Source organism: Nitrospirota bacterium (assembly GCA_016194305.1).
GTDB lineage: Bacteria > Nitrospirota > Nitrospiria > JACQBW01 > JACQBW01 > JACQBW01.
Genome location: JACQBW010000003.1, coordinates 57,672 through 115,342, shown reverse-complemented (window position 1 = coordinate 115,342; position 57,671 = coordinate 57,672). Strand labels below are relative to the sequence as shown.

The following is a 57,671-nucleotide window of genomic DNA, read 5'->3' as shown; positions in this document are numbered from 1 at the left end:
CTGTAAAAAAGCAGATTTCCATTGCTTATTTGTTTTGCAAAATAGCGGACACCATCGTCGATCAGAAGCAAACGGAAAAATGGGATCGCGAAAAGCTTCTCAAGGAATTTGAAGGCCTCGTGCATGGCAGCGTTTCGATCGCTGAATTTATGAAAAAGGTAGAGGTTCTGCCTGTTCCGGATTATTTCTACGCCCTCATTTCGGCATTGCCCCCTGCGATCCTTCTCTTTCACAACTTTACATTAGAGGACCAGAATCTGATTCTGGAATTATTTGAACAGGTCATGAACGGGATGAAACGGGATTTGAAAGGAGGCGCTCTGGAAAACGAAGAAGAATTGGATCGATATTGTTATCATGTGGCAGGATCGGCGGGTAAATTTCTGACCGAGCTCTCTTATCGATACCGATATATTTTGCAAGATCACGACGAAATGATCTTTTTGGGAGAGCAATTGGGCAAAGGATTACAATTGACCAATATCATCAGAGACCAGAATGAGGACCGGACCATGAATAGAATTTATCTCCCTTCAGGCGCACGTTTTGCGTCCGATTTATTTATTTTTCGAAAGACGCTTTCTTATTTTAATGACGGATTGAAATTCGTGACCAGACTGCCCAGAAGCTCCTGGAGAATTCGACTGGCATCTCTCTGGCCGCTCCTTTTTGCTTTGAAAACTCTATCGAAATGCAGAAAATTGTCTTCCATACCTTCAGGAAACTCAAAAATAAAAATAGGCCGTCTCGAACTGTACCGGACCATGCTGATCTCATCCATACTCATATTTTCCAATTACGGAATTGCCGAATATTTCAATTTCATGAAAGTCAGGTGCTCCGCGTTAGAGAAAGGGGCCTAAATATGAAAATCCTGGTCGCGGGAGCCGGAGCGGTTGGAGGCTATTTCGGTGCGCTCCTTTGTCAGAGCGGCGCTGACATCACTTTTTTGGTTCGAAAAACGACCGGCGACATCATTCGAGAAAAGGGCTTATCCATCGAAAGCGTCACAGGAAATATATTGGTTCATCCCAATTGGGTCATCGCCGAACAGTTAAAGGGTACCTATGACCTGATTATACTGACCGTAAAGTGCTACGACCTTGAAGAACTGTTTGCCCAGATTCGACCTGCGATGGCTTCCCATACGCTTATGATGACCCTGCAAAATGGCATTGATACCGAAGAAAGGGCGGTCTCTCTTTTCGGAAGGGAAAGGGTCATAGGAGGCGTCGCTTTTATAACAGCCAAACTCATTGAAAAAGGAAGAATCGGTCATTATAAACGGGGAATCATTACGATCGGTGAACTCAACGGTGAAAAGAGCGAACGATTAATCAATATTCATCAGATTCTGACCGATGCCAAAATTTCGGCGTTTATGACCAGCGAAATTATGAAAAAGAAATGGGAGAAGCTCTGCTGGAATGCGACATTTAATCCGCTTTCTGTCATATTAAACGCGCCCGTGTCAGAGATTCTTGAATCTTCCGGCGCGCTTTCCGTTATTCGACAGGTCATTCAAGAAATTATTGCGGTGGCCCGGGAAAATGGCGTTGCCTTGAGAGAAACGATCGCCGAAGAGACGATTCAAAATAGTTTTGAGTTAAAAGAGTATTTTACTTCGATGTATGAAGATTGGAAGAGTGGAAAACCGACCGAAAATCGATATTTGAATGGCATGCTCTGTCAAAAGGGAGCCTCCGCCCAAATCGCCACCCCGATGAACTATATTTTATTTCAGGCCGTCGAAGCGTTATCTAAAACTCGACAAATCATCTCGTTCTGAAATAATCTCACTTATATTTTCTATGCTTAAGCTCTCGATCAGGTATAGCGAGCCAGGGTCGTTCCGCTGTTTATCCATTAATCAAATCTCCGAGACGTCAGTTCTTATAGAGAAAATGACTTGAATTTGATGTTTATGTTAAAATAGCGCTTATGTTTCAGCCATTGACCAGGACGGGTGTTATCATTCAGATTTTGATCCTTACAAGTCTCCTATTTGGATTCGCATATCAGGTCAATTCCGCGGACAGGAATACCTATTACGCGAAGGACACGAAGGCAGAATGCTATGGGTGTCACGAAAACGCCCATCCCGCAACGCTTGGCAATATACACAAACAATCCGGAGAGTGCCTGCTCTGCCACAATGAAGGGGAGATTCCCGAAGAAATTGTCCTCAAAGCGATAAAAATTTCCCGTTCATTGTCAGGACATCATCGAAAGGATGCTTCTCAGTCGGCAATGGTTTTGATTCCGGCAGGGGAATTTATTATGGGAGAGAATTATGTCAAAAAAGCGGTCGGTCCAAAACATAAAGATTATCTTGAAGAATATTGGATAGACCGAAATGACGTCACCAACGGAGAGTATAACCTCTTTGTGAAACAGACCGCGCGAAAACCTCCGAAACATTGGATTGACAAAAGGGTGCTCCTTGTAAAAAAAGATCACCCTGTTACTTTTGTGAGCTGGTTTGACGCGGAAGATTACTGCCACTGGAAAGGGAAGAGGCTTCCGACAGAAAAGGAATGGGAAAAAGCCGCCCGGGGAAGTGACGGAAGAATCTTCCCCTGGGGCAATGAGTTTGTCAAGGAAAACGCCAATGTGTATATGTTGGGAATCGGTGATACCACTCCTGTGGGGAATTTTGAGGCGGGAAAGAGCCCCTACGGCGTTTATGACATGGCGGGAAATGTCTTTCAATGGACCTCTGACTGGTTTAAGCCTTACCCCAATAACCCCCATACCGATAACCCGAACTATGGGGAATCACACAAAGTGCTCAGGGGAGGGTCGTTCTATGACTGCAGTTACTACAAGTGTGGTCCCAGTTTCCAGGCATTTAACCGGATTGCCCTCTCGCCCAATACGGTATCGGTCAGTATCGGATTCCGTTGTGCCAGGTCTTACACAGATATCCGCGGGCTTTAATTCCATGCCCCTATGACGCCGCGCATCACTAAAATAAATCATTATTTTTTGAGGTAGATATGCTATTATAGGCCGATTTTTGGATATCCTCTCTTTAAATGAGATCATGATCAAGAGCTTAAAACCGATTACCTTACTTAATATTCCTTTTACGATTGATGAAGCTGAAATAATCAGGGAATTGCGGCTTCCCAAATATAAGTCTTTAAAGGAAATTCCCGAAGAAAATATTGCCAAATATATTAAAAAGGCCATCGATATCGGGTATACCCTCATCAGCGGAAAAGGGGTCTACCGCACAGTTAAAATTGAAAAGGTCTTTAAAGACCACGTGACCTGCGATCTCAGTACGACGCTTTTTCAGGGAAGCAATATGGTCAAGCTCCTGAAGAAATGCGATTATGCAACGCTTTTGGTCTGCACGATGGGTCCGGAATTTGAAAAGAAAATCGATGAAATCAAGGAAGACGAACCTGCCGAAGCCTTTTATCTCGATCGAATAGGCGCCTGGATGGCCGATTATTTTGCAGATCCAGTAGAGAAGCTGATTGAAACGGAAATCAACAAAAATGGTTATCAAAAAACATTTCGATTTGGCGTGGGGTATGGAGACTGGAAACTGCCTGTACAGGCCGAGGTCTTGAAAGTTACCGAAGCCCATAAGATCGGCGTGACGCACAATGAAGCATTTATCATGGATCCCCGTTTTTCGGTTTCGGCCTTGATCGGCTGGGAAAGAAAAGCGGAAAAGAAATCAGTTCCGGGGACAAATGTCTGAAATACTCGATCGTCTAAAAACTGAAATTTTGATTTTGGATGGGTCGATGGGTGCCCTTCTGCAGGGGCGGGGTCTGCCAAACGGGTACGCTCCCGATCTCTGGAATCTGGAGAATCCCGAAGCCATTGTGGATGTTCATCGGGAGTATATTTTGGCTGGAAGCGATATCGTCCTGACCAATACCTTTGGTGCAAGCCGCATTCGATTAGGGGAATATAACGCACAGGACAAAATAAGGGAGATTAACGAATCGGCTGTCAAAATTGCCAGAAAGGCGGCCGGCGGAAAAAAAGTCTATGTGGCGGGTGATATCGGTCCGTCGGGAACAACCATCGCACCGTTTGGAGAACTTGCTTTTGACAAGGCCGTTCACCTTTTTTATGAACAGGCCTTTGAACTGGTTCGGGCCGGCTGCGACCTGATTGCCATTGAAACGATGTTTGACCTGCAGGAAATGAAAGCGGCCATTATTGCGGCAAAAGAAGCGGTTCAGGGGAAGAATATTCCTATCATGGCCCATATGACCTTTACCCAGGATGGGATTACCGACACAGGGTCTGATGCTGAAACGGCGGCAACAGTGCTGGAGGGGCTGGGCGTTGAAATTTTAGGCGTAAATTGTTCTACCGGACCGGAACATATGCTTCCGGTCATCAAAAAGATGTCAGAAACAACCCATGTCTTTATTTCGGCGGAACCAAATGCGGGATTGCCTATTCAAATCAAGGGGACCACTGTTTTTCCGGCCACTTCCGATGAAATGGCTTCCTACGCCGATCGTTTTATCGAATCGGGCGTAAATATATTGGGAGGATGCTGCGGGACAACGCCTGACTATATCCGAAAGATTAAGGGAATTCTTTCCGGCCGACGGCCTGCGCCGAGAAATGTCAGAAAGGGAATGAAAATTTCAAGCCGAATGAAAACAGTCTATGTCGGACCTGGACATCCCTTTCTCAAAATCGGTGAAAAAATCAATCCGACAGGGAAAAAACTTTTCAGCCAGGCGATTAAAGAGGGGAGAACCGATCTGATCGTGGCGGCGGCGAGAAAACAGTTTGAGGCAGGCGCGACGGCCCTTGACGTGAATGTCGGTGTTCCGATGATTAATGAAGCAGAAATGATGGGAAAAGCAGTCACGGCAATCCAGAATGTGGTCAACGTTCCACTGGTCATTGACAGTTCATTCGTCAATGCACTGGAATATGGCATGATCTATTACCCGGGCAAAGTTCTGGTCAACAGTGTCAATGCCGAAGAAGAGCGGATTCAGGAGATTTTTCCCCTGGTCAAAAAGTATGGCTCTTCTGTCATCGCCCTGGTTGCGGGGGATGAGATCCCTGAAAAAGCTTCACAGCGGGTAAAAAACGCAGAAACTATTTTGAGGCGGGCCGCGGATTATGGCATTCGCAAGGAAGATATTATCTTCGATTGCCTTGCGCTGACAGTTTCCGCTGTTCAGGAATCAGCCACGCAGACGCTTGAAACCATCCGGTTGATCACCACTGAATTGGGATCTCCCACCTCGCTGGGCTTAAGCAATGTTTCGTTCGGCCTTCCCAATCGCCATATGGTTCACAATACTTTCCTGGCACAATGTATCGCGGCGGGTTTAGATGCCGCCATTCTGGATCCCTACGATTTGGAAATGCACCAAATCGTCTCTGCAGCCTCTCTTTTTGCCAGAAGAGATCCTGAGTGCAGAGCCTTTATTCAGGTCCAGGCTGACCTGGAGGGGAATAAAGATGCGCCCAAAGAGGCACCTCCCCAAACAACACGGGAAAAGATTTACAAGGCCGTGCTGGAAGGAGAGCGGGAAAGTATTACCCAGCTGGTCAAGCAGGGTATAGACGAAAAACTGGAAGCCTTTGACATGTTCCTGAATGTCATGACTCCCGCCATTCGAAAATTGGGAGATCTGTTCGGCGAACGGAAGAAATTCATTCCCCATTTGGTCGCTTCGGCAGATACCATGAAGCGAGGCGTCGATTTTCTTCTTCCTTATCTCGAAAAATCGGGAAATATGGAAAAAAAGGGAACAATTGTATTTGCCACGGTCAAAGGAGATATTCACGATATTGGCAAGAATATCTGCTGTCTTATGTTAAGAAATTTCGGATTCAACGTCATTGATCTGGGCAGAAATGTTCCGATGGAAACGATCTTAAAGGCCGCCGAGGAAAATAAGGCCGATATCATCGCTCTTTCCGCTCTCATGACGACGACGATGATGCAGATGAAGGTTGTTGTCGATGAAGTGGACACCCGCCAGTTACCCTATCAAATTATGATTGGCGGAGCGGTTACGACAAAGAAATTTCAGGAAGAGATCAGGGCTCAAGCCTATGGTAAGGACGTCGGCGAGGTGGTTACCGTCGCGGAAAACCTGTTAGATTCCAGAAAGAGTGTGCTATAATAAAAGCGTTCCCATCTGCGTTTTGTGATTGTAGTCGATCCCGCGTCTTCTCAGAATAAACGAAAAGGATTCTTTATGAATTCAAAACAAAATATCACTCTTCCATCACTGACGATTGGGAAACACACCTCGCGATATCCTGTCATTCAGGGAGGAATGGGAATCCGGATATCTGCTTCGAGATTGGCCTCAGCGGTGGGAAATGCCGGCGGGATTGGTGTGGTCTCAACTGTGGCACTCGGCCTGGATTCACCCTATTACAAAAAGGACGGCGCTACATCCAAAGATTATTTTCGTGCCAATATTCTGGCGCTTCGGGATGAACTCCGAATGACCCGGGAAAAAAGCCCGAAAGGAATTTTTGGCGTTAATTGCATGGTTGCTATTACCGACTACGAAGAGATGGTCAGAACTTCCGCGGAATATGGTGCGCAAATTATTTTTTCCGGCGCAGGTCTGCCCGTCAATCTTCCGGAATATGTCAAGGAATACCCGGATGTGGCCATTGTTCCGATAATTTCTTCAGTTAAAGCCGCATCCATTATCATTAAAAAATGGGAAAGACTGCACCAAAGGATGCCTGATGCCTATGTGGTCGAGACTCCCAATTTTGCCGGAGGGCATCTCGGTGCCAGGCCAGATGAAATTACCGATCCGGTCTTTGCTCTGGATAAAGTCGTTCCCGAGGTGTTGGAATTTTTGCATAAAGAGGCCCAGCTTAACATTCCCGTTATTGCAGCCGGAGGTATCTTTTATCACAAAGATATCCTGCGCATCATGGGATTGGGCGCCCATGGCGTGCAATTAGGTTCGAGATTTGTAGGCACATTTGAATGCGATGCGGCGGATAGTTTTAAAGAAATGTTCATAAAAGCCAAGGAAGAAGACATTGTTATTGTTAAAAGTCCCGTCGGCATGCCGGGACGGGCAATTCGAAGCGAATTTACTGAACGTTTTGAAAAAGGGCTTGAGGTCGATGATAAGTGTTTTGCCAAGTGTTTAAAACATTGCGCCTGCCGCGACAAGAGAGAGACTTACTGTATTGCATCCATGCTTGACAAAGCGCAGAGAGGAAATCTGGAAGAGGGTCTGTTTTTTGCAGGAACGAACGCCTGGAAAATTAAAAAGATTGTTTCCGTTCAGGAACTCATGGAAGAACTTGTTGGAATTAATCAGATGGCGGAAGAAACAGCCGTCTCTCCTTCCATTTCTTCCTGAATTTGATCAAGGAAAAATGCAATGTGTCCTGCTGAAGAGAATATGAATCAAGGAATCGCCTCCGGAAAAAAGGGAATGGAAAATCTGGTGACCTGTCCCAAATGCCAGTTTGTCTACGATATTCGTTATCTTTCGGAATCGTGCCGGTTTGATGAAGAGGCAGGTTATCTTTGCATGAACTGTAGTGCCATTCTGTAAGATCAAATTTCCCAAACATCATTCAAAACATGAAGTAAAATCTAACGATGAGATTAAAAGATAAGATTGCGATTGTGACGGGCGGCGGAACTGGCATCGGAAAATCCATAACGGAATCCTTTGTCAAGGAAGGGGCGCGTGTCATGATCTGTTCAAGAAATCTTGAGAATTTAAATTCGACCGCAAAGTCATTAAATAATCAGTATGGCGAAGAAAAGGTCTTTGCGCTGTCGGTCAATGTCAATAAGAAGGAGGAAGTTGAGAGTTCCGTTGCCGAAGTCATCCAGAAATGGGGCGAGGTTCATATTCTCGTGAATAATGCGGGACGGTCCGGAAGATTGCCCTTATTGGAAAGCACGGACGAGGAGTGGCTGGATATTCTAGATACGAATCTCAACGGGATTTATTTTTTCAGCAAGGCCGTCTTAAGGTCAATGAAAGATCAAAGTCACGGAAGAATCATCAATATCTCTTCCGTGCTTGGGAAGTTTGGCGTTGCGGGGTATACGGCCTATTCTGCCTCTAAACATGGTGTCGTTGGTTTTTCGAGCGCATTGGCCCTGGAGGTTGCTCCACGAGGAATAACGGTCAACACGATTTGTCCCGGTTGGGTAGAAACACAAATGGCGTCTCAAGGAATCCAGGAAACCGCGAAGGCCTTGAATGTCTCTACCGACGAATTCAGAAAAATGGCCATTAATGCAATACCGATCAAGAGATTTGTCGCTTTGGAAGAGGTTGCGGAATTGGCGATCTTCCTTTCGGGCGAAGAGGCGCGGGCGATTACGGGGCAGGCCATTAATATCTGCGGCGGCTCCGTCATGCATTGAAATGAAGGCTGTTGAAAATGCCTAATTAGCTGCGTTCTCGTTCCGAAATCAACTTCAACGTACTAAGCAAGTACGCCTCAGTCGCTCTCGAAACTGCGGCCTTGCTACTCAGTCTTTTTGAACAGCCTTTTTGAAAAAATTAATACAGAAAGATAAATTGAAATGGTATTAAAAGATAAAGTCGCGATTGTCACCGGAGGCGGACGAGGCATCGGGAAATATATTGCCCGGAGAATGTGTGAAAGCGGTGCCAAGGTGGTCATTTGTTCGAGAAATGAGCGAAATCTGGAAAAGACAAGAAAAGATTTCGAAAAGCAATCCGGATACGAGTCTCTGATTATTCGCGCCGACATTTCGCTTAAAGATCAGGTTCAGATGGTCATAGACAGAACGCTTGAGAAATGGGGCAAAGTGGATATTCTCGTCAATAATGCCGGAACTGGCGGCATGAATCCAATGACCTGGCTGGACGATGGCCAATGGTTTGCAATGCTTGAAACCAATCTCCATGGACTCTATTTTATGACCAAAGCGGCGCTCGCCCAGATCCAGAAAAATAAAACAGGGAGGATTATCAACATCGCATCACACCTTTCCAAAACGGCCCATCCTTGTTATACCGCTTATTGCACTGCCGAACATGCAATCCTCGGATTTACGCGCTCCCTGGCTCTTGAGGTTGCAGAAAACGGGATTACGGTCAATGCGATCTGTGCAGGCCTTATCGATACTGACTTTGCCAAGAAAAGAACTTTTGAAATGGCCGATCAATTGGGTCTTCCCCAGCGAGAATATACGCAAAATGTCATAAACTCCGTACCGATTAAGCGACTGATCGATCCCCTCGAAGTGGGATCACTCGCCGTCTATCTGGCTTCGGATCAGGCGCAGGCGGTGACGGGACAGGCGATAGATATCAATGGCGGACTCCTCGTTCCCTAGCATTGAGTGTTGATAAAGGCTATATGCGTCGTTCTCGTCTTTCGGACGTCTTCAACGTACTGACTAAGTGCGCCTCAACCGTCCTCGAGACTGCGACCTTGCCTATCACCCTCTCTGAACACTCAGAACATTTAACGGATTTCATAAATTAATGCTGAAAGAACGACGTACTCTTCCAGAATACCATTCACCCATCTATCAGATGGCGGTCTCCCAGTTTGAAATAGCAGCCGAACTCCTTCATCTCGATCCCAATATTCGCAGGCGGCTGATTGTTCCTAAAAGAGCATTGCTGGTCAGTGTTCCTGTCGCCATGGATGACGGGCATGTAGAAGTATTCCCGGGGTACCGCGTTCATCATGATTGTACCCTCGGGCCTTCAAAGGGGGGAATACGGTACCACCCCGACGTCACCATGGGGGAAGTGAGCGCCCTCGCAATGTGGATGACCTGGAAATGCGCACTGGTCGGACTTCCTTTTGGCGGGGCCAAAGGGGGAGTCAGTTGCGATCCGAATCAACTTTCCCGAAAGGAACTTCAGAGACTGACACGCCGGTTCACGTCGGAAATCCTGATCATGATCGGCGCAGATATTGATATTCCCGCACCTGACATTGGGACAAATGAACAGATTATGGCATGGATGATGGATACGTACAGTGAATTAAAAGGGTATACCGTCCCAGGGATTGTAACGGGGAAACCTTTGATTATTGGTGGATCCATGGGGCGCAACGCAGCCACCGGGCAGGGTCTGGTCTATATTTTAGCGGAGGCACTGAAACATAAGAAGAGCGCCTTATCCGGTAAAAAAATTGTGGTGCAGGGATTTGGAAATGTGGGTTCCAATGTGGCGGAGATCCTTTTCAAAGAAGGATGTCAAATAATCGGCGTTTCGGATGCCTTTACGGGTCTTTTTCATCCAAATGGCATTTCGATACCGCGATTAATTGAATATGTTAAACGGGAGAGAGTCGTTGAAGGATATCCCGAAGCTGAAAAAATCAGCAATGAGGAACTGCTCAAGCTCAAATGCGATGTTCTCATACCTGCGGCTATTTCCAACCAGATAACAAAGGAAAATGCCTCCAAACTTCAAACCGCTATCGTGTTGGAGGGTGCCAATGGGCCAACAACACCCGAAGCGGATCGAATTTTGAAAGAACGGGATATCTGGGTGATTCCCGATATTCTGGCCAATGCCGGCGGAGTGACAGTCTCTTATTTTGAATGGGTTCAGGGGATGCAGAATTTTTTCTGGAAGGAAAAGGAGGTGATGGAGAAGCTCAAGGAAGTTATGACATCGGCGTTTGCCCAGGTTCTTCAAACTTCTCTTAAAGAAAAGGTCGATCTGCGCACCGCCGCTCTGATGCTTGGAATCAAGCGGATTGCCGATGCCTACCTCGCACGAGGATTATTTCCGTAATCAAAGCAATAGAAGATTATTAGAATTTACTTAAAGTAATTCATTAAAACAAAGGGAATACGGGGAGACCGGTCTTCCGAGGAATGCGAGAGGGGGGAGTTGAACCCCCATGGTTTCCCGCCAGATCCTAAATCTGGTGCGTATACCAGTTCCGCCACTCTCGCGAGAATTTTCAATTGGATTGAGAGATAAACGTGGAATAGGGGCTAGGCTTTGAGAAGATCCTCTACTGTAAATAGAGAAATGACTTCATAACCCAGTTTTTCGAGCTTTTCTTTACCACCTTCTTTGCGATCGACCAGAGCGATGACGCGTATGACTTTGCAATCCAATTCCTTCAAAATCTGAATTGTCTTTTCAACGGAAGTTCCGCCCGTTAAAACATCATCCACAATGACAACTTGTGACCCTTTCTTAAGATTTCCTTCAATAAAAGGAGATTCCCCGTATCCTTTCGGATCTTTTCTGACAATAAATGCGGGTAGAGGCGATCCTTCGCCATAACTTAATACGGATGCCGAGATTGCAAGTGGATCTGCTCCCAGAGTCATTCCACCAATCGCATCGACTTCAATGTCATGAATGGCATCCAAAATCAACTGACCTACCAAAAATCCGCCGCTTGGATCGAGCGTCACCTTCTTGCTGTCAATATAGAAACGACTTTTTCTGCCGGAAGAGAGGGTAAAAACAGGGTGGTCATTATAGATAAAGGATTCCTTCAAAAGTTTTAAGAGTTGATTCCGGAGAGAAAGTTTTTCTTTCTTATCCAGTTTTCGTTCAAGACTCATCGTAATGTGCTCCGGGATGGACGTGACAAAATACGATTCCATAGGAATCGCTTCATGTTAAAAGATAAAAGCTAAAAAAGCAAGTGTTCTGGCACAGTTCTCCCAGTGAGAGATATTCCTAGTTGATTAATCCGTGGAAATATTTTATTCTTCCTTCACTTGAACATCTTTGGAATTCGATTTATGGGGGAAGAAATTATGACTAAGAAATGGTTTAAGAGCAAAACCATTTGGTTTAATATTATTTCAATTCTCATCGCGATAGGTGGATATGTTTCTGGCGTTGTCGATATTAACGCGGGTCTGACAGCGGGAATTATTGCCTTGTTTAACCTGGGGCTGAGGTTTCTTACCTACAGGCCAATCGGCTAACCTGGAGAAAGTCAAATGATATAAATGCTTGGGTCTATCCTGGTCTATCTTATTCCCGGAGCTTTATCGGGTTTCTTGGCCGGTCTGTTTGGCATAGGCGGCGGAATTATTGTTGTCCCTTCTCTCCTGTTTATCTTTTCGATCAATCACATTCCAGAATCCCATATTCTTCATCTCGCATTGGGAACGTCAATGGGCTCCATTTTATTTACATCGGTATCCAGTTTCAGGGCGCATCATCTCCGAGGCTCGGTTAACTGGAGCGTTTTTCGCTCAATCGTTCCCGGCGTACTGTTCGGAACTGGAACGGGAACGATCATTGCTGGCTACTTAAACACCTCTCTCCTAAAGTTATTCTTTTTTTTATTTTTGGTTTATACGGCTACACAAATATTATTCCACTCTTCCACAAGAACCTTTTGGAAATTGCCTGGAAAGGCAGGTATGTTTTTAGCCGGAGTCGTGATCGGAGGAATTTCAAGTTTGGTCGGAATTGGAGGCGGAACTTTGTCAGTCCCATTGATGCTGAGATCTAACGTCAAGATTCATGAAGCAATCGGGACTTCGGCAGCGATCGGTTTTCCGATCGCCGTTTCAGGGACATTGGGTTATATTCTTAACGGTTTTTGGGTAAAAGATCTTCCCCCCTATAGCTGCGGATATCTATATGTTCCTGCGTTGATAGGGATTGTTTTGACAAGTATGATGACCGCTCCCATTGGGGTGAAGTGTTCTCACCAGCTCCCTGTGGATCGCTTAAAACGTTATTTTGCGATCTTGCTCTATTTTATAGCCGGAAGAATGATATTGACGTGATTCAAATTCAATACTTTTCCCGTCTTGGATCTGCTCATACGAGATGGTTTTCCCTTATCATTTGAAAGGAAAAACGGTATAATGGAACTAAAATAAATGAGTCCTCGTGATGCATCCAACTTTTATTAAAGTAATACTTTCAATAGTATTTGTAAGTATCATTGTAAATTGTGGTTCTGCGCCTCAATCTAACAGTTCCTCTGTCTTATCCTCTTCCAGTTCTTCATCCAATAACCCCTCTTGCGCCGATTGGATATCTGTCTCAGCCAAACCGATTTATCGTGTGGCCTGGTCTCAGTCTCTTGCCCTTTATGCGGCTGTAGGGGAAAATGGGACGATACTGGTTTCTCCTGATGGAGTCAGTTGGAATAAGAGCGCTTCCGGAACAACCAATACGCTGGTCGGAATTACTTGGTCGCCGTCTCTTTCACTTTTTGTGGCAGTCGGCGGCCCTGGTCTTATTCTCACTTCGGCTGACGGGATGACCTGGACCACTCGAACATCCGGCACGACCAATTTGCTCTACCGGGTGAACTGGATAGGAGGTCAGTTTTTGGCTGTGGGTGGAAATGGAATAATTTTGGATTCAAGAGACGGGATCCATTGGTCCGGTTTAACGACTTCGACCAATCAGCCCCTTTACAGTGTGGATTGGTCCGGAACGGAATATGTCGCGGTTGGAAATGTGGGAACCATTTTGACTTCTCTTGACGGAATAATCTGGACGGATCATTCTTTAATAGCATCTGCCAGTTATACCCCACCGGCATTTAATGACGTAAAATGGATAGGAGGAATCACTCAGCCGCTGTTTGTTGCGGTAGGCGAAGCGGGATCCATATTCACTTCCCCGAATGGAATTTCCTGGACGAATCAACATTCGGGATATTCCCTCTCAAACCTGGCCTGGAGCGGATCAAAAATTGTGGCCGTTGGAAATAACGGAACCATTCTGACTTCGCCGGATGGAGTGACATGGTCAACTCAGTCATCGGGAACAACGAATCACCTTTTTGGAATTATCTGGACTGGTTCAAACTATCTTGTAGTCGGTGAATCGCGGACCATTCTGACTTCCGGAGACGGGATCGCCTGGGTCCTTCAGACGTCAGGGACCACGCGGTTACTCTCCGGTTCGATCTGGACCGGAACGCAATACCTGGTGGTCGGAGATCTAGGGACACTTCTCACTTCTCCGAACGGAATTGATTGGAGCGTAGGCAATACCCAGACCGCCAACTCTCTGAATGGTATTGTTCAAGCCGGGCCCAATATCGTGGCCGTAGGCGAGAACGGAACGATATTGACTTCGCAAAATGGGACCTCCTGGACCACCGTTCAAAATTCACCCACGGCGGTTACACTTTACAGCGTGACGTGGTCAGCCAGCAATACGCTTATGGTTTCAGTAGGCGATCGCGGCACCATTCTGACTTCAACGGATGGAACACTCTGGACTCTTCAATCTGTGAATTCAAATTTTACCGATCCCTTGTACAGCGTCGCCTGGTCAGGAAGCCAGTTTATCGCCGTGGGAGGTTCCGGGAAAATTGTCACGTCAACCGATGGCGTACATTGGTCCGAACAGACTTCAAATGTCAATAATACGCTGCATGGTATTGCGACATCTAACAGCCTATACGTGGCGGTTGGAAGCCTTGGAATCGTTCTGACTTCGTCTGACGGAATCATCTGGACTTACTCCTTTCCCGGTAACAGCAGCACCTTCAACAGTATCGTCTGGTCGGGCAGCCTCTTTGTCATCGTCGGAGATTCCGGAACGATTCGGACGTCACCGGATGGAGTCACTTGGACGTTGCAGCCGGCCGGCACTTTCCAGAGATTGCTAGGTGTCATCTGGTCAGGAAGCGACTTTCTGACCGTAGGGGACGCAGGACTTATTTCAATATCATGTACGGGTGGCCCAAATGTCCAGGTCACTCTCCCGGGAATCGGTTTGCCGTCAGCTCCGGTTAATTTGCTTGCCAGTGCGGGAACCGGAACAATCTCTCTTTCCTGGGATGATGTTCCTGGAGCAGACTCCTATAACGTTTACATGGGAACAACTTCCGGACATTATACCTCCGTGACGAATACGACGATTCCCAACTTGCAGCTGACTCTTGCCACAGGAAATACATTTTATTTTATAGTAAAAGCTGTCAATGGTTTGGGCGAAGGACCTGCATCTATTGAAGTGAATGGCACACCCAACTAAACTTCCGACAAATGAAGCCACTTTCCGCTCATGGTCCCGAATCATTCATTTGTGTTATTCCCGCTTTGCCGGATTTAGGGCGTTTCTTGACAAATGTCCTAAATCATGTACCTTTAATGAGGGGATCCTCTTACTCACTCTTCAGGCCAATCGGCGATGCATACACCAAGAAAATATCCGCGTTTTCCTATTACGGGCTCAGCCGTCGTCAAGACTGGCTATAGTCAACTGGAATTTCCTGGCTCAATTGAAATGTTTTCCAGGTGTGGTGTCGGCATATCGACTCAAGTCGTGATTCAAAAAGGAACCCCCATATTTCTCGAAGCCGATATTCATACGGGCTCACGTACTTCAAGAGTGCTCTTGAGCGGGGTGGTAAAGAATTTTACGGAATGGGGCGAGAAAAATTTGATCGGTGTGCAATTTGACCAGGAAATTAGCCCCGATCATGAACCCCGTCTATATGATTATTTGGGCTGTCTTGAAAAGGAACTTATTAAAGAGTTTAATCGCTTCTCCTAATCTGAAAAGATGTCCACCTTGATAAAAAAACCCGAATTCAACCGCAATTTTCCAAGACTCAACATTGACATGTTGGCTTACTACCCAATTTCAATAAACGGAAGTTACGAAAAAGAAGTCCCTCTTTATCTCAAAACAATTGGAAAAGGCGGACTGATGTTCCTTTCTTCGATTCCCCTTTCGGTTGGAAAAGAACTTCCGATGAGACTGCTTTACTACTCAAAGCTGATCGAATTTACCGCACGAGGTGTCTGGACAGAAAAAATCCAGAAACGAGACACTTATATATTTAAGAGCGGCGCCATATTTACAGACATTTCAAATGAAAATTTGGACACGATCAACCACATCGTCAATATTCACACGGGAAACAAGTCTTTTTTCAGTTAAATGTGACCTTTCCCCGTTGCAATACCTGCCTGCTCGCAATCAAAAATTAGATAGAAAAGGAAAAGGGGAGTTCTTTTCATGACTTTTGAACCTATCATTATCATCTCGATTTCAATAGTGCTCATATGGACCATCCAGTCAATCTTGCGCAAGAAAAAGGATAACCATAACCTAATGAAACTTGAAACAGCTCGGAAAGAAGGTTTAACGGAGCCTCCTTCTCTTCATCCGGTAATCGATCCGGATCTTTGCATCGGTTCTGGAAGTTGCATATCGGCCTGTCCGGAAGGGGATGTTCTTGGGTTGATAAAAGGAAAAGCAGCCATCATTAATCCAACCCACTGCATCGGACATGGAGCCTGTTTTGCCGCCTGTCCGGTCGAGGCCATAACGCTTGTTTTTGGCACCAAGAAAAGAGGTGTGGATATTCCGCATGTCAAGCCTGATTTCGAAACCAATGTGCCGGGCATTTTCATAGCTGGAGAACTTGGAGGAATGGGTCTCATTCGTAACGCGGTCGAACAGGGCCGGCAAGCAATTGAATCCATTCGAAAACTGAAATCAACCGGAACGCCTTTGGATCTGGTTATTGTAGGAGCGGGACCGGCCGGATTTTCGGCCACACTTGCCAGCAAGCAATTCCAGCTTCGCTCGATCACGCTGGAGCAGGAAGCTCTCGGAGGAAGAGTGGCTCATTTTCCACGTGGGAAAATCGTCATGACCCAGCCCGCCAAACTTCCCCTGGTGGGAGAAATAAGATTTGGTGAAATCGGGAAGGAGAAGCTTCTGGTATTTATGAAAGAAACAGAAGCTAAAACCGGAATCAAGATCCAATACAATGAGAGAATGGACTCTGTTGAAAAGATCGATCGCGGATTTATTGTCAAGACCTCGCAAGCTTCCTATGAAACCCGTGCGGTCCTCCTCACACTGGGAAGAGGTGGAACGCCACGGAAACTGGGCGTACCCGGTGAAGAACTCCCGAAAGTGGTTTATCGGTTAATCGATCCAGAACAATACAAAAATCAGCATATTCTCGTCGTCGGGGGAGGGGATGCGGCTCTTGAGGCAGCCGTTTCAATCGCAATGGAACCACGTTCGACAGTTACCTTATCCTATCGGGGAGAGGCCTTCTCACGGGTAAAAGAAAAAAATCGTCAGAAATTAAATGAGCTCAATTCCTCCGGAAAAGTCAAAGTTATTCTCAATTCAAATGTAAAGGAAATCAAAAAAGACAGCGTCAGTATAGAATCGGGAGGAAAAATCTCCGATCTCAAAAACGACACAGTCATCGTTTGCGCAGGAGGAATTCTCCCAACTGATTTCCTCAAGAGCCTTGGCGTAGAGATTGAAACAAAATTTGGAACGAAATAGAACAACTTCGTGGTTAAGATTGCAGGACCTGGTTCAGAACCTTACTGATATCCTGGATTCGGTACGGTTTGGCAACACACCCCCGGAAGCCGTATTGTCTGAAGTTAGCCATGATGGGGTCATTGGAATACCCGCTCGATACAATTCCTCTGACTGCAGGATCGAACGCCATCATTTCCTGGATCGTTTCTCTTCCTCCTTTCCCTCCTGGGACCGTGAGATCCATAATGACTGCATTAAAACCGCGGCCAGTTTCCTTTTCCTTCCGATAGATATTAAGTGCTTCTTCCCCATGTGTGGCCAATTCGACATCGTACCCCAGTTTTTTTAACATTTCTGAAGCCATACTTCTGACAAACTCTTCATCATCCATCAGTAGAATTCTTCCAGAGCCCTTAAATATCTTCTCACTTTGGTTCTCCTCGGCAGGAAAATTTTTCATGATGGCAGGAAGATAAACTGTTATCGAGGTACCTAAACCCACTTTCGAATCAATCCCGATTGTTCCGTTATGATTTTTGACCACTGAATAGGCGGAAAAAAGTCCAAGTCCGGACCCCTTTTCCTTCGTGGTGAAAAAGGGATCAAAAACCCTGTTAATCTGATCCGATGGAATTCCCTTTCCGTTATCTTTAAACGTAATTGCAACATAGGGGCCTACATCCAGGATGAGCGCCGTCGCACGAGGTTCCTCAATATTTGTATTTGCCGCACTGATAATGATCTCTCCTCCATCCGACATGGCCTGCTTCGAATTGATTACCAGGTTATGTACCACTTGGGCGATCTGTCCCGGATCGAACTCTCCCAACCAGAGATTGTCCGGAAAATAGAAGACTGACTTGATATTAGACCCCCTCAAAACAAAACGGGTTGATTCTTCGACCAGGCGGGCGATAGAAGTCACCTTTTTTTGAGGGGCGCCCCCTTTCGTAAACGCCAGTAACTGCGAGGAAAGGTCTCTCGCTTTAAGGGTGGCCGTTTCTGTTTCGTTGAGGTACCGAATCGCCGTTAATCCAGGATCGAGTTCTGTTTTGGCGAGTGAAATGTTTCCCAATATTGCGGTAAGAATATTGTTAAAATCATGAGCGATTCCGCCCGCCAGAAGTCCCAATGAATCCAGTTTCATTTTTTTTAAAAGTTCATTTTGAATCTTCATTTGCTGGGTGACATCTCGAAAAACCAGAACGACTCCCAATATGTTTCCTTGCGAATCCTGGATTGGAGCACCGCTGTCAGCAATTGCACGTACTGTCCCATCCCTTGACTTTAAAATCGTATGATTGGCAATGGCAACAGTTCGACCGGTTGAGATGACTTTGGAGACAGGATTTTCTAAAGCGGACCCGGTCAATTCGTTGTAAATTTGAAATACTTCAGGAAGAAATTTCCCTTCCGCCTCTGCCTGGCTCCATCCGGATAGATCCTGGGCAACAGGATTCATTAATGTCACTCTTCCCTCTTTATCCGTTGTAATGACTGCATCGCCAATAGAACCGAGTGTGACCAGTAAACGTTCCTTTTCAGCAATGAGTTTGCTTTCCTGGCTCTTTTTTTCGGTAATGTCGTAAGCAATTCCTAAAACGCCTGTGATCAAGCCATTTCGATCGCGAAACGGTTCGACATGGGCAGTCCAGAAACGGGCACCAAAAAGAAATTCATAATGACCAGATTCTCCTTTTAGAGCATCCTGATGTTTTTGAACTATTAATTCTTTCAATGGACTCTTTTCAAGCAAAGTGGAAATTGATCTGCCAAGTATCGGTTCCCCTCCAGGACTGGGTTCAATCATTACCGCACCGGTCGAAGTCGTAATTCGCAGAAATGGATCCGTGGTCCAAATAGATGCCGGCATCTGCTCCATGGAAAGGCGGAGCCGGGCTTCGCTGCTTTCGAGTGCCTTCCGGTCAATTTCCGATTTTTCAATGATCTTTCGTGAAGCATAAATTCCGAAGAAGAGGAGACAAATTCCAATGGATGAAGTCGCCACTTCTGAAATCAATGTCATTTTAAAGTATAAATAATTTATCTTATCGGAAAATTCTGAAAAGAGATATTCCATTCGTCTATCAAGATCTCTCAATTGCTCAATACTTTCCTTGACGGTAATCTGATTTACCGGATTTTGTTTCAGATTTTGATGATAATATTCTCCAATCAGATCCAGTGATTGAACCTTTTTAGAACCTTCCTGAATAATATTTTTACTGACCTTAAAGAACTCCGAATTTCGTAGCGTTCTGAAGAAAATTGCTATTCGAAAAATATCTCCATCGCCAAATTTCAATTCCTTCATCTGGGTTGAAAACAGCCTGAAATCCAGATTCTGTTTGTCCAATTCATCTTGAGCACTCTTATAAAGATAGAGGGGAACCAGATGAGCTTTATAATCCTGAAAATCGCTCTCTGAACGAGAATCGAGATAGGTCTTTAATGAAATAACCGCATTATAATAATGTCCCTTGAAACGGCTTTCAGCAAGAATAAACAGCCGTAAAACATTATTGATTTCAAAGGCGAACAGAAAAACGGTGAGATTGACGGTAAATGTGATAAAAAAGAGCCAGATAATGAGCGAATTTCTATTGATTGTTCGGTGGGTTGATTTTCTCCTTTCCGCATCTAATGGCAATAAGATTCTCCTTATTTCCGTTAAGAATCAAATTTAAATTATACCATTCTCCTTCCGGATTCAACTTAATTAAAGGTGTAAACTCTTTTGTCTTTTAAACTGGTTTTAAGTATAATAGGCACATGGTTTCCAATTCAGAACTCATTTGGAAGCGAAAGGATGACCGGGTCATACTGGATTTAGGCGGGGACTATCGAATCCTCGAGCCCTATCAAAACAAAGTCCGAAGTCTCAGCACAATTCGAAATCTCGGAAGAGGGGGAGTTTTGATTATTTCATTCGATCCCATTCTGGTCGGGACTCCTCTGCAGATGCGATTTTACCATCAGAGAAATATTATCACGGTTAACTCTCGTGTTGTATGGGCCGCCGCACCGGGAGTCAAAGAACCTTCCGGCTACCAAATAGGGGTGAAATTCGAACCCGTCTTGCAGGTCTCTCTCCTGAATATCGATTTTCTTATCAAGAATAAACAGATTTAGATTCATTTTAACTTCGGGTTGAATCCATGCTTCCGTTTTGCCTCCCAGTTTAAAATGATCGTTGAGAGTTGTTCCAGTCCAATTGTCAGGGCGGCAGGGCCCGGCTGGAGAATATCTGATGCGCGAATTTCAAAAATATTTCCGTTTCGAATTGCGGGAATGATATTCCACCCGTCCCGGTTTCTAACGTCTGAGATATTAAAAGGTTTTCCACACCAGGATCCAATGATAATGTCTGGCATTTGTTGCATTATTTCAGACGAATCCCGTAAAATCCGCTCCGCCGCAATCGATCGAGTCGCAAGCTCCGCGAAACAATCCGTTCCTCCGGCAACGGTGATTAATTCTGAGACCCATCCAATCCCGCAAATGAGAGGTTCGTCCCATTCTTCAAAATAGACAACGGGATTACGAGTTAACAACGCACTCTTCTTGCGGATTTTCTCGATCTTGCCAATGATCCGGGACATCAGTCGTCTTGCTCCGGCTTGAGCACCCACCATGCCACCAAGCATGAGTATCATGTCGAGAATCCCTTGAATTGTCCGCTGATTAAAGAGATGTACCTGAAGACCTGATTTTACGAGCTCTCTGAATAGATCTCCCTGAAGATCGGAAAAACCCAGGACCAAATCCGGATTCAACTGAATAATGTTTTTGATGTCTGCCGAGGTAAATGAGGAAACCACTGGTTTTTCTTTACGTGCCCGGGGTGGCCTATCCGTGAAACAAGAAACGCCCACAATACGGTTTTCTTCGCCAAGCTGATAGAGGACGTCAACCGTTTCGCCTGACAAACAGATAATGCGCTCGGGTAAACGAGCTTTCATTCAGAAATGATCATCGCCTTCATTTTTTAGATAAAGAAAGGGCGAGCAGCAGCTCGCCCGGGAAAGGATTTTACCGATCGACTTTGGGAAGCTCTTTCAGACAGAGGTAGAAATCCTGATAGAGATAATCCTTACCTTTATGACTTTCGCGTTCTCTCACTTCTTCCATCTTTTTAGGAGGCGGGACCACCACTCGATTTCCAGGCGTCCAGTTAACCGGTGTTGCAATCGCAAATTGATCAGCAGTTTGAAGAGCATTGACCAGTCTAAATATCTCTTCGACATTTCTTCCCACATTCATGGGATAATAGACCAGCGCCCGAATGGTCCTTTTCGGGTCGATCACAAAAACAGCCCGAACGGTGGCCGTCGCACTCGCACCGGGGTGGATCATCCCATAGGCTTGTGAGACCCGGGTGTCGATATCGGCAATCAGGGGGTAGGGGATTTCGACTCCCATTTTTTCCTTTAAGTTCTGAAGCCATGCCAGGTGGGAATGTATGCTATCGACACTGACACCAATAAGTTTCGTATTAATTTTCCTGAAATCGTCGCTTCGTTTCGCGAACTCCATCAGTTCGGTACTGCAAACCGGAGTGAAATCGGCCGGATGAGAAAACAGTACGACCCACTCTTTTCCCTGCCATTCGCTGAAAACCATATCGCCGGATTGAGTTGTAACTGCTTTGAAATCAGGTGCTGCATCTCCAATTTTGGGTAAACCCGTTGCTTCCGTCATATCCATCTCCTTATCACATATCGGGTTAATAAGAATTAAATTATAGTCACGCTCTGGCTGGGAAGTCAAACCATTAAGAGTAACGCTTGTTTTTGTTAACAAAGCATTACTAAAATCTGAATTTTAGTCAATTTAACCCAAGAAATCCTAAGTGAAGATCAATGATGGGCTGTCGCGGGATCGAACCGCGGACCCGCTGATTAAGAGTCAGCTGCTCTACCAACTGAGCTAACAGCCCGTAAAAGGAAGGAATGACACAAAAATTGAGTCATTTCTTGTAGCATTTTATGGGAGATTGAGTCAAGAATTGATTTTTATTGTATACATCGGCTCGTTCTTCAATCTAAAATGGACAGAAAGGAAATGATGGATTGGAAAAGAAAGAGAGCGAGATCATGTTGAAATGGGTTGAGGCTGAAGACGGGTATCTTACCAAAAGAGATATCTTGTTTATCTATACGATGCTGGCCGAAAGAATCAAGGAGGCCACCGATAGCAAAGTGCCTGAAAAAGCGGAGTACGAACTGGAACTTTGGCTGAAAATGCAACCGGCGGTATTGGAAATGAACGGCTTTGATATCTCACTCCCGTCTCCGGAGAATAATTAGGACATATGTCCGGTCAAGAGAACCATATCGAGATTCCAATCGTCACATTCACAAAGGGAGCGATTGATAAAATTCGCGATTCGCTTCTCGGAAAAGACAAATCGGGAATTCGCCTGACGGTTTTGCGACAAGGGGGAGAGTTTGTCTACCAATTCAGCTATGTCGAAAGAGAAAAAGTGAATCCGAACGATGTCCTGTTTCATTTCGAAAACTGTTTATTCATTATTGATCATGACTCTGTTCCCCTCATCCGGGGAGCACAAATTGATTACCTTCTTACAGGATTGACCCAGGCGTGGGTTATTGATAATCCCAATCCCGCATGGGACAGTGAAATATCCATTGAGATCGCGAAAATATTTGATGAACAAATTAATCCAGGTGTGGCCGAACATGGCGGACATATCAAATTGGTAGGCTTGAAGGAACATATCGCCTACGTCGAGATGTCGGGAGGATGCCAGGGTTGCAGTATGGCCGGGAAAACACTTAGACACGGCGTCATGAAAATACTGTCAGAGAAATTTCCTCAAATAACTGAATTAATCGACGTGACGGATCATCACTCCGGAACCAAACCTTATTTTCAAAGTGAAACAGGAAGTATTCCGACATTTAAGTCTTGAGTTTTCTTGACTTCTTTAGTTTAGTCCGGTAGAATAAACTCAACCTTTAAACCTAGTTCAGTGAAACTAGAAAGGAACTTTTTGTGTCGGACTCTTTTATATATGCGATTGAAATAAAGGGAACTGCTATCAAGGATAAAAAGCCTTCTTTCCTCCCAGGGAAGAGGGCTTTTTTTTGTTTCTTATGAAACCATTTCACGAAAAACTGATTCTGGATCGGATAGGAATTGCAAGGTCCCTCAGTAGAATTGCACATGAAATTATCGAAAAGAACAAGGGAACAAACGATCTGATTTTAATTGGCATTCGAACCTGCGGCGTCCACCTTGCCAATCGATTAAAAAAGAAAGTCGCCGAAATTGAGAAGGTTGAGCTGCCGACCGGCGTTCTGGACATTACACTCTATCGAGACGATCTTATGACCAAAAAGGACCGACCGATTTTGAAGACGACCGATATTCCGTACGATATTACAAAAAAGAGAGTGGTACTCATCGATGACGTCTTGTTTACCGGTAGAACCATTCGAGCTGCGTTGGATGGATTAATGGATCTGGGACGCCCGGAAACGATTCAGCTGGCCGTCCTGATTGACCGGGGTCATCGAGAACTACCCATTCGGGCTGATTTTGTCGGGAAGAATCTTCCAACAGGGAAAGACGAGAAAGTAAAAGTTCTCCTGGAAGAAGAGGGGGAGGAGGACCGGGTGGTCATCCTCCACTCTCGTCGCGAAGACTCCACTGTTTGTTGAAAAATCTTCATCTGCAGCGTTCTCGTCGCTCGGCAAAACTCACGTACAGAATTTGTACGCTCCGTTTGCCTCGTTCCTGCGGCCTGGCATTTGAAGGTTTTTGAACAAACTTGACGCTTTTTGTTTATTCGATAAATAATTATGATACTTAAAAGAAAAGATCTGATTGCGCTAAAAGAACTTCAAAAGGAGGAAATTGAACTCCTGTTAGACACAGCCGTTTCGTTTAAAGAGGTGGCAACACGCGACATTAAAAAAGTGCCTGCTTTACGGGGTAAAACTTTGATTAATTTGTTTTTTGAACCCAGCACCCGGACCAGGACTTCGTTTGAATTGGCAGGTAAAAGATTGAGCGCCGATGTGATCAATATCAGTCATTCCAGCAGCAGTGCGGTTAAAGGGGAATCCTTACTGGATACCGCAAAAAATCTTGAAGCCATGAATGCCGATCTGATCGTTTTGAGGCATCCTTGCTCAGGTTCTCCTTACCTCCTTTCCCGTCACTTAAAGAGTTCGATAATCAACGCCGGGGATGGAGCCCATGAACATCCGACTCAGGGTCTGCTTGACCTCTATACGATTCGCGAAAAACTGGGGAGAATCGCCGGATTAAAAGTTGCCATTGTCGGGGATATCACCCATAGTCGCGTAGCCCGATCGAATATTGCCGGTTTGTCAAAAATGGGCGCGTCGGTTCGGGTTGTCGGACCTCCCACGATGATTCCTGCGGAGATTGAAAAAAGTGGCGTCACAGTATTTCATGAGCTCAGAGAGGGGATCCGGGACGTGGATGTTATTCTCATGCTCCGCCTTCAGCTCGAACGACAAGGAAAGGGCCTCTTTCCGTCCATTAGAGAATATAGTGAATTATTTGGATTAAATAAAGAAAACCTCAAATGGGCGAATAAGAGTGTTCTGGTCATGCATCCCGGTCCAGTGAACCGGGGAGTGGAAATATCACCGGAAATCGCGGATGGCCTGTCATCGGTCATCCTGGATCAGGTTACAAATGGTGTGGCAGTTCGAATGGCCGTATTGTTCTTGCTGTCTGGCGCTTCGACTTAAATGGAGTTAAACGACCAATGAAGATGATCCTAAAAGGGGGACGGCTGATCGATCCCAAAAACAATATCGATCAGATTGCACAGCTCGTCATCGAATCGGACAAGATCACCAAAATTTCAACGGAGTCTATTTCTTCAAACGGGATCGAAGTCCTTGATGTATCGGGAATGATCATTTCTCCCGGATTTATTGATCTTCATGTTCACCTGAGAGATCCCGGACAGGAATATAAAGAAGATATCCGGTCAGGAACTGAAGCTGCCGCTGCCGGTGGCTTTACATCGGTCTGTTGTATGCCGAATACGAAACCGGTCAATGACAATGAAGCCGTAACACATTACATACTTGAAAAAGCACGAAAAGAAGGTTTGGTAAATGTTTTGCCCGCCGGAGCGATTACGAAAGGTTCCAGGGGGGAAGAACTGGCCGAGATTGGCAAACTGAAAGAAGCGGGTTGCGTTGCTTTAACCGATGACGGCTGGCCTGTCATGAATAGTGAAATGATGCGCAGGTCGCTTGAATATGCCAAAACTTTTGACCTCGTGGTGATGCCGCATTGCGAAGACAGACATCTTTCAGAGGGAGGGGTGATGAATGAAGGCCGAACCTCCACTGAAATGGGGCTTCGGGGAATTCCCTGCCAGGCGGAAGAAGTGATGATTTCAAGAGACATTCTGCTTGCCCAGCTAACGGAAAGTCGAATCCATTTTGCTCATATCAGCAGTGAAGGAGGAGTCCGGCTCATCCGCGACGCCAAAAAGAGAGGTATTTCAGTTACAGCCGAAACCTGTCCACACTATTTTACACTGACCGACGAAGCAACCCTTGGATATAACACGAATGCCAAGATGAATCCTCCGCTCCGTTCGATTAAAGATCGTGAGGCGGTCAAACAAGGGTTAAAAGACGGAACTCTCGACGCCATTTCAACGGATCATGCTCCGCATAGTCCCGATGAAAAGGAACAGGAATTTGATAAGGCTCCTTTTGGAATTATTGGTCTGGAGACCGTTTTACCCCTTGCATTGGCTTTGGTCCAGGAAGGAATGATAACCCTCTCTCAAATGATAACGCTTTTGACGGTGAACCCTGCAAAAATTCTCAAAATAAAAAAGGGCTCATTGGAAGCAGGGTCGATTGCGGATCTCACGATTTTTGATCCCAACGAGGAATGGGTGGTTGATGCCACTCGATTCAAATCAAAAAGCAGAAATTCGCCATTTAACGGGTGGAAGATGAAGGGAAGAGTTAAATTTACGATCGTTTCAGGAAAAGTCGTTTACAGGGGATAGTGTAAAACAGTGAGAATAAATCATAAAAAGGCGCTTTTAATCCTAGACGACGGAAATACTTTCGAAGGGTACTCTTTTGGTGCAGAAGGAGAAACTTCGGGAGAAGTGGTCTTTAATACCAGTATGACCGGTTATCAGGAGATCATTACCGATCCCTCCTACCAGAGTCAGCTGGTCACGATGACCTATCCCCATATCGGGAATTACGGAATTAACGATTCAGACCATGAATCGAGGAAACCGTTTCTCGGAGGGCTCATTGTTAAAGAGGTCTGTTTTACACCCCAGAACTATTATTTAAGTAAAACTTTAGATCGCTATCTAAAAGATAATAATATTATTGGTATTTTTGGAATTGAAACAAGAATGCTGACGCGTCACCTGCGGGATCATGGGTCCCGAATGGGTTTTATTTCAACCGTCGAGTTCAATCGAAATGTGCTCTATTCCAAACTATGTAAAATTCAAGGTATTGCAGGACAGGATCTTGCGAAGAAAGTCACCACGGATCAGATAAGAAACCAGAGTCCTGAAGGCCGGAAAAGATTTACGGTCGTCGTCTATGATTTTGGTGTGAAATCCAATATCCTGAAGATGTTGTCGGTCCGAGGATGCGAATCAATCGTCGTGCCCGCTGATACAACGGCGGAGAAAGCCCTCTCGTTTGCTCCCGACGGTATTCTCCTTTCAAATGGTCCCGGCGACCCCGAGGCGGTATCCTATGCCATCAGGAATGTTGAAAAATTGATCTGCAAACGACCCATTTTTGGAATCTGTCTCGGGCACCAGATCCTTGGTTTGGCGATGGGAGGCAAAACTTACAAACTCAAATTCGGTCACCACGGCGGAAACCAGCCCGTGATGGATTTAAGAACGCGAAAAGTTGAAATTACCGCCCAAAATCATGGATATGCCGTTGACGTCGCCTCGATTTCAAAAGAGATGGTATTGACCCATATTAATTTGAACGATCAGACTGTCGAAGGGATGCGTCACAAAACATTGCCGATTTTTTCCGTTCAATATCATCCGGAAGCTTCTCCCGGTCCGCATGATTCCAGCTACCTATTCGATCAATTTGCCGAGTATATGGTAAATAAAGTCTAAACCATGCCAAAAAGAAACGATATCCGAAAAATCCTCATCATTGGTTCTGGGCCGATCACCATCGGCCAGGGATGTGAATTTGATTATTCCGGCACCCAAGCCTGCAAAGTACTCAAAGAAGAGGGCTTTCAGGTCATCTTAATTAATAGTAATCCGGCTACGATCATGACAGATCCTGAATTGGCCGACTCCACTTACATTGAACCCATCTTGCCGGAATATGTTGAAAAGATTATAGAGATCGAACGACCGGATGCCCTGTTGCCGACCATGGGAGGCCAGACCGCCCTGAATACGGCGGTCCGTCTTGTCGAAAGTGGCATTCTTGAAAAATATCAGGTTAAGCTGATCGGAGCCAGCTACGAATCGATAGAAAAGGCAGAAAACCGCCAGCTCTTTAAGAAGGCGATGGAGAAAGCGGGTGTGGCCGTTCCAAAAAGCGGTTATGCACAGAGCAAGGAAGAGGCCTTAGGCATTATTGAAGAGGTCGGATTTCCCGCAATCATCCGGGCTTCCTATACTCTGGGAGGAGCCGGCGGGAGCATCGCCTATAACCGTGAAGAATTTGAAAAACTGATTGAACATGGATTGGCGGCCAGCCCAACGCATGAAATCTTAATTGAACAGTCTCTTATTGGATGGAAGGAGTTCGAGCTCGAACTGATGAGAGACAAATCTGACAATGTTTCGATCATTTGTTCCATTGAAAATATTGATCCGATGGGAGTCCATACGGGAGACAGCATTACCGTTGCTCCTATTCAGACATTGAGTGACAAGCAGTACCAATTCATGAGAGACACCGCCATTCGGGTCATTCGGGAAATAGGCGTTGAATCGGGAGGTTCCAATATTCAATTTGCTGTAAATCCCGCAAACGGAGAGATGTTTGTCATTGAAATGAACCCCCGGGTTTCCAGAAGTTCGGCTCTTTCGTCCAAAGCGACGGGGTATCCAATCGCCAAAGTTGCGGCCAAGCTTGCCGTAGGGTACACCCTCGATGAAATTCCAAACGATATTACCCGTACGACTCCGGCATCATTTGAACCTGTCCTGGACTATGTTGTTGTCAAAATTCCCCGATTTGATTTTGAGAAATTTCCACAAGCTGAAAAAACACTAACTCCTCAAATGAAATCGGTGGGTGAAGTCATGGCCATTGGAAGGAATTTCCAGGAAAGTCTGCAGAAGGCGATTGCCTCGCTTGAAATTGATCGATACGGCCTCGATTTGAAAAAGGGGGGTTCCTTTATTCCCGGACAGGAGAGAGATGAGATTAAACGAAATCTTCTGACCCCGAATCCAGAGAGGATCTTCTATATCGCAGAAGCATTCCGCCGCGGTTTAACCCTGGCGGAAATTGCACACGATTCGCAAATTGATCCCTGGTTTCTTCGCCAGATAGAAGAGATTGTCCTTCTCGAAAACGAACTCGTGGATGCATCGACGGAATCCATCACAACGGAACTCATGCTCGCATCAAAGAAAGCCGGATTTACGGATCAAAAAATTGGAGAACTGATCGGTCAATCCGAAGAACACGTCTTTCAGATCCGAAAACAAAATGCTATTTACCCTGTTTTTAAACGGGTTGATACCTGTGCAGCCGAATTCGAGGCCAAAACTCCTTATCTCTATTCAACCTATGAAAAAGGATGTGAAGCAGAACCGACCTCCAGGAAGAAAGTGATTATTTTGGGAGGCGGCCCAAACCGGATCGGGCAGGGTATCGAATTTGATTACTGCTGCGTTCACGGCGTCATGGGCCTCAAAGAACTCGGTTATGAAACCATCATGGTCAACTGCAATCCGGAAACCGTTAGTACGGATTATGATACAGCGGACCGCCTTTATTTCGAACCGCTGACGATTGAGAGTGTATTAAGAATAGTGGATCTGGAAAAACCGGAAGGCGTAGTGGTTCAGTTTGGAGGTCAAACACCCTTGAAACTGGCTCTGCCGCTGGAGAAATACGGGATAAAAATATTAGGAACTTCTCCTGATTCGATAGATCTTGCTGAAGACCGGGAACGGTTTAAGGCTCTGGTTGAAAAACTGAATTTATTTCAACCTGAAAGCGGAACGGCGCGCTCAGTGGGAGAAGCAAAATCCATTGCCCGAAAAATCGGTTTCCCGGTCATGGTTCGTCCGTCCTATGTCCTTGGCGGAAAATCAATGATGATTGTTTATGATGACGGGAGTCTGGAACATTACATGAATAACGCGGGGATGACTTCAAAATCTCATCCGGTACTCATCGATAAATATCTTGAAGATGCGATTGAAATAGACGTCGACGCCCTTTCGGACGGAGAGACTGTTATCGTTGGGGGAATCATGGAGCACATTGAAGAGGCGGGAATCCATTCAGGAGACAGTGCCTGCTCTCTTCCTCCATTTTCCCTTGAAGAGACTTTGGTCAATGAAGTGAAACGACAGACTATTCTTCTGGCGAAGGAACTCCAGGTCATCGGATTGATCAATATACAATTTGCGGTGAAAATGAACCGGGTCTATATCCTCGAAGTCAACCCGAGAGCTTCCCGTACAGTCCCCTTTGTCAGCAAAACGACCGGACTTCCCCTGGCCAAAATTGCGATTAAACTCATGATGGGGCATTCACTGAATCAATTAGGAATTAAGGAATCTCCGGCCTATTCTCATATCGCAGTCAAGGAGGCCGTATTTCCTTTTAATAAGTTTCCGGGAGTCGATCCTATTCTCGGTCCGGAAATGAAATCCACGGGTGAAGTCATGGGGATCGATTCGGATTTTGGAAAGGCATTTGCAAAATCCCAGGCTGCTGCAGGTAGTCCCTTGCCTATGAGCGGCACTGTTTTCTTATCCGTTAAGGATAAAGACAAGCCATCGTTGCTCCCCATCGCGCAGGATCTCTCCAAATTGGGATTCAGTCTGGTTGGAACGGGAGGTACGGTTGAATTTTTGACCCGCCATCAGATTAAAATCAAAAAGGTCAATAAAATAGTGGAGGGCCGCCCCCATATTGTCGATCACATGAAAAATATGGAAATTCAATTCTCAATCAATACCGTCGGGGACAAGATCTCTCAGACAGACTCCTATCCCATTCGTCAAACAACCCTTCAGCAAAAGATTCCCTATTTCACCACAATCGCCGGTGCAAGAGCGGCCGTCAGAGCCATCAGTTCGATGATCAATAATCGAGTCCAGGTTCAATCTCTTCAACGGTTCCATAAAAAACTTTAACTTTTTAGTTTTTAAAAGACAAATCTAGAGATATAATTGCGATAAGATAAAGACTGATCATTTTGACAACAGATCAGGATAGGGAGAGATCGTAGTGAAAGAACCAATGACTCAAAAAGGGTATGAAAAACTTCAAAAGGAACTCGAAACCCTAAAAAGGGTCGAAAGACCGAAAAACATTGCAGATATTGCTGAAGCCCGCGCACATGGGGACCTCTCCGAAAATGCCGAGTATTCTGCCGCCAAAGAGAGGCAATCCTTTATTGAAGGAAGAATACGCGAGCTGGAGAGCAAGTTAGCCGATTCCCAGGTCATTGATATTTCAAAACTTTCATCCGATAAAGTAGTTTTTGGCGCAACCGTTGTCCTGATCGACATCGAAACGGAGGAAGAAAGAACCTTCACGCTTGTCGGAGTCGATGAAGCGAGCCTCAAGAACAACACGATCTCCATTCATTCACCGGTCGCTAAAGCCCTGATTGGGCATAAAGTCGGAGCTTCCGTAAAAATAAATGCCCCTGGTAAAACGGTGGAATATGAAATCGTAAAAATCTATTTTAACGGGGCTGTATGAAACCGGTTATCACCCTGACAACCGATTTCGGGCATCAAGATCACTTTGTCGGTAGCGTTAAAGGAGTGATATTACAGATCAATCCGGAAATCAAGATTGTGGACATTTCCCATGATGTTCCCCCCTTTTCAATTATCAAAGGAGCTTTTATCATTGCTTCAGCCTTCCGTTATTTTCCAAAAGGAAGTATTCACGTCGTGGTCGTTGACCCTGGAGTTGGGAGCAGTCGAAAACCGCTACTGGTGGTCAGCCGATCAGGCTTTTTCCTGGCACCGGACAATGGAATCCTGAGCTATATTTTTGAGGAAGATGGGCCCTGCCAGATTTATGAAATCACTGAAAAGAAATTTTTCTTGCCCTCCGTAGGACAAACGTTTCATGGGAGAGATATTTTTGCTCCCGTAGCTGCCTGGCTCTCGACTGAAATGGAGAGCGGGTCTTTTGGTAAACTCATTGAAAATCCGGTTAAACTTCCCATTCAAAAACCCATGATTGAAAAGAACCAGGTCACCGGACAAATCGTTTATATCGACCATTATGGAAATCTGGTTACCAATATAAAATCTGCTGATCTATCGGGAATTCAGCTCAATTCCTCTCAACTCATGCTGGGTTCCACCACCCTGACTTCTGGTAAGACTTATTATGGAGAGGCGGCTGAAGGAGAATCATCGTTCGTGATCAATAGTTCAGGGTATCTCGAGATTTTCCAAAATAAAGGAAACGCCGCTTTAACTTTAAGAAGTTCCCTTCTGGATATCGTCAAAATCAATTCGAACCGATAACATTGCGTTCAACTCCAGTAACTTTCCTGTATTTCGCACTTCATTGACAGTCTGATTTTGCTTGATATACTTGAAAGCGTGAAACCGTATTGTTTTTCACTCTTCTCAGTCGGAATGCTGTTCTCTTTCGTGAATGTCTTCGATGCTTGGGCGTCCGGTGACGATGCGTTTCAGTTTTACGAAGAAGAAGCAAAGGTCACCACCGCGTCTCGTCGGCCTCAATTGATTCAAGAGGCGCCGATTGCAGTTGAAGTCATTACATCGGAAGAGATCAAGGCCTCTGGTGCCACGAATATTTGGGACCTATTTCGTTTTCGACCCGGCATGAATGTTGAGGATGGCCACCAGACCATTCTTGGAAATCGAGCGATTGTTTCGATACGGGGATTCGCCGAATCCCTTGCACGCAATATTTTGATTCTTGTCGACGGAAGAAGAGTTTATTCAACAGAGTCGGGAGGGGTCTACTGGGCCCAACTTCCCTACTCCATTCAAGATATTGAACGGATTGAAATCATTCGCGGTCCCAATGCGGCACTCTATGGTACAGGGGCGGGACTCGGCGTCATCAATATCATTACCAAAAAACCAGATGGCTCTACGGCAGGCTCTCTACAAGTGACCGAAGGAAATCAAGAAACTGTATTGACTTCCGAATCGGTTGAAGGTGCTTTCCGCAATGTTAATTTTCGAGTCAGTCACACCTTTCAGGGTCAGGGAGGTTTTGATAGCGTGGCAGACGGGACAACTGCGAACGATTTCTTCCGAGGCCACAATTTTAACTTGCGAATGAACGTAAATCCGACAAAGGATTCAGACCTGGAAATTTTCGCTGGAGGCGGAATGAGCGATTCCGGAATTTCAAATGATCCAACCGCTCAGGATAAATTTAAAAGTAATTTTCAAATGCTCAAATTCCACCTTAAATCTTCGGAACGTTCAGATTTGGAGATTTTAAGTTCGCGAAACGACTACTGGTTCAATATTTCTCCAACTTTAACTGGCTCCGTTGACGAACTCCAGTACTTCCAATATGACGAAGAAATTCTTCACCGAATAGAATGGGGAGCAGGGGATTATTCGGCCTACGGGTTTGCTTATCATACCAGCCAAGTCGCTTCCGAATTCACATTTATGGACCAACCGATGATCGAAGAGAGTATCTGGAGCGGGTTTCTTAATCAAACACTGCAGTTTAAAGAACGTATCACGCTCGTTGGCGCAGTGGCCTGGGAATCTTATTCGACAGGGAAACCACACCTTAACTATCAAGCGACCTCATTGTGGAGCCCGTATGAGAACCAGTTTTTTCGAGCCTCCTATTCAGTGGCACATACCATTCCGAATCTTCGACAGCGATTCACCGAGGCGGAACTTGTCCCAGGTGTTGCTAGAATCGGAAATCCTCAGTTAGAACCATTTAAAATAACTTCCTATGAGGTCGGTTACCGTTCAAGCTGGCTGGATCGTCACTTCGACGCGGAATCTAATCTTTTTTACACGAATGTAGATGGAATGGACGACGATGTCGATCTGGGTCCCTGGGTTCGAAATCCGGCGGTTGAAGCATTAGGCTTTTTCAATAGTAATAGCGTCATCGCCAGAGGAGTGGAGTTACAATTTAGATATCATGTTTCTCCGAAAGATTCTGTTTATCTGAACTACACCTACGAACGGCTCGTTGACACCAGCGGTAACCAGGGTGAAATTACGGAAAATATTCCCCCTCAGACCCTGAATTTTGGTGGAATGAAGGAATTTGATCGAGGCTTTTCTGGAAGCTTCAATTTGGGTTACAAGGAGGGATACTTTGTCACAAATTTTGCCGATTCGCTCTCAATTCCCGTTTACTGGCGGTTGGACGCCAAACTGAGCTATCGGCCGTCACAATATAAAGGGACTCAATTCTATCTTGCAGGACAAAACCTTCTGACTGGGGATCATCTCGAATACGCTGACGGACTGGCTGTTCCCCGGACTTACATGGGGGGAATCATCATCGAGTTTTAGCCAGCATCCGCTGCAATATTTCTCACTCCTTTCAATACCATCTTTAATCTATCACTTCTCCACAATCGTATATTTACTTTGACTGGAATCAGGTAAGTTGCTAAGATTTCAAACGAATTCTCGATTATACGCATTCAGAATCCTGAAAAGAAGGAACTCCTTTTGAAAAAACTTTATATTAAATCATTTGGCTGTCAAATGAATGATCATGACGCCGAACAGATGGTAGGAATCCTTAAAAAGGAAGGTTATTTACTGACAGAGCGGCAGGATGACGCCGATATGATTATTATGAATACGTGCAGCATTCGTGATAAAGCGGAACAAAAAGCCTACAGCGAATTTGGAAAACTCGACAGCCTCAAGAAATTAAAACCAGACCTGATTATTGGCTTTGCCGGCTGCGTCGCCCAGCAGGAAGGGGCAAAGATCCTCAAAAGGATATCAAATGTCGATTTTGTCATGGGTCCTCGGAATATCAGCCATCTTCCTGAAATTATAACTCAAGTCCATAATCGAAAGAAGGTCGTTGAAATTCAGGATGAATCCCCGATAGCACCAAGCCGTCCCTCCCATCGAAAAGAAGAATTTAAGGCCTGGATTACGATTATGGAAGGGTGTGACTATGGCTGTACCTATTGCGTTGTACCCACAACGAGAGGTTCCGAACGGAGCCGACCGAGTCGTGAGATATTTCATGAAGTCGAAGCGTTGGCCATGCAAGGATTTAAGGAAATTACCCTTCTCGGTCAGACGGTTAATTCATATGGAAGAAATCTCCCGGAGATCATCGACTTCTCAGATCTTTTAAAAATCTTGCAGAGTATTGATGGGATTGAAAGAATTCGTTTTATGACATCCCATCCCAACGATTTAACGCCGAAATTGATTCAAACCCTTCGTCGATACCCAAAATTGTGTAAACATATCCATCTTCCGGTACAATCCGGATCGGACAAGATCCTCTCATTAATGAAGCGGGGATACAGCGCAAAGGGGTATCTTCAGAAAGTTCAGGCTTTACGATCCGAAATGCCCGATTTGAGTATTACTTCAGATATTATTACCGGTTTTCCAGGTGAATCTGAATTTGAATTTAAAGAAACGCTAGGGCTCTTAGGAGAGGTTGAGTTCGATGCCATCTTTGCATTTAAATATTCGAACCGTCCCAATACTTCAGCCCCCATGCTTCAGGATCAGGTCCCGGAGGAGATCAAATCAGAAAGGCTGGCGGAAATACTAGCGTTTCAACAGAGAATTTCGTTTAATAAGAACCAGCGTCTCCTTGGATCGATCCAGGAGGTCCTGGTTGAAGGAGCAAGCAAAAACAATCCGGAACGGTGGTCAGGAAGAACCGGTTGCAATCGAATGGTCCATTTTAACAGCTCCTTAAGTTTGAAAGGAAATTTAGTCAAATTAAGAATGATCGAAGCGAGAAATTCTTCTTTAGAAGGAGAATTGGTTTGAAAATCGCTTTCGCTACCCTGGGTTGCAAGGTAAATCAGTTTGATACCGCTATTATGTCTGAATCCGTTGCTCATGGAGAACATGAGGTCGTTTCCTATGAAGATCGAGCGGATCTTTATGTCATCAATACATGTACTGTGACGGATAACGCAGATCAGGCATCTCGTCAGTGGGTTAAAAAAGCCCTTGAATTGAATCCTTCCGCCAAGATTGTCGTAACCGGATGCTATGCACAGACCAACCCGGCTGAAGTAAAAAAGATACCGGGAATACATCTTGTTCTTGGAAACGGCGAAAAACAAAATCTTTCAAACTTGATCACCCTCGTCAGTTCAAACCCGGAGCCGATCACTTGTGTGGGTGAAATTTCGAGAGAAAAACAGTTTCAACAACCTCTTTTGGAGACTTTTTTTGATAAAACCAGGGCGTTTTTAAAAGTTCAGGATGGATGCAATTCCTGGTGTTCTTTCTGCATCATCCCTAAAGCGCGAGGGAGAAGCAGAAGCTTCTCATTGGAAGAAGTAATCAATCAGGTTCGCCATTTTGAATCAATAGGGTACCATGAGGTCGTGCTATCCGGAATAAACCTGGGAACATACGGCCTTGATTTTTACCCAAAATCCTCTTTATTAGAACTTTTCAAGACGATTGAAAAAGAAACGACGTCCATTCGTTTTCGATTTAGTTCCATTGAACCCGAGCACTTGTCCGATGCACTGATTGATACGCTAACCAGCTCATCCAGGGTTTGCAGGCATTTTCATATACCGCTCCAGAGCGGGGATGATCACATTTTAAAAAAAATGAACAGGAAATATACTCCCAGCGAATATCGGAGAATAATCGAGCGAATCCATCAGCAGATACCGGAAGCCTCGATCGGAGCTGATGTGATGGTCGGTTTTCCCGGTGAAACGGACGCAGCGTTCAGGAATAGCTGTGCACTCATTTCAGACCTTCCGCTCTCCTATCTCCATGTCTTCCCTTATTCAGCCCGGGAGGGGACAAATGCTTTTTCCTATTTTGATCACGTTTCTTCCTCGGCAATAAAGAGAAGGGCCCGTGAAATGCGAATTTTGGGAAAGCAAAAAGAGGACCAATTCCGTTTAAAATTTATCGGCAAAGTACTGCATGTCCTGGTCGAAGGATATCATTTTGCAGAATCGGAAGGAACCGTACGGGGATTGACTGACAACTATCTCAAAATTATCATCGAAAATGGGAGGTCAATTATGCCAAACAATTTTGTGAATGTCGTGCCGTATGCCATTCAGAATGACCACTTGTTAGGAAGAAAAATATCGGTCTGAAATCATGATTTTGGATCTCATCGTCTGCCTCAAAACTAGGCAAAGCGCTCAAAAAGAACTCCAGTCAACGTTTTAAATCCAATTCACTGATGAAATAACAGGATATCAACAAGAAATGTGGAATGAACTTATCCTGGCAGTTCTCCTTTAAGAAGATAGCCTTTAAAAAGCTGTAGACTTTCTGCTGTACCAATGCAAATGAGCGTATCCTCCGGTTCAAGAAAGGTTTCTCCGGTAACCAGTGCCATCTGTTGATCTTTCTTAATCATCAGAACAAGAAAATCTTTTTTGATCGGAATATCTTTAATCCTGATTCTATTCAATACACAATCGGATGGAACTTCGATTTGTGCCAACTCCCAGCCAGACCGTTGAAATTGTTCAGTACAATGCGACAGGGATTCTTTTAATGCTTTTCGCTGAAGATCAGAAAGCTCCTGCAGCGAGAGGGAATATTGATCTTTTAAATTCCGGATCTCATGAATTTTATGAACAAATTCTTCCGAATTAAAGCTCTCAGGATCTGAATCGGATGACATTTTTGCAACGGCATTTTTTCCCAATTCGATAAACGCGCGGTCCAGTTCCTTTTCAATAAGATTTCCACGCAAATTAAGCTTAAACGACTTCATGCGATAGTCGACCTTCTCAGCGATCGAATAAATGAGCTCTCGTATTCCGACAAAAAAGGAGAGAATTTCAGTTCTGGCAAGCTGGATCATGGCAATTCAAACAGATGTTTTAATGTGATGGAGCGAGATGGGTCGTTTAGACCTTTTCAATAAAAAATCCCATTCCCATAACGTCTGATAAGGTATATTATGTTAAATACGAATGATGACTGGATTGAAATAGACTCTTTTTCAACCGAGTATAATGGACTTTTTCTTTTGAAACAATCTAATTAAGACATCCTTGCTTTCGTACCGCATTTGACTTGTTCATTTTTGAACTTTAACTCTGGTGCGACCGTACGAAAAGTCTTGTCTCGGTCCAAAACGTTTAAAAATTAACTCTTATAAATCAATATCTTCTGAATCATCTTTCAAGACAATATGATGGCCTGACAATTGCACCCATAAATTTCAAATTGAATTCGGAGGATTTTTGCATGAATAGGAGCGGGCCGGTTAATCTGCTGATCGTTGACGACGAGTTGGGACCTCGCGAATCCCTCAAAATGATTTTAAAGCCTTTCTATACGATTTTTACCGCCGAAAACGGCGAAGAAGCTCTTAAGATTATCCATGAAAATGAGATTGATATTGCCACATTGGATTACAAAATGCCGGGCATGACCGGAACGGAACTTTTAAGGGAAATTCGTAAATTTAATGAAGAGATGGCTGTGATTATGATCACGGGATTCGGCACGATGAAAAGCGCTGTAGAAGGAATCCGCTATGGGGCATCCGATTATCTTGTTAAGCCATTTGAGGTGAGTGAAATCATCGATATTGTCAAAAAGAACCTCGAGAAGAAAAGGAAAAAGACGGAAGTCACCCATTTCATATCGGATATCGTCGAGGCAATGGGGATACAGGTTCCTCAAAAGGACCTCAGCAATCTTGGGTCCTCGAGAACCTATATCTTAAAAAAAATGGAAACGCTGTTTTCCGGAAAGAGAGTCTAATCCTCCCCCATTTCAAATCTAGCTTTAACTTGAAGAACGAGGCGAGGTTAACCTGTTTGCCATCATCTCTTCCGCAAATTTTATGGTATTGGATGTCATGATACTCCCCCCCAGCATTCTCCCAATCTCCTGAATGCGCTCCCGATCATTTAATCGTTTCACGACAACGTCCGTCTTTCCACGCTTCACTCTTTTGGAAATATTAAAATGAAATTCGCCAAAACATGCAATCTGCGGAAGATGGGTAATGCAAAACACCTGCTTCGTTCTGGCCAGATTCCATAATTTCTTTCCGATCAGTTCTGCAACTTCGCCTCCTACACCCGTGTCGATTTCATCAAAGATGAGAAGCGGCACGGACTCCGCCTGGGAAAGAATTGACTTTAATACGAGCATCAGGCGGGATAGCTCGCCTCCTGAAGCGGCTTTTTCAATTTCAATAGGTGGAAAACCAGGGTTCATCGATATGAGAAAGACAACCTCTTCTTGTCCATGCCTTGTAAACCGGATTTCAGAAGGGAGGTTTAGAAAACGTACCTTAAATTCAGGATCCTTAATTTTCAATGTTTTTAAGTCCTTAACCACCTCTTTTTCCAGAGTGACAATCGCGCTCTTTCTTCCTTCCGATAAACCTTCTGCCAGGACTTCCAGTTTCTTTTCAATTTCCTGCATCTCGAAATTGAGAGAATTCATGTCACTTTCAAGATGATTCAGGCCGTCAAGTTCCTCCCCGAGCGTTATGAGCTTTTCGATCAATTCGGGAATTGATGCGCCATATTTTTTCTTTAACTGAGAGAGGGAAAAAAGTCGTTTTTCAATATTCTCCAGAGAGTCTCTTCGGCTTTCAATGGTTTCCCGGTAATCTCTCATAAGTACAGCCGTTTCCTTAAGCTGGATTAACGCGGATGAAACCAATTGCAATATTGGCATTCCCCTCGAATCGATTACTGAAATCTCAGAGATTTCTTTCTGAATCGTCTGAAGAGAAGATAAGACAGAGTTCTCTTCATTTTCGGACAAGAGGTAGTAAGCATTTTCAGATTTTGCCTTTAGAAATTCGGATTTGACAAGGAGTCTCCGTTCTTCTTCCAATCGGATTTCTTCATCGGGATCGAGTACGGCGGATTCCAATTCCTCGACCTGAAATTTCAGAAAGGAACGTCTCTCCTTTTCTTTTTCTTCACTTTCTTTTAGTTTACGAAGGGAACTGGCAGTGCGAGTCCAGTCATAAAAGAGTCTTTCAAATTCAAAAACGGTTTCTTCCAGTCCCGCATAGGAATCGAGCAGTGAAAGCTGGACTGATTTTTTAAAAAGTGAAATCTGTTGATTCTGACCGTGGATTTCCAGAAGTAAATCAGAAAGTTCGGCAAGCGCCGCCTGATTAATCATATTTCCATTCAGGTACGATTTGCTTTTCCCCGTTGCGGAAATGATTCGACGGACGATGATCTCCTGATCATTTTCATTTATATAGTGGAGGGCAAGATATTTTTCTCTTAAAGGAAAAGCAGGCGGGATTAGAAAGGTTCCTTCAAGGACGGATTCCTTGGATCCGTCCCGGACATTTTCAGGCGAACTCTTGGCGCCCAGAAGGGTTTGAAGTGCATCGATAATGATCGATTTTCCAGCTCCGGTTTCACCTGTGATAAGATTTAGACCGGGGCCAAATTCAAGGCGTAAATCCTCTATAATCGCGAAATCTTTAATCAAAAGCTCTTGCAACATAAAGGATTCTTCTACTCGGATTTAAAAGAACTTTCTAAACCAACAACCGATCTATCGCGTCTTTAAACTGCTTTTTTGACATGGCACCGACCAGTTTTTCGATCACCTTTCCACCCTTGAAGAAAACGAGTGAAGGGATTCCCATGATCTGGTACTTTCCGGAAATATCGGGATTTTCGTCGGTATTTAGTTTCATCACTTTCACTTTTCCTGCATATTCTTTGGAAAGTTCGTCGATAATCGGAGCAATCATTTTACAAGGTCCGCACCAGGGGGCCCAAAAGTCAATCATGACCAGGCCATCTGCCTTCAGCACCTCTTGATCCCAGCTTCCCGACGCTACTTTTTGAACCTCTGACATATTGTTTTACCCCCACATTTTTAGAAATTGAGATTAAATAAAATCTTATCTGATCTCATTTTGTTAGTCAATTTTAAAAAAAAAGCCTCCTTTTTCAAAGAGGCTAATCACAGGTGCATCGTGATTTATTTGCCCAAATTTTATCAGCGTTCCTATTCAAGTTACTCAAAAAGGTTCATCTACGAGGCCGCAGACTCGAGGCAACGCAGGCGTACTAACCCGTACGTCGAGACAGCCGAGAGTTGAGAACGAAGTAGATGACCTTTTTCAGCAAACTTGATCAGTCTAGTACATGTCCCCCATACCACCCCCACCACCCGGCGGCATCATCGGAGCTTTTTTCTCTTCAGGGATATCCGCAATCATGACCTCAGTCGTCAACATCAAACCTGAAACAGAGGCCGCGTTTTGAAGCGCACTACGGCTCACTTTGGTCGGATCGATAATTCCGGAATCAACCATATCGACGTAATTTCCCGTCGCAGCGTCAAACCCGAAATTCCCTTTTCCATTTTTAACCTTTTCAACGATCACGGAACCTTCAAATCCGGCATTCTCTGTTATCTGACGGATAGGTTCCTCCAGGGCGCGCTTTACAATATTCACACCCCATTGTAAATCGCCGCCGAGTTCCATCTTGTCCAGAGCCGGAAGACACCGAATGAGGGCGACACCTCCACCCGGAACAATCCCTTCTTCCACGGCTGCTTTCGTCGCGTGTAGAGCATCTTCCACGCGTGCCTTCTTTTCTTTCATTTCTGTTTCAGTTGCCGCACCGACATTAATGACAGCGACACCGCCGACGATCTTTGCAAGCCTTTCCTGAAGCTTTTCACGATCATAATCCGACGTCGTTTCTTCGATTTGGGCCTTGATCTGTTTGACACGTCCCTGAATCTTTGCAGTTTCGCCTGCACCTTCAACGATGGTCGTGTTATCTTTGTCAATCGTAACCCTTTTTGCTCTACCCAAATCCGAAACTTTAACGTTTTCAAGTTTCAGGCCGAGATCTTCGGAGATAACCTGTCCACCGGTTAGAATGGCGATATCTTCTAACATCGCTTTTCTCCGATCCCCAAATCCGGGAGCCTTCACGGCGGCGCAGTTTAATGTCCCTCTTAACTTGTTGACGACGAGCGTTGCGAGCGCCTCTCCTTCGACATCTTCGGAAATAATCACAAAAGGTCTTCCCATTTTGGCAATCTGTTCCAGAATAGGGAGAAGATCTTTCATGGTGCTTATTTTTTTCTCATTGATGAGGATAAACACATCTTCCAGAACCGCTTCCATCCTGTCGGAGTCGGTCACGAAATAAGGTGAAATATATCCACGGTCAAACTGCATTCCTTCAACCACGTCCAGAGAAGTCGTCATACTCTTGGCCTCTTCGACCGTAATAACGCCATCCTTGCCCACTTTTTCCATGGCTTCTGCAATCAGATCGCCAATCGTTTTGTCGTTATTTGCAGAAATGGTCCCGATCTGGGAAATTTCCTTTTTCGTCTGACACGGTTTGCTGATCTTTTTTAATTCTTCGATGACCACTTCAACCGCCCGGTCAATTCCTCTTTTAATGTCCATTGCATTCGCTCCGGCGGAGGTATGTTTCACACCTTCCCGAAAGATCGCCTGTGCCAATACGGTGGCCGTGGTGGTCCCATCACCGGCGGTATCGCTGGTCTTGCTGGAAACTTCCTTAACCAATTGAGCTCCCATATTTTCATAGGGATCTCTTAATTCAATCTCCTTCGCAACGGTCACGCCATCCTTGGTAATGGTGGGAGCGCCGAATTTCTTTTCGATTACGGCATTTCTTCCACGAGGTCCCAATGTTGCCTTAACGGCATCTGTAAGTTGATTAACCCCTTTCAGGATTAAAGCGCGAGCATCCTCGCTAAATATCATCTGTTTGGCCATAGAATTTTATTCTCCTCTATTTTTTACGCTCAAAGTCGTATCCTGAAGGTCCACTCGGCTTCAGGGAAGCCTTCTTTAAGCTGTATGATTAATCCTCAAAAATCCCCAAAATATCTTCTTCTTTTAAAATCAGATACTCAACATTGTCAATATTAATTTTTGAACCGGAATATTTATCAAAAAGGATCTGATCGCCCACTTTCACTGACTTGACTTCCGCTCCAATCGCCTCAATCTTTCCTTTTTGTGGTTTTTCCTTGGCCGCTTCAGGAATATAGATTCCCCCCGCAGTTTTTTCAAGTTCCGCAGAATAGCCCACAAAGACTCTGTCTTTCAAAGGTTTAAAGGCCAATGCGCTTTTTTTGGCTGCTGTTGCCATTTTTCCTCCATTTCCCGCCGTGAATTTCCTGGCGAATCTGTTAATAATGACGTTTTCTAGAGCGAGCAGAATTAGCACTCACCTTACTAGAGTGCTAATAAATACATCAAAACAAATTTGATTTCAAGTAAAAAATAACTTTTTTCAAAAAAAAATTTAGGGACACGTATTGAATATGTCCCTAAATTCGATGACTCATAAAACAAAAACCGATTATTTTCCTACCAGAGCCTCCTTTTGTGTCCCTTCCCCGCGGGTTGTTACCGCTCCAGGCATCAATTGCTTGAAAATCTTCCAGCTTTTTAGCAAATCAATTGCTTTTTGAAGTTGGATATCTTCCTGGTCTTTCTTTTCTTCAAGGATAGGCAGGCTCTCTTCGCTCTGCGGAGGCGTCGAGGAATCCTCCTTTTCCAACTCTTTGGTTGTTTCATTTTTCAAGTGCCGTTCCAGATCCTTCTCGCGAAGAATAGGACGGTTCATGACAGTTCCTTTCGCATCCTTGAGAGGCAGCGGTTTAACAGTAATATCCGGTTCAATCCCGACATTCTGGATGGACCTTCCCTTTGGGGTATAGTATTTAGCCGTCGTGAGTCGAAGACCTGCTCCGTCCGACAAGGGAAGTATCGTCTGAACAGATCCCTTCCCAAAAGTCTGCACGCCGACCACAACCGCTCTTCCCCAATCTTGCAGAGCACCCGACACAATCTCGGAAGCGGAAGCGCTCCCTTCATTGACCAGAACGATCATCGGGAAATTTTCCTGGTTCGCAGGACCATTCGAACTATATTCCTCTTTCTTACCATCCCGCCCCTTGATAAAAACAACCAGCTTGCCCGGTTCGAGAAAAGCCTCACTAATTTCAATTGCCGAAGTCAAAAGACCTCCGGGGTTATTTCTTAAATCAAGAATCAATGATTGCATTTTATCTTCTTTTAATTTCTTGAGCGCTTTGTCCAGATCTCTTGACGTATGTTCCTGAAACTGGGTTACACGGATATAACCAATTCCTTTATCCAGCATCTTACTCTTAACGCTCTGAATTTTAATGATATCTCTGACCAGTGTGAACGTGAGAGGGTCCGGCGTATTTTCCCGAAGAATCGTTAAAACAACCTTGCTTCCCTTGGGTCCCCTCATTTTCTCCACGGCTTCCTGCAAACTCAAATTCACTGAAGATTGGCCATCCACTTTCAAAATGACATCTCCCGCTTTGATTCCCGCAAGATCCGCAGGGGTCCCTTCAATAGGAGATATCACAGTCAGTTTGTTTTCCTTAATGCCTATTTGGATTCCCAAGCCTCCAAATTCTCCTTTGGTATCCACCTGCATTTCCTTATACGCTTCAGGGGGCATGAATGAAGAATGGCTATCCAGGGTATTGAGCATGCCTTTGATCGCGCCATAGACCAGATCTTTCGACTTGACCTCCTCAACATAATTCTTCTGAACGGTCGACAATACTTCGGAGAAAGTCTTTAGTTCGTCGTAAGTGTCCGGTTGGGCAAATACACGATCAAATCCTCTTCCCACAACGATTCCGAGCACCAGCATGAGAACCAGCGCGGTAAAGGTGACGGTAGCCTGTTTCCTATTTCTCCAACTCATGCTCTTTTCCTTTCTGAATATAATTCCAATGTTACCTCTTCTTGCTTAGCCAGAGTGCCGGATCGACAGCCTTTCCGCCGTGCCGGATTTCAAAATAAAGGCTTTGGTCGGCCGAATAGCCCGTTTCCCCCACTTCTCCAATAATCTGGTTCTGTTTGATCTTTTCTCCGACGTCCACCATCAGCTTGGAAGCATGGGCATAAAGCGAATAATAACTTTCTCCATGATCAATGATAACGAGTAGGCCGTATCCCTTAAACCAATCCGCGTAGACGACTGTTCCGTCGTAGATCGACCGGATATAATCGTCTTGAGCGGGCTTGATTTCCAACCCTTTTTTGAACACGAAAAAATCAAATTTAGGGTGTTTGTTCCTTCCGAAAGATCCGACGACCTCCCCTTTGTTTGGCCAGGGAAGTTTCCCCTTTTCGGCCATAAATCCGGATCGATCCGAGCTATGCTGGTCCAATTGTCTCATAAGTTCCTGCACTTTTAAAGTAGATTCTTCCAGTTCCCGAATCGCCTGAGCTGTAAGTTCCTTTTCAGTTCGAACTTTCGAAAGGAGTAATTTTTTATTCATTTTTTCGCTTTGAATTGACTCCATTCTTTCGGAGGCACCCTTCTTGTTTCCGATCAAGTCCCTTCGCTTTTCTTCCAGTTGGGTTTCTTTCTCCTTCAGATTCAACATCCCGTCCTGATATTCCTTTAGAGCAAGCTGATCTCTTTTTGAAATTTCAATCATCGCATGAACGCGCGTAATCAAATCCTGATAGTCCGATCCACCTGCCAGAATCATGAAATCACCCAATTTTCCTTCTTTATAAATTCTCCGAATTCTCGCATCGAGAACTCCCTTTCCCGCGGCGACTTTCTTTTCCAGGGCTTCAAGTTCCTGACTTAACTGGTGAATCTCCTGATCAATCGATTTGATATTGCCTTCATACCGGCGCAACTCCCTTTTTTCAAGCGTCCATTTCTTATCGAGCGATTCGAACTCATTGAGTATGGAATGTTCAGCCTTTTTACTTTCTTTTTCCAATTTCTTCTTTTCTTTAATCTCCCTCTTGAGCTTGTCCAATTCCTCTTTCTTTTGAGAAAGTGCTTCAGAACGGGATACCCCGGGAAGAAGAGCGGCCAGAAAAAATACCATGACGGCGACCGTGAGATATCGATATTGTGGAACCATTTTCCCTTGTGGCATAGAATTATCCAAATTTAGTTAAATGATTTCAGATATTTCTGGAGCGGGAAAAAACTCCCAATCACACCCAATATCGGTCCGGAAAGGAGAAATAAAAGAATCATCTCGAGAGGGAGAAAAGTCGATTTTGTGGGTGCTCCCATGAGCAAATCGAAGAAAGGTGGAAAATGCGTGAGAAAATAGAAGATCCCATATAAGGCAATCAGGGAGAGGGCTGCGCTCATAAAACCGAGAAAAGCGCCCTCCATCAGAAGCGGAATTTTAATGAAGAGATGCGTTGCACCGATGTATTTGAGGACCAGAATTTCTTCCCTTTTGGAATAGACAGTCAGTCGGACAATTATTCCGACCATGGAAATCACGCCTACGATCAGAATAAATCCGACAGCGATCCCCATGATCTGAATAAATTCGACATACCGGTTTAAAACGTCGATCCACTCCTTGCCATAGAAGATCTCTTCAACACCCGGATTCCCCTTAATCTTGTTGACAAACCTCGAGAAATCCTCTGAGGATTGGTATGATTCCTTTAATTTAATTTCAAAAAAGGATGGAAGCGGATTTCCATCAAGATTTTTGAAAAGATCACCCTTTGTTGTCATCTCCCTTTTAAAATCGGCGAGTGCTTTTTCTTTCGGAATGAACCGGACCGTCAAAACCTCTCTTTCCGAAAAAAGCCTTTCTTCCAGATTCTTGACGTCCATCTGGGACAAACCATCCTTAAGGTAAACGAGGACTTTGAGATCTTCCCTCAATCCCGAATAGAGCTGAAAGAGATTGAAGTAGACAATGACAAAAAAACCGAGGATGACCCAGATAAACGCCGAGGTTAAAATGGCACCCAGGGTCAGGAGCCGATGATGGTTCAAATGATACAAAAATTCCTTTAAAAAATAGTACAAGCTCGACATCGTCAGCTTAACCCCGCGACCTTTTATTCAGAAGAAACTCTCCCCTCTTTAATCGTAATGATCCTTTTTTTTGACATGTTGACCAGTTCCTTATTGTGTGTGGCAACAACGATGGTCGTCCCTCTCGCCTGAATACCTTTCAGGAGTTGTAAAAAGTGGAGTGAAAGGTCAAAATCAAGATTACCGGTCGGTTCGTCAGCCAGAATAATGGGAGGACGATTGACAAATGCCCTGGCAATACAGACCCTCTGCTGTTCTCCTCCCGAAAGATCGATCGCGACAACTTCTTTTTTATATTCAAGTCCGACCAGGGCAAGCGCTTCCATCACTTTTTTCTCAGTTTCTTTGGTCGGAACATGCATAATTTTGAGGGCAAGGGCAACGTTTTCAAAGACGGTTTTTTTTTGAATGAGTCTGAAGTCTTGAAAAATGAAGCCGATTTTCCTTCGATAAAAGGGAATCGCGGAGGATTGAATTCTGGCAATGTTCTGGCCCTGAACCAGGATGGAACCTTGATCGATTTTCTCTTCGCAAAACAGGAGCTTAAGGAGGGTCGTTTTTCCGGCACCACTCGGCCCCATTATGAAAACAAATTCCCCCTTATCGATCGAAAAACTGACATCTTTCAATATAAATTGTCTGGGGTGATACCCTTTAAAAACATTAGAAAACTGAATCATTGCCTGTTTCTAATATAGTCATCTATGTAATCATCGAGACTCTTATCTTTGGCTACGCCCTCCCCAAGCAGATGATTACACTGACCGTTTAATAGGGTGGTAATCATCTCTTCATGCTGCTTCTTCATTAACTCTTTCAGTTTTTCTATTTCGGTTTTAGGATCAAGAAGAGAACTATAATTTGTCTTTTTAGAGGATAATATTGCCCCTTTGTAAAAAAGATGGGTAATAATGACCGGGTTTTGCGGGCCACTCTCTTCGGTCTGAACGTGGAATATCCTTTTTTGATATTCGATGTCGGTATTAAATCCCGTTTCCATATTTCACCTAATCTCAAAGGCGTTCTGAATCAGTTCGACCGACGATAGACTACCGGAACCATGAATCAGAACCACATCAAATCGGGCGTCCGATTCAACTTTTTTAAAGGCCATATAGGCTTTAGCGATTTGAACTATTTTACGCTGTTTTGAAGAGGTTATCGCTCCCGCGGGTCCGCCAAAATCGTTGCTCTGTCTTGCTTTGACCTCCACAAAAACGAGATAGCCTTTATTCCTTGCAATAATATCGATTTCACCCATTCGAGTTTTAAAATTTCTTTCCAGAATCTGATATCCCTGCTGGATGAGATATTTTGTGGCGAAAGCCTCTCCCTCTTTTCCGTATGCGAGTCCGTCCACTGACATATTATACGAATTCCTCTTTTCTCACAACCTGGTCCTGAATTTTTGGCCACTTTTCCAAAGACCGGGAATTCAACGTGCTGGCAATACACCCCGAAAACTCAAACGGTGAAGCGGAGATGGTCCGTGAATCTGAATACGATGAAGGTGTTCTTTCGTGCCGTAACCCTTGTGATGATCAAATTGGTATTCTGGGTGCTGATGATGATACATCCGCATGATCCTGTCGCGGGTTACCTTGGCCACAACGGAGGCACCCGCAATAGAATAGGAGAGCGTATCTCCCTTGATAATGGATTTCTGCGGAATGGAAATAAAGGAAAGGTTTAAGGCATCAATCAATAAATAGTCTGGCTGCGGAGTCAATTGGGACACCGCCATTTTTGCGGCGAGAAGAGTGGCCTGGAGAATGTTAATTTGATCAATCACCCCGGATTCGACTACGCCGACTCCGATTGCCAGGGCATGATTTACTATTTCCTGATAATAAAATTCGCGTTGAGACGGACTGAGCTGCTTTGAATCATTCAATCCTGGGAGTTTAAAGCCGGGAGGAAAGATGACGGTAGCGGCAACAACAGGACCGGCTAAGGGACCTCTTCCGGCTTCGTCAATACCCGCGACCAATCGGAATCCCGATGCTTCGCAACCTTTCTCAAAATGGGTCAGTTTTTCCCACATTTGAGCGAATGACAAATGGCTAGGAAGGAACCTTTTCGAGTGGTTCCACTTTTTCGGAAGCCACCGGCGAAGCCACGACAATGGATTCTTCGGCCCCAAAACTCGCCTTTTCGGCGATACGTGCGGCTTTGCCTTTTTTCCCTCTGAGGTAATAGAGTTTGGCTCGCCGGACTCTACCTTCTCTCAGGACTTCAATTTTTTCAACAAAAGGAGAGTGGAGCGGGAAAATACGCTCGACACCCACACCATAGGAGACTTTTCTGACTGTAAACGTTTCCCGGTTAAGCGTCCATCTGCGGGCTATCACAACCCCTTTGAATATCTGAATTCTTTCCTTCTCACCCTCGATCACCTTGACATGAATATTGACGGTATCCCCAATCTTAAATGAGGCGTTCTCTTTGGTGATCAGCCCCTTTTCAATGCGTTCTTTTTGATTCATATGATGACTCCTTCCAATATGTGATCTAAACTCTTTTCAAATCACTCGTTTTTTCTAATTTTAGCTCGTCTAAAAAGCTCTTTTCTTCCGGTGTGAGTTCTTTCTGTTCCAGAAGTTCAGGCCTTTGCTCAAGTGTTTTCCTCAAAGACTCTTTTAATCGCCATCTTCGGATCTCCTCATGGTTACCGGATAAAAGGACGGCAGGCACCTTAATGCCCCCGCTCTCGAAAGGCCGGGTATAATGTGGATATTCCAGAAGATCTGCATTAAATGATTCTTCTTTAAGTGACTCTTGATCGCCCAGGACGCCCGGGATCAGCCTCGTGATTGCATCCAGTAGAATCAATGCCGGGAGTTCTCCTCCCGTCAGGATATAGTCGCCCACAGAAATTTCTTCAGGTTGAAGCGCAACACGGACTCTTTCATCGATTCCTTCATAATGGCCACAAAGGAAAAGGAGACATTTTGTCTCCCGGCTTAGCGCTTCGGCCATATTTTGATTAAAGGGCCTCCCTCCTGGTGAAAGTAAGATCGTTCTAAAAGGAGCTTCTGACTTTATCGACTCGAAAAGTTCGAAAACCGGTTCAGAAGAAATAACCATTCCCGCCCCTCCGCCGTAGGGGGCATCATCCACCTGGCAATGCTTATTCCGGCTAAAATCCCGGAGATCCAGAACCTCTACTTCTAAAAATTTCCCTTCGATCGCCCGTTTCAAGATGCTCTGCCGAAGCACTGGCCTGATCATCTCTGGAAACAGGGTTACGATTTTCGCTTTCATGTCACTCGATGATCTCTCTGGCTCATCAATCAAGCATCCCCTCGATGAGATGAATGACTATTTTCTTCTCAACCAGATCAATTTTCTTTATAAAATTCTTCGTCGCCGGGACCAGATATTCCTTTTTTCCAGATTTGATTTCATAAAGTGACTGGTTCGGATTCAAATAAATTTCTGTCAATTTTCCAATCAGTTCGTTTTCTTCGCTCCAAACATCAAACCCCAGAATCTGAAACGGATAATAGGTACCTTCTCCCGGAGGTTTCAACTGATCGACGGGAATCAGAAATTCTTTTCCAAGAAGATCCGCAGTACTCTCCTTATTCTCAATTCCTTCAAGTTTTAAATAAGCGAACTCACCTTCGATTCGAGACGAGAGAATTAAAAAAGAGGTTAACGCTTTTTTTTTAAGTGGACGCGCTCCCCGGCATTAAATCGCTCAGGATAATCGGTCAGAAGATGAACTTTTATTTCTCCATGCAATCCCTGAGCTTTCAGAACCTTTCCTATCAGAATCCAATCTCCGGAATCTTCTAACATCCTTTATTCCAAGATCTCAAGAACGCATCTTTTTCCGAGTTTGATCCCGGCGGCATTAAGAATGGTCCTCATCGAACGGGCAGTTCGACCTTGTTTTCCGATGACTTTCCCCAAATCTTCCTGATGTACTTTCAATTCAATAATGGTGGTCTTTTCTCCATCCGTCTCTCTCACAACAACATCTCCAGGTTTATCGACAAGGGATTTAGCGATATGCTCAATCAGGTGCCTCATTAATTCCGCTTCCATGTTTGCCTCCCCGGATGATGTTGGCATTCAACTGAAACGTTATGCTTTTTTAAATAAACCTTTCTTTTGCAAAAGGCTCTTGACGGTGTCGGAAATGGTAGCCCCTTGACCCAACCAATATTGGACTTTCTCAGCATTAACCAGGCAATTTTCTTCTTTTTTCGAAGGATCGTAAGTCCCTAACACCTCAAGAAATCTTCCTTCTCTCGGAGATCTGGAATCTGTTGCCACAATTCTAAAAAAAGGCCTCTTGTGCCTTCCCGCCCTTGATAATCTAACCGTTACTGCCACTCTTTTACCCCCCGTCTAGGACTGCCTTCCGGCGCCGTCTCGTTTGCTTTTCCCGATTTCTTTGAAAAAGATTATTCCCTTATTTTCAAAAACAATGATTATAACCTTGTTATACAAATTTATCAAGCGAGAGTTTAACCGCTTTAAAGATTTCCTCATAGTGGTCATTCACGAGCACGTTTCCCAACCGGATCCGAACCGGAGCAGGAAAATGGGCGCTTTTATTCGAATGAACCAGTTTTTCTTTGAGCCGCCTTAGAATGATACTCATTTTGGCAGTATCCGAATTAATGAGCAGGACCAGAAACTCGTTTTCGTCATAACGGCAGACCAGGTCGATATCTCTGGAATTGCCCTTAACCAGGCTTCCCACCTTTTTGATCGTTTCGCTTCCTTTGACGGAGCCAAACTTCTCCCGGATCTTGTCCAGATTCTTGATTTGAATCAGAATTGCTCCGAGGGTTCCACCGTTCTTGTTCATTCTTCTTATTTCATCCCCTGAGACCTGTTGAAAATAGTCCTTATGGAGGAGGCCGGTCATCTCGTCCAATCGTTCCTGTCGGATTAAATTCTCAACAACCCCCTCTTTCATTAAGATATTTTCAAGGATCAAACCAAAAAATTGCTCCCCTCCTTCACCGGAAATCGGAAAGCTGGTCGCGGGAAGATGAAGTTTATTGCCATGAAGAAGGGTCACTTCCATTTCCAGGTCATGGCGGCTCTCGGCCGTATTAAAGAGGTCAACGCCTGTTTCTTTTTTTTGGGCGGGATCCAGGGAAATCAGTTTTTCATACGGAAATGGAGACCCTCTTCTTTCAGATGCCTTCCAACCGGTCATGGCTTCGGCCGCGGGATTAATCTCGACGATTTTCATCGCATGATCGAGAATAATCACTCCGTCTGAAGTAAAGTCAAATAAAGACTTTAACCTTTCATTGAAGATATTGAACGCCATAGATTTCTCGCTCCGCCCTTGCCGCTTAAGGTTTTCATCATTTTCTTTGCTTCCATAAACTGCTTGAGAAGCTTGTTGATCTCCTGAACGGAAGTTCCGCTTCCTTTCGCAATACGCTTCCGCCTTGAGCCGTTGATCACTCCGGGATTGTCACGCTCCTTCAGGGTCATTGAATCAATTATCGCTTCAATTCTTACAAATTCCTTTTCAGGCATCGCCATATCCCCTTTGAGTTTCAATTGTCCGGCTCCGGGAATCATGGAAAGGACTTTTTCAATCGAACCGAGTTTCTTAAACTGTTTGATCTGCTCTTTAAAATCGGACAGAGTGAACTGATTGGTCTGAAGTTTCCTGGCGACGTTTTCAGCCTCGCTCTTGTCAAAATTCTCCTGGGCCAGTTCAATAAGTGAAAGCACATCGCCCATCCCAAGAATTCGTGAAGCCATCCGGTCAGGATAAAAAAATTCCAGCATTTCCAGCTTTTCGCCAGTCCCCATAAATCGTACTGGCATTCCGGTGACCTGTTTCATCGAAAGGAGCGCACCGCCTCTTGCATCCCCTTCCATTTTAGTTAAAATAATTCCGGTCACCCCTAACCTTTGATGAAAACCTTCCACGACTTTGACCGCTTCCTGGCCGATCATTCCGTCAGCCACCATCAGAATTTCATCAGGTTGGGCAAGTTTTTTTATTTCCTGAAGCTCCATCATCAGGGCTTCATCCATCTGGAGCCGGCCCGCCGTATCGATAATGACGAGTTCAAAACCCTCTCTTTCCGCTCTTTTTATGGCATTGGCCACGATCAGGACGGGTTCGTTCAGGTCCGACGAATCAACCGTAACGTCGATCTGTTTTCCAAGAAACTCCAGCTGGGATTTCGCGGCGGGACGATAGGGGTCTGCCGGAACCAAGAGGACTCGTTTTCCCTCTTTCTTGTAGAATAAGGCCAGCTTTCCGGCAGTCGTCGTCTTCCCCGCTCCCTGCAAACCGACCAGCATGAATCGGGTGGGAGGACGGGAAGACATCGGAATTTTTGCCTGTTGTCCACCCAACAATTGAGCCAGCTCATCATAGACAATTTTGATCATCTGCTGACCCGGAGTCAGACTTTCCATGACCTTTTGGCCTATGGCCTTCTCTTTGACTGAATCGACAAAACCTTTCACCACCTTAAAATGAACATCGGCTTCAAGAAGGGCCAGTCGGACTTCTCTGAGCGCTTCGGTGATGTTCTCTTCTCTTAAAACACCCACTCCCCGGATTTTCTTGAAGATCGCGTTTAACTTATCGCTGAGTTCATTAAGCATGTTTCGTCGCTTTCATTCTCTGGCGGAGGGCTTCATAGGCGATAATCCCCGCAGTGGTTGAAACATTTAAAGATTGAATTTTACCCCTCATTGGCAATGAAACGGTCATGTCACAGTTCTGCCGAACAAGCTGGCGCAAACCCTTTCCCTCTCCCCCTAACACAAATGCAACCGGCGTCCTGTAATCGAGTCGATCGTAGGAAGTCTTTGCTTCACCTTCCAGTCCGTAGATCCAGATACCCCGGCTTTTTAGAAATTCAATCGTTTGGACTATATTGACAACCTGGGCGACCCGGACATATTCTATGGCTCCCGCGGAGGTTTTTGCAACTGTTTCAGTAATTCCTGCTGATCGTCGAATGGGGATGATAATGCCATGAACCCCCGCACCTTCCGCGGTACGAATAATCGCACCCAGATTTCTCGGATCTTCAAGTTCGTCCAGAATAAAAAAGAATGGTTCCTCTCCGGTCTCTTTCGAATATTCCAGAAGCTGATCGATCGTATGATAACGCTTTGACCCGCCAAGACCAACCACTCCCTGATGTTTCAATGTGCCGGAAACTTGATCGAGAATTTCTTTCGAAGCGTAAGTCAGGCGGATATTCTGTTCTTTTGCCAACTGAACCATATCGTGAATCGCGCTTTCATTTTTTCCCTTTTGAATATAAATCAGGGTGAAGGATCTCCCCTTCGCCTTGAGCGCTTCTAGCATCGGATGGACTCCGATGACGACATTCTCTTTTCCTTTTATCTTTTCCAAGTCGTTTTTCCATTTGGAGTATCTTCAAGAGATATTCCTTTATTTTTTAGATCATCACGAATTTTGTCCGCAGTTTTAAAATCTTTTTTATTTTTTGCATCTAACCTTTCCTTGATCAATCTTTCAATTTCCTGATCACTAAAAGGGAAAAAAACAGGCTGCATTCCAGATTGATAAAGGACTTGATCATTTGAACCTTTATTTGCAGAGATCGGCAAATCTTGTGAAACGACTGGAACTGGAATGGGTCTGAGACCAAACTGCCAGTTCTTTGGAGAAACGGAAAACAAACCAAGAACCGTTCCTAATTCATTAAAATATCTGAAGATATAACCGGAATCGTCATTGGCGATTGACGATTTGTATAGCTTATTAATTTCATTTCGAAAGGTATGTAACGTTGCTAAAGCCTCAGGAGTATTAAAATCATCATTCATGGATTCTATAAATTGTTCTCGCGCCATAGAAATGATTTTATCAAGATTAACTTTCTCACTACTCTCCTTATCCGAAGGTTCTTTACACCTTTTCAATAAGTCATAAAATCGATCAAGAGCGTTTTTTGCTTCTTCAATTGCTTGATCAGAAAACTGGACAGGCTGGCGATAGTGCGTCGATAAAAGAAAATATCGGATGAATTCTCCGATTACCTCAGGATCATATTGCTTCTGAAGATAAGAATCAAAAACCTCTTTAATCGTGAAAAAATTCCCCAGAGATTTCGACATTTTTTCCTGGTTCACCGTTACAAATCCGTTATGAATCCAGTAATTCACGAATTTCTTGCCGGTTGAGCCTTCACTCTGGGCGACCTCATTTTCATGATGCGGAAAAAGCAGGTCTTCACCCCCTCCATGAATATCGATCGTTTCGCCCAAAAGTTTCATCGCCATCGCCGAACACTCAATATGCCATCCCGGCCTCCCCTTTCCCCAGGGGGAGTCCCACCAGGGTTCACCAGGTTTGGAAGATTTCCAAAGGACAAAATCAAGGGGATTTTCCTTTAATTCGCTGATTTCAACGCGCGTGCCGGCCGATTCCAGTGAAAGATCTCTTTTTGAAAGTCGTCCGTACGGCTTAAATGAAACCACCCGGTAATAGACGTCTCCCTCCGAAAGATAGGCAAATCCCTTTTCAATCAGGCGTTGAATCAATCCAATCATCTCCTGAATATATTCCGTGGCTCTCGGTTCCTCGGTAGGAGTCTCAACGTTTAAGCGCTTCATATCAAGATGGTATTCGGTAATGTATTTTTGGGTCAGCTCTACCCAGGGAATCTTCTCTTCCTGAGACCGCTTGATAATCTTGTCGTCAATATCCGTAAAATTCTTGACGAATTCAACGGTATACTCTCTGAATTTAAAATATCGTCTGATCATATCAAACACCACGGCGCTTCGCGCATGACCCATGTGAGAATGATCGTAGACCGTCACGCCACAGACGTACATCCGCACCCGACCCGATACGATGGGATTGAAGATTTCTTTTTGACGGCTGAAAGAATTAAAAAGTCTAATCGTGGAGTTCATTGGTATCTTTCATGTTATACATTTTCTTAAACCAGAAAATAAAGAGAACCAGGCCGATCACGACGATAAAATCAAATTGATGAAAGTAGGGACCCAATTGTCTCCAATGGTTTCCCAACACTTTACCGACATAGGCAAGACCGAGGCACCAGGGGATCGACCCCACAAAAGAGTAAATCGAAAATCTGAAGAAATTCATTTTGGAAATGCCGGCAGGAAGAGAGATAAAAGTTCTAACCAGGGGAAGCATCCGTGTGACAAAAACGGTCGCTTCTCCATACTTTAAAAACCATCTGTCGGCCTTCTTCAATTCTGCTTCGGAAATGAAAAAGTATTTTCCATATCGTTCCAAAAACCCTCTTCCCCCAAAACGGCCCAGAAAATAGGCAATCCACGAGCCGATCAGATTTCCAGCCGCACCTGCCAACGTGACGCCGGCCAGCGAAAAAGTCCCTTCCGAGACCAAAAATCCGGCAAAGGTCATGATGATTTCGCTGGGGAGAGGAATGCAGGCGCTTTCAATAACCATCGCCAGGAGAATTCCCGCATAGCCATAACTGTTAATCATCCAGAGGATTATCTGGCTTAAAAAACTGAGGAGGTTATCAATGAAATGCAAAACGTTTTCTCATTCTGAATTCAGGCGTGTTTCCCAGCTTTCCATTTTCTTTAAGAATTCATAGTGGGTCAGATCTAGGTGGAGAGGCGTCACGGAGATTTGATGATTTGAAATTGCTTCGTTATCCGTGCCCCGCTTCTTTTCCCAGAGAATTTGAGTTCCGCCAATCCAGAAATATTTACGTCCCCGTGGATCTTCCTTTTCGATAATGGCATTATCTTCGAAAACTCTTCTTCCCAGGCCAACACATTTTATCTTACCCATCTTTTCGATCGGAAGATTGGGAACATTGACATTCAATAAAATATCGGGAGGAAGGCCCTGAGACAGGACCATTTTCGCAATTTTAACTGCAAAATGGGCGGCTGTCTTGAATTCATAGGGAGGAGGACCCATTTGGGAAATCGCCATAGAGGGAATTTTGAGAAGCGTCCCTTCAAATGCGGCGGAAACGGTACCGGAATAGGTGACATCGTCCCCCAGATTTGCCCCTTTATTGATGCCTGAAACAAGGAGGGCCGGAGGAGTCTTCAAAAGATGGAGAACACCCCAGTTGACACAATCGGTAGGAGTTCCGTTAACGCTGAAATAATTTTTTTTTATCTCTTCGACTCTGAGCGGCTTATGAAGTGTGAGAGCGTGGCCTACAGCGTTTCGTTCCCGATCAGGCGAAACGACATAGACATTTCCCAGTTCCTGCAGTGCCGTGGCAAGCATGTGAATTCCCGGCGAGTGAATCCCGTCGTCGTTTGAGACTAGTATATCCATATTGAAGATCCCAAAAAAAAGTCCCGCCTTAAGAGCGGGACCCTCTGTTTCAGTTGGGGCAAACTAAAAGCTGAAACTAGGCTTTAACAACAGGTTACCCCTGATGCTTCACCTATTTGATCGGGGCGAAAGGATTTGAACCTTCGACCCCTCGCACCCCAAGCGAGTGCGCTACCGGGCTGCGCCACGCCCCGATTTTCGGGCAGGTCTGTAAAAAAGTCCATCTGCTTCGTTCTCGTTTCTCGGTCATCTTCAACGTACATTAAAAGTACGCCTTAGCTGATCCAGGGCGCTCACCTCCTCGCGCCCGTGCACGATCTTGTTGACACTTTTTCGTGCCAACGTGCACCGTCAAAACTGCGGCCTTGCAGATGGGATTTTTTGACAAACCGGAATTACTAATACTTTTTCAGCTCTCTAATGTAAGAGTTCAAGAATACCTCTAAGTTCCTTCTGAATGCGGCCTAAAGGCAAATCAGAAGTGATTTGACCGGGAAACTGCTTTAGGACCTTCTTTGCTCCCGCTATGGTATACCCTTCTTCATAGAGCATTTTCTTTATTTTCAAAATCAACTCAATATCCTTCTGAAGATAGACTCTTTGACCTCCATCATTCTTTCTTGGATGGAGGAGAGTAAATTCATTTTCCCAAAATCGAAGCACATACGATTCGAGTCCGGTTAATTTGCTTACCTCACCAATTTTATAAAACATTTTGGCATGGCCCGTCATTTTCCGGCCTACGACTTTTTTGGAATCGGATTTCCTTATCTGAATCTTGCTGGGCTCTTTTTTCATACCGACTTTTTACAAAGTGATATTATTATCCTGCTCCCCTTTTAAGATCGTATCGGATTCTTCATTCTTGGTGATATTGGCGGGGTCGTTAACATATTTTTTGAAAACCTGAC

At 44.8% G+C, this 57,671-nt stretch carries 60 protein-coding genes and 3 tRNA genes (2 of these 63 cut by a window edge); 30 read left to right on the top strand and 33 right to left on the bottom strand.

Annotated features, from left to right (window positions below):
- The 10 genes from HY200_01145 to HY200_01100 form a co-directional block, all read left to right on the top strand.
- Positions 1-863, top strand: the 3' portion of a protein-coding gene (locus HY200_01145) for a squalene/phytoene synthase family protein (GenBank protein MBI3593542.1). It extends 91 nt beyond the left edge of the window; the window shows 863 of its 954 coding nt (coding positions 92-954); its start codon lies beyond the left edge, outside the window; it ends in the stop codon at positions 861-863.
- Positions 864-865: 2 nt separating this feature from the next.
- The gene (locus tag HY200_01140; protein MBI3593541.1) at positions 866-1,789 is read left to right on the top strand and encodes a ketopantoate reductase family protein; all 924 of its coding nucleotides are present in this window, start codon (positions 866-868) and stop codon (positions 1,787-1,789) included.
- Between the two features lie 152 nt (positions 1,790-1,941).
- Positions 1,942-2,940 carry an SUMF1/EgtB/PvdO family nonheme iron enzyme gene (locus tag HY200_01135; protein MBI3593540.1) on the top strand — a complete coding sequence of 333 codons (999 nt, stop codon included), beginning with the start codon at positions 1,942-1,944 and terminating at the stop codon, positions 2,938-2,940.
- Between the two features lie 106 nt (positions 2,941-3,046).
- Entirely contained in the window at positions 3,047-3,718 is a 672-nt protein-coding gene (locus tag HY200_01130) for a hypothetical protein (protein MBI3593539.1), read from the top strand.
- A complete protein-coding gene (locus tag HY200_01125; GenBank protein ID MBI3593538.1) occupies positions 3,711-6,134 on the top strand; it encodes a homocysteine S-methyltransferase family protein in 2,424 nt (807 codons plus the stop codon). The genes HY200_01130 and HY200_01125 overlap by 8 nt, the downstream gene beginning before the upstream one ends.
- A gap of 75 nt (positions 6,135-6,209) precedes the next feature.
- Positions 6,210-7,352 (top strand): nitronate monooxygenase, encoded by a 1,143-nt coding sequence (locus tag HY200_01120; protein ID MBI3593537.1) that lies wholly within the window; start codon positions 6,210-6,212, stop codon positions 7,350-7,352.
- Positions 7,353-7,373: 21 nt separating this feature from the next.
- Positions 7,374-7,550 (top strand): hypothetical protein, encoded by a 177-nt coding sequence (locus tag HY200_01115; GenBank protein ID MBI3593536.1) that lies wholly within the window; start codon positions 7,374-7,376, stop codon positions 7,548-7,550.
- Positions 7,551-7,597: 47 nt separating this feature from the next.
- Positions 7,598-8,380 (top strand): SDR family oxidoreductase, encoded by a 783-nt coding sequence (locus tag HY200_01110; GenBank protein MBI3593535.1) that lies wholly within the window; start codon positions 7,598-7,600, stop codon positions 8,378-8,380.
- 162 nt (positions 8,381-8,542) lie between these two features.
- Positions 8,543-9,322 carry an SDR family oxidoreductase gene (locus tag HY200_01105; GenBank protein ID MBI3593534.1) on the top strand — a complete coding sequence of 260 codons (780 nt, stop codon included), beginning with the start codon at positions 8,543-8,545 and terminating at the stop codon, positions 9,320-9,322.
- A 151-nt stretch (positions 9,323-9,473) separates the two neighbouring features.
- The gene (locus HY200_01100; GenBank protein ID MBI3593533.1) at positions 9,474-10,748 is read left to right on the top strand and encodes a Glu/Leu/Phe/Val dehydrogenase; all 1,275 of its coding nucleotides are present in this window, start codon (positions 9,474-9,476) and stop codon (positions 10,746-10,748) included.
- Positions 10,749-10,832: 84 nt separating this feature from the next.
- Here the strand turns inward: HY200_01100 and HY200_01095 are convergent.
- Positions 10,833-10,912, bottom strand: a tRNA-Leu gene (locus HY200_01095).
- Between the two features lie 42 nt (positions 10,913-10,954).
- Entirely contained in the window at positions 10,955-11,539 is a 585-nt protein-coding gene (gene pyrE / locus HY200_01090) for an orotate phosphoribosyltransferase (GenBank protein MBI3593532.1), read from the bottom strand.
- Positions 11,540-11,737: 198 nt separating this feature from the next.
- On the opposite strand from pyrE, the gene HY200_01085 reads away from it, so the two are divergent.
- The 6 genes from HY200_01085 to HY200_01060 all read left to right on the top strand — a co-directional run bounded on the left by HY200_01085 (position 11,738) and on the right by HY200_01060 (position 17,231).
- Positions 11,738-11,911: a hypothetical protein gene (locus HY200_01085; protein ID MBI3593531.1), complete on the top strand. Its 174-nt coding sequence runs from the start codon at positions 11,738-11,740 to the stop codon at positions 11,909-11,911.
- Positions 11,912-11,935: 24 nt separating this feature from the next.
- Positions 11,936-12,727 carry a sulfite exporter TauE/SafE family protein gene (locus HY200_01080; protein MBI3593530.1) on the top strand — a complete coding sequence of 264 codons (792 nt, stop codon included), beginning with the start codon at positions 11,936-11,938 and terminating at the stop codon, positions 12,725-12,727.
- A 109-nt stretch (positions 12,728-12,836) separates the two neighbouring features.
- Positions 12,837-14,945, top strand: coding sequence for a hypothetical protein (locus HY200_01075; GenBank protein ID MBI3593529.1), 2,109 nt, complete (start codon positions 12,837-12,839; stop codon positions 14,943-14,945).
- 156 nt (positions 14,946-15,101) lie between these two features.
- Positions 15,102-15,467, top strand: coding sequence for a PilZ domain-containing protein (locus tag HY200_01070; protein MBI3593528.1), 366 nt, complete (start codon positions 15,102-15,104; stop codon positions 15,465-15,467).
- Between the two features lie 18 nt (positions 15,468-15,485).
- Positions 15,486-15,857, top strand: a complete 372-nt coding sequence (locus HY200_01065; protein MBI3593527.1) for a PilZ domain-containing protein — start codon at positions 15,486-15,488, stop codon at positions 15,855-15,857.
- A gap of 78 nt (positions 15,858-15,935) precedes the next feature.
- Positions 15,936-17,231: an NAD(P)-binding domain-containing protein gene (locus HY200_01060; protein MBI3593526.1), complete on the top strand. Its 1,296-nt coding sequence runs from the start codon at positions 15,936-15,938 to the stop codon at positions 17,229-17,231.
- Positions 17,232-17,244: 13 nt separating this feature from the next.
- Here the strand turns inward: HY200_01060 and HY200_01055 are convergent, their stop codons facing one another.
- On the bottom strand, positions 17,245-19,863 hold the full coding sequence (locus HY200_01055; protein MBI3593525.1) for a PAS domain S-box protein: 2,619 nt from the start codon (positions 19,861-19,863) through the stop codon (positions 17,245-17,247).
- Positions 19,864-19,985: 122 nt separating this feature from the next.
- Between HY200_01055 and HY200_01050 the strand changes: the two genes are divergently transcribed.
- Positions 19,986-20,345, top strand: coding sequence for a PilZ domain-containing protein (locus HY200_01050; protein ID MBI3593524.1), 360 nt, complete (start codon positions 19,986-19,988; stop codon positions 20,343-20,345).
- 2 nt (positions 20,346-20,347) lie between these two features.
- Here the strand turns inward: HY200_01050 and HY200_01045 are convergent, their stop codons facing one another.
- The 3 genes from HY200_01045 to HY200_01035 all read right to left on the bottom strand — a co-directional run bounded on the left by HY200_01045 (position 20,348) and on the right by HY200_01035 (position 22,152).
- On the bottom strand, positions 20,348-21,175 hold the full coding sequence (locus HY200_01045; GenBank protein MBI3593523.1) for an ABC transporter substrate-binding protein: 828 nt from the start codon (positions 21,173-21,175) through the stop codon (positions 20,348-20,350).
- 70 nt (positions 21,176-21,245) lie between these two features.
- Positions 21,246-21,920 carry a peroxiredoxin gene (locus HY200_01040; GenBank protein ID MBI3593522.1) on the bottom strand — a complete coding sequence of 225 codons (675 nt, stop codon included), beginning with the start codon at positions 21,918-21,920 and terminating at the stop codon, positions 21,246-21,248.
- A gap of 159 nt (positions 21,921-22,079) precedes the next feature.
- Positions 22,080-22,152: transfer RNA gene (locus tag HY200_01035), tRNA-Lys, on the bottom strand.
- A 133-nt stretch (positions 22,153-22,285) separates the two neighbouring features.
- Between HY200_01035 and HY200_01030 the strand changes: the two genes are divergently transcribed.
- From HY200_01030 to mtaB, 12 genes are all read left to right on the top strand, one after another.
- On the top strand, positions 22,286-22,522 hold the full coding sequence (locus tag HY200_01030) for a hypothetical protein (GenBank protein MBI3593521.1): 237 nt from the start codon (positions 22,286-22,288) through the stop codon (positions 22,520-22,522).
- 5 nt (positions 22,523-22,527) lie between these two features.
- Complete coding sequence (locus HY200_01025) at positions 22,528-23,148, top strand: NifU family protein (protein MBI3593520.1); 621 nt, start codon at positions 22,528-22,530, stop codon at positions 23,146-23,148.
- A 184-nt stretch (positions 23,149-23,332) separates the two neighbouring features.
- Positions 23,333-23,899, top strand: coding sequence for a bifunctional pyr operon transcriptional regulator/uracil phosphoribosyltransferase PyrR (gene pyrR, locus HY200_01020; GenBank protein MBI3593519.1), 567 nt, complete (start codon positions 23,333-23,335; stop codon positions 23,897-23,899).
- Between the two features lie 141 nt (positions 23,900-24,040).
- A complete protein-coding gene (locus HY200_01015) occupies positions 24,041-24,964 on the top strand; it encodes an aspartate carbamoyltransferase catalytic subunit (GenBank protein MBI3593518.1) in 924 nt (307 codons plus the stop codon).
- Positions 24,965-24,981: 17 nt separating this feature from the next.
- Positions 24,982-26,256 (top strand): dihydroorotase, encoded by a 1,275-nt coding sequence (locus tag HY200_01010; protein ID MBI3593517.1) that lies wholly within the window; start codon positions 24,982-24,984, stop codon positions 26,254-26,256.
- A 15-nt stretch (positions 26,257-26,271) separates the two neighbouring features.
- The gene (gene carA / locus HY200_01005; GenBank protein ID MBI3593516.1) at positions 26,272-27,363 is read left to right on the top strand and encodes a glutamine-hydrolyzing carbamoyl-phosphate synthase small subunit; all 1,092 of its coding nucleotides are present in this window, start codon (positions 26,272-26,274) and stop codon (positions 27,361-27,363) included.
- A 3-nt stretch (positions 27,364-27,366) separates the two neighbouring features.
- Entirely contained in the window at positions 27,367-30,591 is a 3,225-nt protein-coding gene (gene carB, locus HY200_01000; GenBank protein ID MBI3593515.1) for a carbamoyl-phosphate synthase large subunit, read from the top strand.
- Positions 30,592-30,697: 106 nt separating this feature from the next.
- Positions 30,698-31,165: a transcription elongation factor GreA gene (greA, locus tag HY200_00995; protein MBI3593514.1), complete on the top strand. Its 468-nt coding sequence runs from the start codon at positions 30,698-30,700 to the stop codon at positions 31,163-31,165.
- A complete protein-coding gene (locus HY200_00990) occupies positions 31,162-31,950 on the top strand; it encodes an SAM-dependent chlorinase/fluorinase (protein ID MBI3593513.1) in 789 nt (262 codons plus the stop codon). Before greA ends, HY200_00990 begins: the two co-directional genes overlap by 4 nt.
- A 129-nt stretch (positions 31,951-32,079) precedes the next feature.
- Positions 32,080-33,960 carry a TonB-dependent receptor plug domain-containing protein gene (locus tag HY200_00985; GenBank protein ID MBI3593512.1) on the top strand — a complete coding sequence of 627 codons (1,881 nt, stop codon included), beginning with the start codon at positions 32,080-32,082 and terminating at the stop codon, positions 33,958-33,960.
- 162 nt (positions 33,961-34,122) lie between these two features.
- Positions 34,123-35,427, top strand: a complete 1,305-nt coding sequence (miaB, locus tag HY200_00980; protein ID MBI3593511.1) for a tRNA (N6-isopentenyl adenosine(37)-C2)-methylthiotransferase MiaB — start codon at positions 34,123-34,125, stop codon at positions 35,425-35,427.
- The gene (mtaB, locus tag HY200_00975) at positions 35,424-36,737 is read left to right on the top strand and encodes a tRNA (N(6)-L-threonylcarbamoyladenosine(37)-C(2))-methylthiotransferase MtaB (GenBank protein MBI3593510.1); all 1,314 of its coding nucleotides are present in this window, start codon (positions 35,424-35,426) and stop codon (positions 36,735-36,737) included. The genes miaB and mtaB overlap by 4 nt, the downstream gene beginning before the upstream one ends.
- A 128-nt stretch (positions 36,738-36,865) precedes the next feature.
- Here the strand turns inward: mtaB and HY200_00970 are convergent, their stop codons facing one another.
- Positions 36,866-37,459, bottom strand: a complete 594-nt coding sequence (locus HY200_00970) for a TrkA C-terminal domain-containing protein (protein ID MBI3593509.1) — start codon at positions 37,457-37,459, stop codon at positions 36,866-36,868.
- Between the two features lie 389 nt (positions 37,460-37,848).
- Between HY200_00970 and HY200_00965 the strand changes: the two genes are divergently transcribed.
- Positions 37,849-38,370 (top strand): response regulator, encoded by a 522-nt coding sequence (locus HY200_00965; GenBank protein ID MBI3593508.1) that lies wholly within the window; start codon positions 37,849-37,851, stop codon positions 38,368-38,370.
- A gap of 24 nt (positions 38,371-38,394) precedes the next feature.
- On the opposite strand, the gene recN is transcribed toward HY200_00965, so the two are convergent.
- From recN to HY200_00835, 26 genes are all read right to left on the bottom strand, one after another.
- Positions 38,395-40,095: a DNA repair protein RecN gene (gene recN, locus HY200_00960; GenBank protein MBI3593507.1), complete on the bottom strand. Its 1,701-nt coding sequence runs from the start codon at positions 40,093-40,095 to the stop codon at positions 38,395-38,397.
- 34 nt (positions 40,096-40,129) lie between these two features.
- On the bottom strand, positions 40,130-40,456 hold the full coding sequence (trxA, locus tag HY200_00955) for a thioredoxin (GenBank protein MBI3593506.1): 327 nt from the start codon (positions 40,454-40,456) through the stop codon (positions 40,130-40,132).
- A gap of 285 nt (positions 40,457-40,741) precedes the next feature.
- Entirely contained in the window at positions 40,742-42,373 is a 1,632-nt protein-coding gene (gene groL / locus HY200_00950; GenBank protein MBI3593505.1) for a chaperonin GroEL, read from the bottom strand.
- A gap of 88 nt (positions 42,374-42,461) precedes the next feature.
- Positions 42,462-42,725 carry a co-chaperone GroES gene (locus HY200_00945; protein ID MBI3593504.1) on the bottom strand — a complete coding sequence of 88 codons (264 nt, stop codon included), beginning with the start codon at positions 42,723-42,725 and terminating at the stop codon, positions 42,462-42,464.
- Between the two features lie 240 nt (positions 42,726-42,965).
- On the bottom strand, positions 42,966-44,357 hold the full coding sequence (locus tag HY200_00940; GenBank protein ID MBI3593503.1) for a S41 family peptidase: 1,392 nt from the start codon (positions 44,355-44,357) through the stop codon (positions 42,966-42,968).
- A gap of 31 nt (positions 44,358-44,388) precedes the next feature.
- The gene (locus tag HY200_00935) at positions 44,389-45,558 is read right to left on the bottom strand and encodes a peptidoglycan DD-metalloendopeptidase family protein (protein MBI3593502.1); all 1,170 of its coding nucleotides are present in this window, start codon (positions 45,556-45,558) and stop codon (positions 44,389-44,391) included.
- A 14-nt stretch (positions 45,559-45,572) separates the two neighbouring features.
- Positions 45,573-46,430, bottom strand: a complete 858-nt coding sequence (locus HY200_00930) for an ABC transporter permease (GenBank protein MBI3593501.1) — start codon at positions 46,428-46,430, stop codon at positions 45,573-45,575.
- Between the two features lie 65 nt (positions 46,431-46,495).
- Positions 46,496-47,152 (bottom strand): cell division ATP-binding protein FtsE, encoded by a 657-nt coding sequence (ftsE, locus tag HY200_00925; protein ID MBI3593500.1) that lies wholly within the window; start codon positions 47,150-47,152, stop codon positions 46,496-46,498.
- The gene (locus HY200_00920; GenBank protein ID MBI3593499.1) at positions 47,149-47,472 is read right to left on the bottom strand and encodes a hypothetical protein; all 324 of its coding nucleotides are present in this window, start codon (positions 47,470-47,472) and stop codon (positions 47,149-47,151) included. The genes ftsE and HY200_00920 overlap by 4 nt, the downstream gene beginning before the upstream one ends.
- A gap of 3 nt (positions 47,473-47,475) precedes the next feature.
- Positions 47,476-47,838: a YraN family protein gene (locus HY200_00915; GenBank protein ID MBI3593498.1), complete on the bottom strand. Its 363-nt coding sequence runs from the start codon at positions 47,836-47,838 to the stop codon at positions 47,476-47,478.
- Positions 47,839-47,907: 69 nt separating this feature from the next.
- Entirely contained in the window at positions 47,908-48,516 is a 609-nt protein-coding gene (locus tag HY200_00910; protein ID MBI3593497.1) for a ribonuclease HII, read from the bottom strand.
- A gap of 19 nt (positions 48,517-48,535) precedes the next feature.
- The gene (gene rplS / locus HY200_00905) at positions 48,536-48,958 is read right to left on the bottom strand and encodes a 50S ribosomal protein L19 (GenBank protein MBI3593496.1); all 423 of its coding nucleotides are present in this window, start codon (positions 48,956-48,958) and stop codon (positions 48,536-48,538) included.
- Positions 48,959-48,983: 25 nt separating this feature from the next.
- Complete coding sequence (gene trmD, locus HY200_00900) at positions 48,984-49,736, bottom strand: tRNA (guanosine(37)-N1)-methyltransferase TrmD (GenBank protein ID MBI3593495.1); 753 nt, start codon at positions 49,734-49,736, stop codon at positions 48,984-48,986.
- 25 nt (positions 49,737-49,761) lie between these two features.
- Positions 49,762-50,118, bottom strand: a complete 357-nt coding sequence (gene rimM, locus HY200_00895) for a 16S rRNA processing protein RimM (protein ID MBI3593494.1) — start codon at positions 50,116-50,118, stop codon at positions 49,762-49,764.
- 11 nt (positions 50,119-50,129) lie between these two features.
- Positions 50,130-50,276, bottom strand: coding sequence for a hypothetical protein (locus HY200_00890; protein MBI3593493.1), 147 nt, complete (start codon positions 50,274-50,276; stop codon positions 50,130-50,132).
- A gap of 3 nt (positions 50,277-50,279) precedes the next feature.
- Entirely contained in the window at positions 50,280-50,510 is a 231-nt protein-coding gene (locus HY200_00885) for a KH domain-containing protein (GenBank protein MBI3593492.1), read from the bottom strand.
- A gap of 54 nt (positions 50,511-50,564) precedes the next feature.
- The gene (gene rpsP / locus HY200_00880) at positions 50,565-50,816 is read right to left on the bottom strand and encodes a 30S ribosomal protein S16 (GenBank protein MBI3593491.1); all 252 of its coding nucleotides are present in this window, start codon (positions 50,814-50,816) and stop codon (positions 50,565-50,567) included.
- A gap of 109 nt (positions 50,817-50,925) precedes the next feature.
- Positions 50,926-51,771: a diguanylate cyclase gene (locus HY200_00875; protein MBI3593490.1), complete on the bottom strand. Its 846-nt coding sequence runs from the start codon at positions 51,769-51,771 to the stop codon at positions 50,926-50,928.
- Complete coding sequence (gene ffh, locus HY200_00870; protein ID MBI3593489.1) at positions 51,741-53,078, bottom strand: signal recognition particle protein; 1,338 nt, start codon at positions 53,076-53,078, stop codon at positions 51,741-51,743. The genes HY200_00875 and ffh overlap by 31 nt, the downstream gene beginning before the upstream one ends.
- On the bottom strand, positions 53,071-53,793 hold the full coding sequence (gene rlmB, locus HY200_00865; protein MBI3593488.1) for a 23S rRNA (guanosine(2251)-2'-O)-methyltransferase RlmB: 723 nt from the start codon (positions 53,791-53,793) through the stop codon (positions 53,071-53,073). The genes ffh and rlmB overlap by 8 nt, the downstream gene beginning before the upstream one ends.
- A gap of 35 nt (positions 53,794-53,828) precedes the next feature.
- Complete coding sequence (locus HY200_00860) at positions 53,829-55,373, bottom strand: cysteine--tRNA ligase (GenBank protein MBI3593487.1); 1,545 nt, start codon at positions 55,371-55,373, stop codon at positions 53,829-53,831.
- Entirely contained in the window at positions 55,357-55,941 is a 585-nt protein-coding gene (locus tag HY200_00855; protein ID MBI3593486.1) for a DedA family protein, read from the bottom strand. The genes HY200_00860 and HY200_00855 overlap by 17 nt, the downstream gene beginning before the upstream one ends.
- A gap of 60 nt (positions 55,942-56,001) precedes the next feature.
- A complete protein-coding gene (surE, locus tag HY200_00850; protein ID MBI3593485.1) occupies positions 56,002-56,760 on the bottom strand; it encodes a 5'/3'-nucleotidase SurE in 759 nt (252 codons plus the stop codon).
- A 120-nt stretch (positions 56,761-56,880) separates the two neighbouring features.
- Positions 56,881-56,954: transfer RNA gene (locus HY200_00845), tRNA-Pro, on the bottom strand.
- 223 nt (positions 56,955-57,177) lie between these two features.
- On the bottom strand, positions 57,178-57,492 hold the full coding sequence (locus HY200_00840) for a MerR family transcriptional regulator (GenBank protein MBI3593484.1): 315 nt from the start codon (positions 57,490-57,492) through the stop codon (positions 57,178-57,180).
- Positions 57,493-57,567: 75 nt separating this feature from the next.
- Positions 57,568-57,671 carry the 3' end of an integration host factor subunit alpha gene (locus HY200_00835; protein ID MBI3593483.1) on the bottom strand. Its footprint extends 244 nt past the window's final position, so only the last 104 of its 348 coding nucleotides appear in the window; the start codon falls outside the window, past its right edge — the gene reads right to left on this strand; its stop codon occupies positions 57,568-57,570.

What these genes read in the sequence shown, in the direction of transcription:
- HY200_01140 (MBI3593541.1), top strand. Translation starts at nt 866, where the DNA reads ATGAAAATCCTGGTCGCGGGAGCCGGAGCGGTTGGAGGCTATTTCGGT.
- HY200_01135 (MBI3593540.1), top strand. Translation starts at nt 1,942, where the DNA reads ATGTTTCAGCCATTGACCAGGACGGGTGTTATCATTCAGATTTTGATC.
- HY200_01130 (MBI3593539.1), top strand. Translation starts at nt 3,047, where the DNA reads ATGATCAAGAGCTTAAAACCGATTACCTTACTTAATATTCCTTTTACG.
- HY200_01125 (MBI3593538.1), top strand. Translation starts at nt 3,711, where the DNA reads ATGTCTGAAATACTCGATCGTCTAAAAACTGAAATTTTGATTTTGGAT.
- HY200_01120 (MBI3593537.1), top strand. Translation starts at nt 6,210, where the DNA reads ATGAATTCAAAACAAAATATCACTCTTCCATCACTGACGATTGGGAAA.
- HY200_01115 (MBI3593536.1), top strand. Translation starts at nt 7,374, where the DNA reads ATGTGTCCTGCTGAAGAGAATATGAATCAAGGAATCGCCTCCGGAAAA.
- HY200_01110 (MBI3593535.1), top strand. Translation starts at nt 7,598, where the DNA reads ATGAGATTAAAAGATAAGATTGCGATTGTGACGGGCGGCGGAACTGGC.
- HY200_01105 (MBI3593534.1), top strand. Translation starts at nt 8,543, where the DNA reads ATGGTATTAAAAGATAAAGTCGCGATTGTCACCGGAGGCGGACGAGGC.
- HY200_01100 (MBI3593533.1), top strand. Translation starts at nt 9,474, where the DNA reads ATGCTGAAAGAACGACGTACTCTTCCAGAATACCATTCACCCATCTAT.
- pyrE (MBI3593532.1), bottom strand. Translation starts at nt 11,539, where the DNA reads ATGAGTCTTGAACGAAAACTGGATAAGAAAGAAAAACTTTCTCTCCGG.
- HY200_01085 (MBI3593531.1), top strand. Translation starts at nt 11,738, where the DNA reads ATGACTAAGAAATGGTTTAAGAGCAAAACCATTTGGTTTAATATTATT.
- HY200_01080 (MBI3593530.1), top strand. Translation starts at nt 11,936, where the DNA reads ATGCTTGGGTCTATCCTGGTCTATCTTATTCCCGGAGCTTTATCGGGT.
- HY200_01075 (MBI3593529.1), top strand. Translation starts at nt 12,837, where the DNA reads ATGCATCCAACTTTTATTAAAGTAATACTTTCAATAGTATTTGTAAGT.
- HY200_01070 (MBI3593528.1), top strand. Translation starts at nt 15,102, where the DNA reads ATGCATACACCAAGAAAATATCCGCGTTTTCCTATTACGGGCTCAGCC.
- HY200_01060 (MBI3593526.1), top strand. Translation starts at nt 15,936, where the DNA reads ATGACTTTTGAACCTATCATTATCATCTCGATTTCAATAGTGCTCATA.
- HY200_01050 (MBI3593524.1), top strand. Translation starts at nt 19,986, where the DNA reads ATGGTTTCCAATTCAGAACTCATTTGGAAGCGAAAGGATGACCGGGTC.
- HY200_01045 (MBI3593523.1), bottom strand. Translation starts at nt 21,175, where the DNA reads ATGAAAGCTCGTTTACCCGAGCGCATTATCTGTTTGTCAGGCGAAACG.
- HY200_01040 (MBI3593522.1), bottom strand. Translation starts at nt 21,920, where the DNA reads ATGGATATGACGGAAGCAACGGGTTTACCCAAAATTGGAGATGCAGCA.
- HY200_01025 (MBI3593520.1), top strand. Translation starts at nt 22,528, where the DNA reads ATGTCCGGTCAAGAGAACCATATCGAGATTCCAATCGTCACATTCACA.
- pyrR (MBI3593519.1), top strand. Translation starts at nt 23,333, where the DNA reads ATGAAACCATTTCACGAAAAACTGATTCTGGATCGGATAGGAATTGCA.
- HY200_01015 (MBI3593518.1), top strand. Translation starts at nt 24,041, where the DNA reads ATGATACTTAAAAGAAAAGATCTGATTGCGCTAAAAGAACTTCAAAAG.
- HY200_01010 (MBI3593517.1), top strand. Translation starts at nt 24,982, where the DNA reads ATGAAGATGATCCTAAAAGGGGGACGGCTGATCGATCCCAAAAACAAT.
- carB (MBI3593515.1), top strand. Translation starts at nt 27,367, where the DNA reads ATGCCAAAAAGAAACGATATCCGAAAAATCCTCATCATTGGTTCTGGG.
- greA (MBI3593514.1), top strand. Translation starts at nt 30,698, where the DNA reads ATGACTCAAAAAGGGTATGAAAAACTTCAAAAGGAACTCGAAACCCTA.
- HY200_00990 (MBI3593513.1), top strand. Translation starts at nt 31,162, where the DNA reads ATGAAACCGGTTATCACCCTGACAACCGATTTCGGGCATCAAGATCAC.
- HY200_00970 (MBI3593509.1), bottom strand. Translation starts at nt 37,459, where the DNA reads ATGATCCAGCTTGCCAGAACTGAAATTCTCTCCTTTTTTGTCGGAATA.
- HY200_00965 (MBI3593508.1), top strand. Translation starts at nt 37,849, where the DNA reads ATGAATAGGAGCGGGCCGGTTAATCTGCTGATCGTTGACGACGAGTTG.
- recN (MBI3593507.1), bottom strand. Translation starts at nt 40,095, where the DNA reads ATGTTGCAAGAGCTTTTGATTAAAGATTTCGCGATTATAGAGGATTTA.
- trxA (MBI3593506.1), bottom strand. Translation starts at nt 40,456, where the DNA reads ATGTCAGAGGTTCAAAAAGTAGCGTCGGGAAGCTGGGATCAAGAGGTG.
- groL (MBI3593505.1), bottom strand. Translation starts at nt 42,373, where the DNA reads ATGGCCAAACAGATGATATTTAGCGAGGATGCTCGCGCTTTAATCCTG.
- HY200_00940 (MBI3593503.1), bottom strand. Translation starts at nt 44,357, where the DNA reads ATGAGTTGGAGAAATAGGAAACAGGCTACCGTCACCTTTACCGCGCTG.
- HY200_00935 (MBI3593502.1), bottom strand. Translation starts at nt 45,558, where the DNA reads ATGCCACAAGGGAAAATGGTTCCACAATATCGATATCTCACGGTCGCC.
- ftsE (MBI3593500.1), bottom strand. Translation starts at nt 47,152, where the DNA reads ATGATTCAGTTTTCTAATGTTTTTAAAGGGTATCACCCCAGACAATTT.
- HY200_00920 (MBI3593499.1), bottom strand. Translation starts at nt 47,472, where the DNA reads ATGGAAACGGGATTTAATACCGACATCGAATATCAAAAAAGGATATTC.
- HY200_00915 (MBI3593498.1), bottom strand. Translation starts at nt 47,838, where the DNA reads ATGTCAGTGGACGGACTCGCATACGGAAAAGAGGGAGAGGCTTTCGCC.
- HY200_00910 (MBI3593497.1), bottom strand. Translation starts at nt 48,516, where the DNA reads ATGTGGGAAAAACTGACCCATTTTGAGAAAGGTTGCGAAGCATCGGGA.
- rplS (MBI3593496.1), bottom strand. Translation starts at nt 48,958, where the DNA reads ATGAATCAAAAAGAACGCATTGAAAAGGGGCTGATCACCAAAGAGAAC.
- trmD (MBI3593495.1), bottom strand. Translation starts at nt 49,736, where the DNA reads ATGAAAGCGAAAATCGTAACCCTGTTTCCAGAGATGATCAGGCCAGTG.
- HY200_00890 (MBI3593493.1), bottom strand. Translation starts at nt 50,276, where the DNA reads ATGTTAGAAGATTCCGGAGATTGGATTCTGATAGGAAAGGTTCTGAAA.
- HY200_00885 (MBI3593492.1), bottom strand. Translation starts at nt 50,510, where the DNA reads ATGAGGCACCTGATTGAGCATATCGCTAAATCCCTTGTCGATAAACCT.
- HY200_00875 (MBI3593490.1), bottom strand. Translation starts at nt 51,771, where the DNA reads ATGGCGTTCAATATCTTCAATGAAAGGTTAAAGTCTTTATTTGACTTT.
- ffh (MBI3593489.1), bottom strand. Translation starts at nt 53,078, where the DNA reads ATGCTTAATGAACTCAGCGATAAGTTAAACGCGATCTTCAAGAAAATC.
- rlmB (MBI3593488.1), bottom strand. Translation starts at nt 53,793, where the DNA reads ATGCTAGAAGCGCTCAAGGCGAAGGGGAGATCCTTCACCCTGATTTAT.
- HY200_00860 (MBI3593487.1), bottom strand. Translation starts at nt 55,373, where the DNA reads ATGAACTCCACGATTAGACTTTTTAATTCTTTCAGCCGTCAAAAAGAA.
- HY200_00855 (MBI3593486.1), bottom strand. Translation starts at nt 55,941, where the DNA reads ATGATTAACAGTTATGGCTATGCGGGAATTCTCCTGGCGATGGTTATT.
- surE (MBI3593485.1), bottom strand. Translation starts at nt 56,760, where the DNA reads ATGGATATACTAGTCTCAAACGACGACGGGATTCACTCGCCGGGAATT.
- HY200_00840 (MBI3593484.1), bottom strand. Translation starts at nt 57,492, where the DNA reads ATGACGGGCCATGCCAAAATGTTTTATAAAATTGGTGAGGTAAGCAAA.